58 protein-coding genes and 2 pseudogenes (2 of these 60 running past the window's edge) are annotated in these 54795 nt (G+C 64.0%); 15 read left to right on the top strand and 45 right to left on the bottom strand.

Annotation, left to right across the window (positions count from 1 at the left end):
* Together TZ53_RS22645 and TZ53_RS22650 are read left to right on the top strand one after the other, a co-directional pair.
* Positions 1-197, top strand: partial view of a nucleoside triphosphate pyrophosphohydrolase family protein gene (locus TZ53_RS22645; RefSeq protein WP_021245305.1) — the final stretch only. It extends 982 nt beyond the left edge of the window; only the last 197 of its 1179 coding nucleotides appear in the window; its start codon lies beyond the left edge, outside the window; it ends in the stop codon at positions 195-197.
* Complete coding sequence (locus TZ53_RS22650; protein WP_013039057.1) at positions 194-898, top strand: uracil-DNA glycosylase; 705 nt, start codon at positions 194-196, stop codon at positions 896-898. Before TZ53_RS22645 ends, TZ53_RS22650 begins: the two co-directional genes overlap by 4 nt.
* Here the strand turns inward: TZ53_RS22650 and TZ53_RS22655 are convergent.
* The 15 genes and pseudogenes from TZ53_RS22655 to TZ53_RS26955 all read right to left on the bottom strand — a co-directional run.
* Positions 865-1644, bottom strand: coding sequence for a hypothetical protein (locus TZ53_RS22655; RefSeq protein ID WP_013039056.1), 780 nt, complete (start codon positions 1642-1644; stop codon positions 865-867). The genes TZ53_RS22650 and TZ53_RS22655 overlap by 34 nt on opposite strands.
* The gene (locus TZ53_RS22660; protein ID WP_013039055.1) at positions 1616-2296 is read right to left on the bottom strand and encodes a C1 family peptidase; all 681 of its coding nucleotides are present in this window, start codon (positions 2294-2296) and stop codon (positions 1616-1618) included. Before TZ53_RS22660 ends, TZ53_RS22655 begins: the two co-directional genes overlap by 29 nt.
* Before the next feature lie 5 nt (positions 2297-2301).
* The gene (locus TZ53_RS22665; RefSeq protein WP_013039054.1) at positions 2302-3312 is read right to left on the bottom strand and encodes an ImmA/IrrE family metallo-endopeptidase; all 1011 of its coding nucleotides are present in this window, start codon (positions 3310-3312) and stop codon (positions 2302-2304) included.
* Positions 3313-3314: 2 nt separating this feature from the next.
* Complete coding sequence (locus TZ53_RS22670) at positions 3315-3689, bottom strand: helix-turn-helix domain-containing protein (protein ID WP_013039053.1); 375 nt, start codon at positions 3687-3689, stop codon at positions 3315-3317.
* Positions 3686-4024: a hypothetical protein gene (locus tag TZ53_RS22675; protein WP_013039052.1), complete on the bottom strand. Its 339-nt coding sequence runs from the start codon at positions 4022-4024 to the stop codon at positions 3686-3688. The genes TZ53_RS22670 and TZ53_RS22675 overlap by 4 nt, the downstream gene beginning before the upstream one ends.
* A 175-nt stretch (positions 4025-4199) precedes the next feature.
* Positions 4200-4403, bottom strand: coding sequence for a hypothetical protein (locus TZ53_RS22680; protein ID WP_013039051.1), 204 nt, complete (start codon positions 4401-4403; stop codon positions 4200-4202).
* 160 nt (positions 4404-4563) lie between these two features.
* Positions 4564-4908: a nucleotidyl transferase AbiEii/AbiGii toxin family protein gene (locus TZ53_RS27640; protein ID WP_328514173.1), complete on the bottom strand. Its 345-nt coding sequence runs from the start codon at positions 4906-4908 to the stop codon at positions 4564-4566.
* Positions 4847-5614, bottom strand: a complete 768-nt coding sequence (locus TZ53_RS22685) for a nucleotidyl transferase AbiEii/AbiGii toxin family protein (RefSeq protein WP_237267768.1) — start codon at positions 5612-5614, stop codon at positions 4847-4849. The genes TZ53_RS27640 and TZ53_RS22685 overlap by 62 nt, the downstream gene beginning before the upstream one ends.
* Positions 5607-6215, bottom strand: a complete 609-nt coding sequence (locus tag TZ53_RS22690) for a DUF6088 family protein (RefSeq protein WP_021245567.1) — start codon at positions 6213-6215, stop codon at positions 5607-5609. Before TZ53_RS22690 ends, TZ53_RS22685 begins: the two co-directional genes overlap by 8 nt.
* Positions 6216-6394: 179 nt before the next feature.
* Positions 6395-7507, bottom strand: coding sequence for a relaxase/mobilization nuclease domain-containing protein (locus tag TZ53_RS22695; protein ID WP_021245566.1), 1113 nt, complete (start codon positions 7505-7507; stop codon positions 6395-6397).
* On the bottom strand, positions 7500-8036 hold the full coding sequence (locus TZ53_RS22700) for a plasmid mobilization protein (protein WP_031291476.1): 537 nt from the start codon (positions 8034-8036) through the stop codon (positions 7500-7502). The genes TZ53_RS22695 and TZ53_RS22700 overlap by 8 nt, the downstream gene beginning before the upstream one ends.
* A gap of 230 nt (positions 8037-8266) precedes the next feature.
* A complete protein-coding gene (locus TZ53_RS22705; protein ID WP_021245564.1) occupies positions 8267-9214 on the bottom strand; it encodes a ParB/RepB/Spo0J family partition protein in 948 nt (315 codons plus the stop codon).
* A complete protein-coding gene (locus TZ53_RS22710; protein WP_021245563.1) occupies positions 9214-9978 on the bottom strand; it encodes a ParA family protein in 765 nt (254 codons plus the stop codon). Before TZ53_RS22710 ends, TZ53_RS22705 begins: the two co-directional genes overlap by 1 nt.
* Positions 9979-9990: 12 nt before the next feature.
* Positions 9991-10167, bottom strand: a complete 177-nt coding sequence (locus TZ53_RS27270; protein ID WP_013039042.1) for a hypothetical protein — start codon at positions 10165-10167, stop codon at positions 9991-9993.
* A 191-nt stretch (positions 10168-10358) separates the two neighbouring features.
* Positions 10359-10454: pseudogene (locus TZ53_RS26955) on the bottom strand (DUF3768 domain-containing protein); the annotation flags it as partial.
* Between the two features lie 62 nt (positions 10455-10516).
* Here TZ53_RS26955 and TZ53_RS22715 point away from each other — a divergent pair.
* Complete coding sequence (locus TZ53_RS22715; RefSeq protein ID WP_044663230.1) at positions 10517-11668, top strand: IS110 family transposase; 1152 nt, start codon at positions 10517-10519, stop codon at positions 11666-11668.
* Between the two features lie 253 nt (positions 11669-11921).
* Here the strand turns inward: TZ53_RS22715 and TZ53_RS22720 are convergent, their stop codons facing one another.
* The 4 genes from TZ53_RS22720 to TZ53_RS22735 all read right to left on the bottom strand — a co-directional run bounded on the left by TZ53_RS22720 (position 11922) and on the right by TZ53_RS22735 (position 13812).
* Positions 11922-12269, bottom strand: coding sequence for a DUF3768 domain-containing protein (locus TZ53_RS22720; protein WP_172668335.1), 348 nt, complete (start codon positions 12267-12269; stop codon positions 11922-11924).
* A 307-nt stretch (positions 12270-12576) separates the two neighbouring features.
* Positions 12577-12768, bottom strand: coding sequence for a hypothetical protein (locus tag TZ53_RS22725; RefSeq protein WP_232307277.1), 192 nt, complete (start codon positions 12766-12768; stop codon positions 12577-12579).
* Positions 12769-13018: 250 nt separating this feature from the next.
* Positions 13019-13540 (bottom strand): hypothetical protein, encoded by a 522-nt coding sequence (locus TZ53_RS22730; RefSeq protein ID WP_021243662.1) that lies wholly within the window; start codon positions 13538-13540, stop codon positions 13019-13021.
* A gap of 107 nt (positions 13541-13647) precedes the next feature.
* A complete protein-coding gene (locus tag TZ53_RS22735; RefSeq protein ID WP_007688065.1) occupies positions 13648-13812 on the bottom strand; it encodes a hypothetical protein in 165 nt (54 codons plus the stop codon).
* 306 nt (positions 13813-14118) lie between these two features.
* Between TZ53_RS22735 and TZ53_RS22740 the strand changes: the two genes are divergently transcribed.
* Positions 14119-14553, top strand: a complete 435-nt coding sequence (locus TZ53_RS22740; protein WP_021243663.1) for a thermonuclease family protein — start codon at positions 14119-14121, stop codon at positions 14551-14553.
* A 75-nt stretch (positions 14554-14628) separates the two neighbouring features.
* Here the strand turns inward: TZ53_RS22740 and TZ53_RS22745 are convergent, their stop codons facing one another.
* The 24 genes and pseudogenes from TZ53_RS22745 to TZ53_RS22860 form a co-directional block, all read right to left on the bottom strand.
* Positions 14629-15036 carry a single-stranded DNA-binding protein gene (locus TZ53_RS22745; RefSeq protein WP_007688067.1) on the bottom strand — a complete coding sequence of 136 codons (408 nt, stop codon included), beginning with the start codon at positions 15034-15036 and terminating at the stop codon, positions 14629-14631.
* Positions 15037-15443: 407 nt separating this feature from the next.
* Positions 15444-16115 (bottom strand): hypothetical protein, encoded by a 672-nt coding sequence (locus TZ53_RS22750; RefSeq protein WP_031291055.1) that lies wholly within the window; start codon positions 16113-16115, stop codon positions 15444-15446.
* Between the two features lie 113 nt (positions 16116-16228).
* Complete coding sequence (locus TZ53_RS22755; RefSeq protein WP_031291054.1) at positions 16229-17170, bottom strand: DUF2493 domain-containing protein; 942 nt, start codon at positions 17168-17170, stop codon at positions 16229-16231.
* Positions 17171-17519: 349 nt separating this feature from the next.
* Positions 17520-18260, bottom strand: a complete 741-nt coding sequence (gene arsH, locus TZ53_RS22760; RefSeq protein WP_044663237.1) for an arsenical resistance protein ArsH — start codon at positions 18258-18260, stop codon at positions 17520-17522.
* Positions 18260-18691, bottom strand: a complete 432-nt coding sequence (gene arsN2 / locus TZ53_RS22765; protein WP_044663238.1) for an arsenic resistance N-acetyltransferase ArsN2 — start codon at positions 18689-18691, stop codon at positions 18260-18262. Before arsN2 ends, arsH begins: the two co-directional genes overlap by 1 nt.
* Positions 18688-19755 (bottom strand): ACR3 family arsenite efflux transporter, encoded by a 1068-nt coding sequence (gene arsB, locus TZ53_RS22770; protein ID WP_044663239.1) that lies wholly within the window; start codon positions 19753-19755, stop codon positions 18688-18690. The genes arsN2 and arsB overlap by 4 nt, the downstream gene beginning before the upstream one ends.
* Positions 19752-20192 carry an arsenate reductase (glutaredoxin) gene (arsC, locus tag TZ53_RS22775; RefSeq protein ID WP_007688073.1) on the bottom strand — a complete coding sequence of 147 codons (441 nt, stop codon included), beginning with the start codon at positions 20190-20192 and terminating at the stop codon, positions 19752-19754. The genes arsB and arsC overlap by 4 nt, the downstream gene beginning before the upstream one ends.
* A pseudogene (locus TZ53_RS22780) lies at positions 20189-20724 on the bottom strand (arsenate reductase ArsC). The gene arsC and the pseudogene TZ53_RS22780 overlap by 4 nt, the downstream one beginning before the upstream one ends.
* A 12-nt stretch (positions 20725-20736) precedes the next feature.
* Positions 20737-21075, bottom strand: a complete 339-nt coding sequence (locus TZ53_RS22785; protein ID WP_013849891.1) for an ArsR/SmtB family transcription factor — start codon at positions 21073-21075, stop codon at positions 20737-20739.
* A 52-nt stretch (positions 21076-21127) separates the two neighbouring features.
* Positions 21128-21424, bottom strand: a complete 297-nt coding sequence (locus TZ53_RS22790; protein ID WP_238320185.1) for a zincin-like metallopeptidase domain-containing protein — start codon at positions 21422-21424, stop codon at positions 21128-21130.
* Positions 21421-23313 carry a reverse transcriptase domain-containing protein gene (locus tag TZ53_RS22795; protein ID WP_238320047.1) on the bottom strand — a complete coding sequence of 631 codons (1893 nt, stop codon included), beginning with the start codon at positions 23311-23313 and terminating at the stop codon, positions 21421-21423. The genes TZ53_RS22790 and TZ53_RS22795 overlap by 4 nt, the downstream gene beginning before the upstream one ends.
* A complete protein-coding gene (locus TZ53_RS27645; protein WP_238320186.1) occupies positions 23277-24620 on the bottom strand; it encodes an ArdC family protein in 1344 nt (447 codons plus the stop codon). The genes TZ53_RS22795 and TZ53_RS27645 overlap by 37 nt, the downstream gene beginning before the upstream one ends.
* Positions 24621-24712: 92 nt before the next feature.
* Positions 24713-26725 carry a ParB/RepB/Spo0J family partition protein gene (locus TZ53_RS22805; protein WP_044663242.1) on the bottom strand — a complete coding sequence of 671 codons (2013 nt, stop codon included), beginning with the start codon at positions 26723-26725 and terminating at the stop codon, positions 24713-24715.
* Between the two features lie 111 nt (positions 26726-26836).
* Entirely contained in the window at positions 26837-28552 is a 1716-nt protein-coding gene (locus TZ53_RS22810; RefSeq protein WP_443216150.1) for a strawberry notch C-terminal domain-containing protein, read from the bottom strand.
* A gap of 156 nt (positions 28553-28708) precedes the next feature.
* Positions 28709-29713, bottom strand: a complete 1005-nt coding sequence (locus TZ53_RS22815; RefSeq protein WP_044663244.1) for a tyrosine-type recombinase/integrase — start codon at positions 29711-29713, stop codon at positions 28709-28711.
* Positions 29710-30624 carry a tyrosine-type recombinase/integrase gene (locus tag TZ53_RS22820; protein ID WP_044663245.1) on the bottom strand — a complete coding sequence of 305 codons (915 nt, stop codon included), beginning with the start codon at positions 30622-30624 and terminating at the stop codon, positions 29710-29712. The genes TZ53_RS22815 and TZ53_RS22820 overlap by 4 nt, the downstream gene beginning before the upstream one ends.
* On the bottom strand, positions 30618-32165 hold the full coding sequence (locus TZ53_RS22825; RefSeq protein ID WP_044663246.1) for a tyrosine-type recombinase/integrase: 1548 nt from the start codon (positions 32163-32165) through the stop codon (positions 30618-30620). The genes TZ53_RS22820 and TZ53_RS22825 overlap by 7 nt, the downstream gene beginning before the upstream one ends.
* Before the next feature lie 145 nt (positions 32166-32310).
* Positions 32311-32538 (bottom strand): hypothetical protein, encoded by a 228-nt coding sequence (locus TZ53_RS22830; RefSeq protein ID WP_044663247.1) that lies wholly within the window; start codon positions 32536-32538, stop codon positions 32311-32313.
* Positions 32539-32721: 183 nt separating this feature from the next.
* Positions 32722-33726, bottom strand: coding sequence for a tyrosine-type recombinase/integrase (locus TZ53_RS22835; RefSeq protein ID WP_044663248.1), 1005 nt, complete (start codon positions 33724-33726; stop codon positions 32722-32724).
* Positions 33723-35078 carry a tyrosine-type recombinase/integrase gene (locus tag TZ53_RS22840; RefSeq protein WP_044663249.1) on the bottom strand — a complete coding sequence of 452 codons (1356 nt, stop codon included), beginning with the start codon at positions 35076-35078 and terminating at the stop codon, positions 33723-33725. The genes TZ53_RS22835 and TZ53_RS22840 overlap by 4 nt, the downstream gene beginning before the upstream one ends.
* Positions 35075-36307: a site-specific integrase gene (locus TZ53_RS22845; RefSeq protein WP_044663250.1), complete on the bottom strand. Its 1233-nt coding sequence runs from the start codon at positions 36305-36307 to the stop codon at positions 35075-35077. Before TZ53_RS22845 ends, TZ53_RS22840 begins: the two co-directional genes overlap by 4 nt.
* Before the next feature lie 90 nt (positions 36308-36397).
* Positions 36398-38593: a strawberry notch-like NTP hydrolase domain-containing protein gene (locus tag TZ53_RS22850; protein WP_044663251.1), complete on the bottom strand. Its 2196-nt coding sequence runs from the start codon at positions 38591-38593 to the stop codon at positions 36398-36400.
* Between the two features lie 66 nt (positions 38594-38659).
* Positions 38660-39526, bottom strand: coding sequence for a DUF7146 domain-containing protein (locus tag TZ53_RS22855; protein ID WP_044663252.1), 867 nt, complete (start codon positions 39524-39526; stop codon positions 38660-38662).
* 61 nt (positions 39527-39587) lie between these two features.
* The gene (locus tag TZ53_RS22860) at positions 39588-39914 is read right to left on the bottom strand and encodes a single-stranded DNA-binding protein (protein WP_044663253.1); all 327 of its coding nucleotides are present in this window, start codon (positions 39912-39914) and stop codon (positions 39588-39590) included.
* Between the two features lie 664 nt (positions 39915-40578).
* Between TZ53_RS22860 and TZ53_RS22865 the strand changes: the two genes are divergently transcribed.
* From TZ53_RS22865 to TZ53_RS22885, 5 genes are all read left to right on the top strand, one after another.
* A complete protein-coding gene (locus TZ53_RS22865; RefSeq protein WP_044663254.1) occupies positions 40579-41667 on the top strand; it encodes a replication initiation protein in 1089 nt (362 codons plus the stop codon).
* A gap of 194 nt (positions 41668-41861) precedes the next feature.
* Entirely contained in the window at positions 41862-43064 is a 1203-nt protein-coding gene (locus tag TZ53_RS22870; protein WP_044663255.1) for an AAA family ATPase, read from the top strand.
* 47 nt (positions 43065-43111) lie between these two features.
* Entirely contained in the window at positions 43112-44125 is a 1014-nt protein-coding gene (locus tag TZ53_RS22875) for a ParB/RepB/Spo0J family partition protein (RefSeq protein WP_172668340.1), read from the top strand.
* 119 nt (positions 44126-44244) lie between these two features.
* Positions 44245-44595: an antitoxin Xre/MbcA/ParS toxin-binding domain-containing protein gene (locus tag TZ53_RS22880; protein WP_044663257.1), complete on the top strand. Its 351-nt coding sequence runs from the start codon at positions 44245-44247 to the stop codon at positions 44593-44595.
* Positions 44596-44702: 107 nt separating this feature from the next.
* Complete coding sequence (locus TZ53_RS22885; RefSeq protein ID WP_232307274.1) at positions 44703-45179, top strand: RES family NAD+ phosphorylase; 477 nt, start codon at positions 44703-44705, stop codon at positions 45177-45179.
* On the opposite strand, the gene TZ53_RS22890 is transcribed toward TZ53_RS22885, so the two are convergent.
* Positions 45176-46342 (bottom strand): hypothetical protein, encoded by a 1167-nt coding sequence (locus tag TZ53_RS22890; protein WP_044663259.1) that lies wholly within the window; start codon positions 46340-46342, stop codon positions 45176-45178. The genes TZ53_RS22885 and TZ53_RS22890 overlap by 4 nt on opposite strands.
* 146 nt (positions 46343-46488) lie before the next feature.
* On the opposite strand from TZ53_RS22890, the gene TZ53_RS22895 reads away from it, so the two are divergent.
* A complete protein-coding gene (locus TZ53_RS22895; RefSeq protein ID WP_044663260.1) occupies positions 46489-47727 on the top strand; it encodes a site-specific integrase in 1239 nt (412 codons plus the stop codon).
* Positions 47728-48037: 310 nt separating this feature from the next.
* On the opposite strand, the gene TZ53_RS22900 is transcribed toward TZ53_RS22895, so the two are convergent.
* The gene (locus TZ53_RS22900; protein ID WP_022684351.1) at positions 48038-48244 is read right to left on the bottom strand and encodes a hypothetical protein; all 207 of its coding nucleotides are present in this window, start codon (positions 48242-48244) and stop codon (positions 48038-48040) included.
* A 144-nt stretch (positions 48245-48388) separates the two neighbouring features.
* On the opposite strand from TZ53_RS22900, the gene TZ53_RS22905 reads away from it, so the two are divergent.
* From TZ53_RS22905 to TZ53_RS22925, 5 genes are all read left to right on the top strand, one after another.
* Positions 48389-49690, top strand: coding sequence for a TolC family protein (locus TZ53_RS22905; RefSeq protein WP_022684350.1), 1302 nt, complete (start codon positions 48389-48391; stop codon positions 49688-49690).
* Positions 49691-49692: 2 nt separating this feature from the next.
* Complete coding sequence (locus TZ53_RS22910; RefSeq protein WP_022684349.1) at positions 49693-50844, top strand: efflux RND transporter periplasmic adaptor subunit; 1152 nt, start codon at positions 49693-49695, stop codon at positions 50842-50844.
* 2 nt (positions 50845-50846) lie between these two features.
* Positions 50847-54083: an efflux RND transporter permease subunit gene (locus TZ53_RS22915; RefSeq protein ID WP_037504907.1), complete on the top strand. Its 3237-nt coding sequence runs from the start codon at positions 50847-50849 to the stop codon at positions 54081-54083.
* Between the two features lie 103 nt (positions 54084-54186).
* Positions 54187-54684 (top strand): SRPBCC family protein, encoded by a 498-nt coding sequence (locus TZ53_RS22920; RefSeq protein ID WP_022684347.1) that lies wholly within the window; start codon positions 54187-54189, stop codon positions 54682-54684.
* Positions 54681-54795: the beginning of a cation diffusion facilitator family transporter gene (locus TZ53_RS22925; protein ID WP_022684346.1), read on the top strand. 494 nt of this gene lie beyond the right edge of the window; the window shows 115 of its 609 coding nt (coding positions 1-115); the start codon lies at positions 54681-54683; its stop codon lies off the right edge, out of view. The genes TZ53_RS22920 and TZ53_RS22925 overlap by 4 nt, the downstream gene beginning before the upstream one ends.

The following is a 54795-nucleotide window of genomic DNA, read 5'->3' on the forward strand; positions in this document are numbered from 1 at the left end:
GGCTGCCGCTGGACATGCTCAAGCATGTCCGCCAGTTCGTCGTCGGTTACGAATCCGAACGCTGTCCGCTGTGGCTCTGGGAGGAAGCGATCCTCCAGGGCTACGCGGCCTTCCGCTTCCTCCAGAAACACCGGCGCGGTCGCGTCACGATCGACTTCGCCCATCGTCGCCTGCTTATCAAGGAACTGCCGTCATGACCCCCAAGCATTTCGTTTCTACTCTGGCGGCAACCGAACTTCCTTCCGTTTTCAATCCCTGGCGCGATCGCTGCGCCGTTCATGACCGGCGCGACGCGGCGGCCAAGCGGCGCGATAATCTGGAACGGTTGCTGATCGCTGCCTTGGATGCAAAGGTCGAGACCATCTGGATTGCCCGCGACCTCGGTTATCGCGGTGGCCGGCGCACGGGCGTTCCCCTCACCGATGAGGTCCATCTCGACCGGGCGGGTGCGTTGATGGGCGGCATCGCCCTTCAACGTGCGACGCAAGGCCCGGCGGTCGCCGAGCGGACGGCGGCGATCGTCTGGCGCGTGCTCGAACAGATCGGACAGCCGGTCATGCTCTGGAACGTCTTCCCGTTCCATCCGCATGAAGCGGGCGATCCCTTGTCGAACCGTTGTCATACCCGCGGAGAACGCGAGGCGACCTGGCCTTTGCTTCAAGCGCTGATTGCCATGCTCAACCCCCGGCGCATCGTTGCGATCGGGCGCGATGCTCACCTAGCCCTTGGCGATGTCGGTATACCGACGACGGCCGTCCGCCATCCGAGCTATGGCGGGCAGCGCGACTTCATCGAAGGCATGTTCGCGATGTACGGGATCGACGGTGGCGCTCTCGAAACGCCGCGTCTGCCGTTGGAGGCGCCTTATGCTGCCGCGAGGAGTTGCGCACTCGCCTGATCGCAGCGCGCAAAAAGCTGCTGGAGATCGCCGCGATTCCATTTGCCGGTGTCGATTTCGGCGTGGGTAGAGACGATTGTCATTGGTCCGAGACCGACCCCTCCCTCTTTGGCAATGAACGATTGCAACCTGCCCAGCCCAATCAGATTGCCCAGTAGCTTTTCGATGTAGAAATGGTTGCGGTAGAATGCCGTCATGGCGATCCGGCGTTGATCGCCTTTGCCGATCAGCTTGAGGCTCGCGAAGCTCAGACACTGCCCGCCGTAAGGCGAATCGTTCACGTCGCGGGCAGGGTCGAAAACGCTCAGTTCAAACTTGTTGAGCGCGCGCACCTTTGGATTGCGCAGGCGCTCGACGATCCCCCAAATCTGGTTGATCGGCGGCCCGTCAAGTTGGGGTAACTGCATCATTCGCTCGAAATAGTAGCCTGACCAGGCTTCCTTCAACCTGACCTTTGGAAGCACATTGTCCCGGAACCGATCGAAGAAGAGCGGCGCGCCGTGGCGGTGGTAGAGCGCTGCCGGAAAGATGGTGTTGGCGACCGTCTCGATCGGCTTTTTGCCCCGCCCGGCAAGGAAGGCATCGACCTCGGCGACCACGGGATCTGCAAGCGTCGCGCGCGCCGAGGGATCGGCGACGTCGATGATGACGTTGTAGGCTTGGTGGCCGGGGGCGCCATCGACGACGCGCACCGCCTCGCGCCACGCGGAAACGCAGTCAGGCTGCGAGGGTACTGGAAGATACATCGACTGCCTCCATCAAATTCGCGGTGGCGAAGAGCCGCGGCGCCAGGAACCGTTCCGTCAGCCAGGCATGTCCGTCCATGCCCCATCCCGCACCCCAGCTATTGCGAACGAGAATTGCAGTGGCACCATCGACTTGGCCGTGCCCAACCGCGATTACGGCATGACGCTGGCTCGGTTCAGGCTGTTCGTCATTGGCGGGATCGACGATGCCATCGTCCGTCGGCATGAAGAACGAGCGCGACAGCATCGTCAGGATCACGACCGGCCGGCCTTGGTCGAGCAAGGCGATGATCGAGGCGAGGTTCGCTCCGCCCGGCTGGCCGTCTCGCCCATAGCGTTCACCCACGGCGGACGGCGGCTTCCACGAGCCATGGTCTTCGGGGACGGCCTGGAGGTAGGGCCAGCCCTGTTCTTCGGGTTGGCCGTCGCTGCGCAGCGCATCGAGCATCGCCGACAGCAGCGCGCCCTGCGCCGGCGATCGGCCCGCACGCCGCTGCGCTTGGTAAAAGGCGAATTCGCAGGAAAGCGGTGCCCAACCGTCGCGTAGGCCGGCATGGGCATCGCTTGCCGCAAAGGCCATGCAGGTGGGCCGCGCGCCTTGATCGCGCGCAGCACCAAACAAGGGCCGAAGATCGGTCGTGATCTGGATCATAGGAGCTAGGCGGCCTCGAGCAGATGCCGCCGCTCGGCGCGCGAGAGACCTTCAGGTTCGGGGCCGGTCAGGTCGAAGTCGAACGTCAGATGGGCCAACGCTGGCACCGGCTGCCATGGCCGCCGTTCCTCGATCGACATCCGACCCCGCTGCGCCGCCTCGATGGCGGCTGTCACTCTCCGAACGACCGGCCCGCCAATCGCGTCCGCATCGACCGCTTCGCGGTCGTCGCGAACAATGGCGAAGCCGCTCGCGATAAGCTGGTCGAAATCCCACAGATACCCGCCGCCGCTATGTTCCTTGAGCCGGAGCACAAACAGGTCGTTGCGGCTGCCATCGATTCTCGTGCCAGCGTCGCGTTCGGTCAGAAGCCAGACATCGCCGCGATAATTGGCCGGGCGATAATCCTTGAGAAGATCGATCTTCAGCGCGCGCGGCTGCGTCCGCAACAGATCGGTCATGGTCGATTGCGAGATCAGATTGTAGCGCAGCAGCGTCCGGCATGTCGCTTCGTAGCTGGCGCCCAAGCGAAGCGAGAGCTGATAAACCACGTTGGCGCGGCGAAAATCATCGACCTGCCAATCCTGGCGGGCGCTGTGCGACAGGATCAGCCATTTCGGCATCATGAAGGCAATCGCAAAGGCGTCCGCCTCGGTTTCCTGGAACAGCCCTCCGGGCTCCGGCGATGTTGGCATCCGCCGCAAGATGCTTTCGTCATCAAGGCTGGGTTGATGCTGCATCGAGAAATGCCCCAGCTCGTGGGCCGCCGTGAAGCGCTGAATGCTCATCGGCCGCTCGGTCGTAACGAGGACGCCGTGCGCAGGATCGCTCAAATAGGCGCCGAGCAGCCCTTTGAGCGGCCGGAGCAACAACGGCAGGTCGACGGCGTGGATCGCGCCGAACACATCGACGTTGCCACCTTGCTGTTCGATCACTTCGCGCGTGCTCAGCTGCCGATGCAGCCGCCCAGCGGCCATGGCCCCGGCTCGAACCGCGCTCGCGTAGTCGAGCGCCATGGTCAGCCTTGTCCTCCGCCCGACCGTGCGCGCAGATAATCGGCGAAGCGGCCAAGCTCTTCGCGGTCCTGAGCGGACAGATCGGCAACGCGCCGCGCCAGATGCGCGACATCCGCCGGCAAGCTGGCCGAGGTTTCGTCCTCACCAGTGAAATAGCCGACCGATTGACGATAGAGACGCGCGAGGCGGGTTAACTCGATCGCTTCGACACGGCGCTGCCCGTTCTCGATGTCGGTAAGCCCCGTGCGCGGGATCTTGAGATAGGCCGCGACCTCTTCCTGCTTGAGGCCAAGATATTTCCGGGCCTCGCGCAGCCGTTCGCCTAAGCGCCGCCGCTCCTCCTCGTCGTCCTCGTGACGCAATGCGAGATTGGTCATGGCTTCGATCCTTTCTTGCGAATCCATACGCGCTCGATCTTGGGAACGAGATGTTCGAGCGCGGCTTCGATCGAACTGTAGCCACCTGTGCGGACGATACTTTCGCGCAGCTCGAAGCCGACAACCGGTTCAAGCGCGCACAGCGTATCGACGACCGACAGCGAATCCATCGGAATAGGCGCCTTGATGATCTCGGGATTATCGGGGGGAAGCGGAATGCCGCGTACCTGCGCCTCCGCTTTCGCCACTTCGATGAGCTCGGCCACGAGCGCCGCGATGACGTCGCTCTTGGGGAATGCTACCGTAACCGGCTTGGTAGGTGCAATTGTCGCCATCTACGCCTCGCACGATTTGCCTACATGAGTTGTATATAGTGTCGGATATTCCGACATGCAAGACAATATCTTTGATCGGAGGCCGCCACGGCTCGATCGATATCGTGGGTCTTTTTCTCCATGTTGGGCAGACCGGACTCTCAAAAGAGGGCGATCTCCCTCGTGCGTTAGCCCATCACACGGGTGGATTGATGTCAGCCCAATGGGTGACTTCTTCTAGGATATGCATGCTTTCGGGATCCTCCCAGCCTTCGCGGTCGCTATCCCATCGCCCGATCACAGGGAGGTCAACCTCCCAGAGCAGCAAGCGACGGCCATCTTTCCGGTCTTCCGGCAATGTCGCGATCGGCTCCCAAGGGATGTGCTTGGCGGTGATCATGCAAGTTCCCTCGCTCGCTTCCATTCGTGCCGCATTTAGCTCATCTCTGTGCAGGCACGAAACTCAGCTGGTTGTGGATTTAACATAATATATATTATCAGTCTTTTATTGTTTTATTTCAAATACTTAGTTGGATAGCTCTTTCGCAACCCCCCGGGCATTAGCGCCCGTTAATCGCCGCCTCTATCGCCGCCAGCCCTTTCATCAGCGCATCGAATTTCGGCGGCGCGGCCATGAACATGTCCGCCATCGCGCTATAGTCCCGATCAAGCTTCTCCAGAACGGCTCCGTCAGGCGAAAGGCGCAGTGTTCCAAGCACCGCCGTGTCGTAGGATGCTGACTTGTCCGCGAACATCAGGCTCTTGTTGTGGACGACCTGCTCGAGCAACTCGATCCGCGCCAGCGCTTCGGCCGTGACGCCGGCCTGGTCAAGCATCAGCACGTCATAATAATGGCGCGACATGCCCTCGCGCAGCTTGCCGTTGTGATGGATCGCAGGAAGGATCGTGACCTTTTCCCAGAAGGTCCCGCGCGACGGCGAGCGCTGGCACTTCGGTCACCGCATCAGGCAGCTCCTCGCGAAAGTCCTCGGCCAGATAGGGTGATATGGGTCGGAGCTCGAACGGTTCGGTGTCGCCGCGGGCGCCAAATTCGAGCTTGATGCGCTGCTTGATGTATCCGCTTTCGTCCGCACCGCCGTAATTCTCGCCATAGGTGAGCCCGTAGCCCGAAGTGCGCGGGTAGACGAAGAGCAGCGTCTGTTCGTCCTCGTCGTCGGGATCAAGGACGAGGCTCCAGCCCTCGCTGGTGCCGAGAGCGGCTTCGATTTCGCGCGCCAGGAGCGGCATTGCGACGGTCGCGACATAGGCCTGCGCCGCCGTCTTGAGCGCCCTGGTCCGGCGCTCGCGCTCCTTGCCGGTAATGTCGTCGTCCATCGGCGACGCGACGTCCATGAGCAGCGGCGCCGAGCGGCTAATGGTGAGGTCGATGTCTTCGGAGAAGCGCTCGATGATCCCATAGGCCTTCGACAGCGACGTCCCGCCCTTGAAGGTCATATGACCGGCAAGGTCGGGGCACATGATCAGGCGGCGCAGCGTCCAGCAGACCCAGAAATCCTTCTCGATGATGATGGGCGTGAAATCCCGCCGCGCGGCGGCTTCATCGATATAGGCCCGGCGATCCTCGGCCGGGCGGCGCGCGAACTCATCCATTGCGGGCGGCGCCGATCTTTAAGACGACGTCGCCCATCCACCCGGGCATCTCGGCCCGGGCCTGGGCGAGCATCCGCATGTCGCGATCATCGAGACGGGCGGCGAAGTGCCGGATCTTGTCGCTGTCGATGTTGTCCTTCCCCAGATGCGCGAGCGCCTGCACGACCGCGTTGACCGAGTCAGGCGCATTGTCGAGCACCGGTGCACGGCTGTGCTTGAGCGTCAGGCTGCGCCCGCCCGCTTGCCTGACCCGGGTCCGCCCGGTGGTGGCATAGCTGGCCCGGGCGGGAACCTGGGTCGATAGCCCGAGCCTGTTCGCCGCCGCCGCGCCCGACGGCGCGAGCTTGTCCCCGCTCTGCGTCGAGAGGGCCTTGGCGACATTGGCGGGATCGGGACTGAGCGCCCCGAGCTTGTCATGCTGGCGCGGATAGTCATAAAGGCCCCGGCCGATGCGGCGGATGTCGCCGGCGCTCGCGAGACGCGACAGCGCCATGTCGACCGACCCGCGCGTGCCGAAGTCGACGAAGTTCTTGGGCGTGAACACCCAGCCGCGGCCCTTGCCGCGCACACGCTTCATGATCCGATCGGCTACCGCAGACATTGGTCGATGCTCCTCCTTGTTAGATAATAGCACGCTTTTTTCTAACAAGCTATGAGCTAGATTTTACGTATAACATCCCTGTTTTCCGGGAGATTCTTTCGCACTCATAGATAGGACTGCTCCCTTGTAGGTAAGTCCGGAAAGCCGCGCCCGAGTCGGCGAAGCTAGCGTGGCCGACATCATCGCTCGCGGTCCCGGCCTTGCGGCGGCCGCTCGTCCGTCCCCGCAGCACCATCCTGCGGCGGGTGTGTCCGATCCTGCGGCGGCCGCTCCGATTGCAGGATCTCCCGAGCACGCGCGAGCCGCCGCGATACTGCCGGCGGCATGGCCCCCAGGAATCCGGCAACCTCTTGCGCCAAGGCCCGGTCTTCCTCTTTCCCCGTAGCAGCGAGCGCGACGGCGGCCTCGGCATAGGCGCCGCGGATCTGCTTCTGGCGGGAAAGCGCCATCACATCTTCCGGTCGGCGCTCCTGGTCGGCCGCGCGCGCGAAGCTTTGCGCCCGCAGCTCGTTCAGCTGCTCGAGATTGAGCCTGCGCCGCTCGGTTCCGAGCCGGGCATCGAGATGGAGCGCGGGCGAGCGGACCCGCTTCTGGACATGACCACGTGCGCGCCGGGGCGTCGCTTCCGCCGCGACACCGCGCGCGCGCAGTTCGTGCGCAAAGGTCTCACGCATATGATGGAGGTCTGCCTTGCGCGGATTGAAGCGTGTTCCGTCCGCCCCTTCCGTCGCCACCGTCAGATGGACGTGGGGATGATCGGTGTCGGTATGGAGCGCCAGCATATAGGCATGGTTCCCCTCGAACAGGATCCGCGCGAACGCCTGCGCCGCATCATGGAGCGTCTCGGCGTCGGTCGATCCCCCGGGCATCGAGAGCACCAGCGACATGGACGTCGGCCGCTCCCGGCCATGTTCGTTCATGGCCTCGTCGAGCATCGCCCAGTCCTGAGCGATCGCCTTGAGCCGATCCGGCTCGGTGATAATCTCGCCCTCGCTCGATCGGACGGCGAGCTTCCCGTGGCGCGCCACATAGCCGAAATGCTCGGCGACATGTTGAGCGCCATATTGCTTGCCGGAGACCTTCACCATCACCTCGGGCGCCTTGCGCACGATCCGCTCGAGCTTGGCGCGCGCCTCGGCCTGGCCCATCGACATCGGCCGGGCGGCCCCGCTCCCGCTTCCGCCCGGTTTGATCCGAACATACGCGCCGCGCAGGGTCCGCTTGCCGCCGACCGGCGGCCGCCAGGCTTCCATCAGGCTGGGAAGCGGCAGAACCCCCTCCTCCTCACGCATCGGCCGTGTCCCAGTAGCGCAGGTCGCCCTTGAGCGCGGCTCCGAGACCGGCAAGCGCCTCGACAATCTCGGACCGGAAGCTTGCGACCCTGGCCGCTTCCCGCGCGACGTCGAGGCCGGATTCGACCATCACCGAGGCGTTGAGCGCGCGGGTTGCCTGGTTGAGGTTGATCCCGATCCGATTAAGCTCGCGCCACGCTTGCGCGACCGCCGCTCGCTCTTCGCGGGGCAAGGGTGCGTTTGCGCGCAAGTGCCGCGCCAGCAACGTGGTGATCCAGTCGGTACGCTTCATCCCCAGCGCATCCGCCGCGCGATCGAGCGCGGCGATTTCTTCCGGGATCAGCCGAACCTCGACCCGGCAGGTTGCGCGCTGGCGGGCGCGCGGCGCCTGATGCTCCTCCCCCGCCTCCATGGCCAAGGCGTCACCGATCAAGCGGCGCAGCAGCGCCGAGCGGCCGCCCGATACCGCCGCGAGCGCGGCGAAGCGCTGGGCGACATCATCGTCGAGCCGAAAGGTGAAGACGGGCATGTGGCCAACGCTATTGTCATACATCCCCGGCGCCAAGCCTATCCGGCTCTCACCTTTACTCAACTCATCTTATAGTCTGCTTGGGCAGACTATCACTCTTCGGTCAGTGAACCCCTCTCGAATATCGATTGTCCGCAGCAAGGGGCGGCACCTTCGGCGCCGCCCCCGCCCGTCGACACGAAAAGGGCCGCACCCCGAAGGGTACGGCCCAAACCATCGTACAAGATAAACTACGAACGCGGAGGAGGCGGGTCAGTTGTTGGCAAGGCCTCGCTTCTCTCGCCGGTCGGACCGATTGACGAGGCAGCGACCTCCCGCTCGCGGCCATCCTCGAAAATCACCGTGACCAAAGGCGCCAGCGGGAGCCACGCAGGGAATCCGTCGACCAGAACCGGTAGTCTCGGAGATCGGATCGGCGCGGAGGGTTTGTCCGTGAGGCCCGATCGAACCGGATCGCGGTCGGTGGGCCCCAATGGCTTTGCCACAGGCGCCCGCGGAGGGACCGGCGCCGGGTGCGTCTGCTTGAGTTCGGCGATGAAGCGCGATCCTGCGGCGAGCGTTGCCCCGGCGTCGCCCCAGCTGGCGACATAGGCCTCGACCTCGGCAGGGTAGTCCCTCGCCGTCCGGTGCAGATCATAGAGAAGGCGAATGGGCGCAAACGGCAGGGCCTCTTTGAGATAGGCCGGCATGTCGCCATAGGCGGCATAGAGCGAGACGAACTGCTTGGATCGGCCGAGTGCCGCCGCGATCTCGACCTGGTTCATCCCGCCCTTGAGCATCCGGGCGATCGCATGGGCGAGCTCGACCGACGACAGATTGGCGCGCTGGTCATTCTCGACGATCTGGTCGGCCAGCAGTTGCACCCCCTCGCCGAACGGCACGACGATCGCGGGGATCGTGGCAAGGCCCGCCAGCTGCGATGCGCGGAAGCGGCGCTCGCCCAGACGTATCCGGTGCATGCCGTTCGCGTCAGGCGGCGTGACCGTGATCGGCTGCAGCACGCCGCGCGACGCGATCGAGGAGGCCAGCTCAGCGAGCGCGTCATCGTCGAAGCTGCGCCGGGGATTGCCGGGGTCGGGCAGGATGCGCGCAAGCTCGATATCCTCGACCCGGCGCGCCCGTTCATGGCCGCCGACAAGAAGTCCGAACTCCTCGATGCGTTCGTCGAACTTGCCCATCAGGCGGCCGCGACCTCCTGGCTTGTCATGCGCCGCTCGATCTCAGCGAGAACCGCGCGGATCTCCTCGGCCGCAGCCTTGGCGCCGCTGCCAGTCTCCTGCCATACCGGACGATGATTTTCCGCGGCATGCTTGTAGGTCGGCCGTGCCTTGATGAAGGCCGGGAACATGAGCTTCTCGCCGACCGCATGCGCGAGCTTCACCGCATTCTCCATCTCGCGCCGGTCGAACGGATTGACCATCGAGGGGAGGAGCCCGAGGAAAGCGATCTTGCGGCCGGCGCGCGCGGCCTCGGCTTTGCGCAGCGCGGTCAGCAGCATCTTGGCGCATTCGACCGAATCCTCAGCCACCTGCACCGGCGCGATCACGGCATCGGCGACCGCCATCGCGCTCAAGGTGAGCTCGTCCCACTTCGGCCCCGTGTCGATGACGCAATAGTCGAAATGCGGGCGGAGCGCCGGGAAGCGCCCGATGAAGTCGCGCACATCCTGCGCCGCCTTGACCATCTGGAGGCGGGGATCGGCACCGAGCACGGTTAGCCCGGCCTGCCCGTCGGCGCACAGGGCAGCGGCAGGATCGAACAGGTCGGCGGAAAATCCGCCTTGCCGCTCGGCGCCCAGGCGCCGCGTCGAGCTGCCCTGCGGGTCGAGATCGACGAAGGCGACGCGGCGCTCAGGCGGTTCAGCAAGATACCAGGCGAGATGACTGGCGAGGAAGGTCTTGCCGACCCCGCCCTTGAGCAGGCTGACGACGATCGTCTTCATGACCGCGGCACCTCAGCAATAGTCGTCCGGACCATCGCGCAGGTTGCGCTCATAATGATCGCGCGAGGACCAGTCGCCGCCACCGCCAATGCCGGGACCGACATAGCGGAACAGATAGACGGTGAGGGCGAAGCAGCCGAACGCGAAGAGAAACGCGTGATCGGGATGCGCGGCGAAATATGCGGCCATGATAAGTCTCCTTGGAGCCAGTGAACGGGCAAGCGAACGGCGCCACTGGCGCCGGCCACGCGCAATCGCGCGGCATCTCAGACCCGCGCCCTCCCCTCCCACATTTGCGGATGCGGCGTCCGTTGCCCGCATAGTCTGCTCAAGCAGACTATGCGGGCCATCCCCCCGGTCGGGGGGATGGCTGCGCCGGATCAATATTCGTCGGCCAGCAGAATGGTGAGCACGCGCGTCGTGACCTCGGGGTTGGCGGCATCCGCCGAGCCATAGGCGAGCTCGAGATCGTAATAGATCCTATGCAGGCCGGATCGGCTATGCCGTTGTTCCGTCAAACCTCACGGAGAACGCTACAATGGAGAACTCGTCGTCAGATTACTGCCCCAAGACTTCTGTCATTGTCAGCGTTGAGCTCAGCAAGCGCAACTGGCTTGTTGCGTCGCTGTCGCCAGGAGCGGCGAAGCCTTCGCTGCGGACAATTCCTGCCGGGAACAGCGCGGCACTGATCAGTCACCTTCGCAATCTTGAGTGCAAGGCCGCTGATCGTCTCGGTGAACCTGCCGCCATTCGCCTGTGCTTCGAGATTGGATATGATGGCTTCTGGCTCGCAAGGCTACTGCGGTCGAACGACATCGATACGTATGTGCTGGATCCCGCCAGCTTCCTTGTGTCGCGGCGAGGCAGGCGCGCAAAAACCGACCGGATCGATGCCGAAGCAATGATCGGGATCCTCAAAGCCTATCTCGCTGGAGACAAAAGCGTGTGCCGTGTCGTGGACGTGCCCTCCCCCGAGGAGGAGGACGCGCGCAGAGTAATGCGGGAGCGCGGCGATCTCGTGCACGAGCGCACCCGAATTATCTCTCGGATCAGGGGGCTACTTGCATTACAGGGCATACGATCTGTCAAAGCCATCAAGGGCGGTGACTGGTCAAAACAGCTCGACGACATGCGCACAGGCGATGGGCGGCCTTTGCCACCAAACCTTCGTCGACAAATTGAGCGCTGTTTCGAACGGCTCGCGTTGCTCAACGATCAGATCAAGGACATCGAGCGGGACCGCGCTGAAGTTGTGCTCCGTGAGGAGTCTACCTTCCCATGCCGAGAGAAAGCGGTTCGCCTTGAGCAGCTGAAGGGCATTGGTCCGAACAGCGCGGCAATGTTGGTTGCAGAGGTTTTTTGCCGAAAGTTCGAAAGCCGACGACACGTCGCGGCCTTCCTTGGGTTAGCTCCGGCGCCCTTCGCCAGCGGCGACGTGTCGCGTGATCAGGGCATCAGCAAAGCCGGTAACCGAAGCACACGTGTGCAGATGGTGGAACTTGCCTGGTGTTGGTTGAAATATCAGCCAAGTAGCGAACTGACCGTTTGGTATCGCAACCGGTTCAAAGGCAACGGCGCTCGCGCGGCAAAGGTGGGGATCGTTGCGCTCGCCCGAAAATTGTTAATCGCGCTTTGGCGCTTTGTGGAGACCGGTCTGGTCCCTCAAGGTGCCGAGCTCCGCGCCGCCTGATGCTTATGTTGCAACAGGCTCGATAAGGCGACGCGGATTGGTGTGATGTGTGACCGGGAAAGTTGATGGCGCCTGAAAACGCCCAGTAGTAGTTTGGTCTGCATCCGCCTTTGCTCGATCCGGGGATGTGAATACGGATTATGGTGCGCGGGCACGGCCGCGACCGGATACAAGTCTATGCACGGATAGTGCATCAGCTGACCCCGGAACGAATGAAGCCAATCCCTGAGCATTGCGTGTGCCCCCCAACGCGTCAACAGAAGGAACCGTTCAATGCGACCTTGACAAGGCCCGGATCATACAAGTCGATCTTCCAGTAGAGGATCGCATCCTCGAACTCGAAGCGGCCGAAATCATGCTCGCAGATCGGATCGTTGTCGGGCGTGAAGCTGTCATAGTCGCGCACGATCCGGATGATCTCCGCGCGGCGGCGAAAGCCGCGGAACAGGGCGATGTCGCCGATCAGCGCCGCAACGCCGCCGGTCATCACGACCTGGTTGCGGCCCGGGCTATGGATGGACCGGCGAAGCGCGTCATTGAGTGCGGCGACGCGGGCGATCCGCTCGGCCTGGCTCATCGCATTCGGGGAGGATTGGGACATGAGAACGCTCCTGATCTGTCCGGCCCCGCCCGCCGGGGCCTTCCGACAGGCGTGCCAAGGGCCGGCGGCAGAGCGCGGCCGCGCACCCGCAGGGTCGCAACGGCAGTGGAGAAGCCCGCAAAGCGGGCTTGCGCGGGCGCGCGCGCCGGCCAGGCAAGCCGACAGGAGGAAGGTCTTGGCGGGCGGAATCGCAAAGAGGTGATTGCGGTAACCTGATCCTCTGGCTCCGCGGAGAGCCCGGCGCTATCCTCTGCCAGTCATGACGAGCAGCGCCACTCTCTTCCGCCTTGCCCCGGCCTGGACCGCGTCACTCCAGGCGATGCGGCTGCGCCAGATCCTCGTCCGATCGCAATGCCGCCGCTGCGGTGCCTTGATGCGCGAGGATGTCGATGCCCTGATCGGGCTCCATGGAGCAGGCGCCAGCCTCATCGACCGGCAGGCCCGATGCCGCATGGTCGGCTGCGACGGCGCGGCTTATTATCTCGCGGCGCGCGGCCATGACCGTCCCTGGCACATAATGCTGCACGATGAGCACTTGCGTGCGGGCCTGGCCAACTGCCCTCCAGCGCGCGGCGCGTCCGGCCGGGCCATAGTTTGCGCGCAGGGTTGAGAAGTGCGAGCAGCCACGGCAGGGATCGTCACCCGAATGGGCTGAGACTTGGCACAAGGCTCAGGGCGAAGCCTAGAGCCCGGTCGGGCCGCGCCGGAGCCGCCAGTCTCAGCGCATAGATGCAAAGAAATCCCGACTTTCAGACGGCAACCGCCCGGCGCAAATTGCCAAGAGCAGAGCACAATTTCTGCGATACCTTACGGAGCTGCTGAAGCCTCTCCACCGCCTCGCTCTCTTCGATCACGAGCGTCGAACGATCAGCCTGCCGTGCCCGGATCGCGATCACACGAAAGATGGCGGCCCATCGACTGGTCCGTTCGACTGTCAGCTTCGCCTGGCCATGGGCGAGCATCGTGCGCAGCCCCTCCTGGGGCCGAAATTCCGCCAGCAGGCTCGCGACACCATTTCCCTCCACGGAAAAGGGGCCGCCCTCATTGACGAGTGCAGCCAGGTCATCGAGCCGTTGCCCGACCAAATGCCGTAGCTTCACCGACTGTCCTCGTCCCGGGTGAGCGCTCAGATGCAGCAAAGTCTCGGTAACGGCCACCTCCACCGAGGCGAAGCATTGCAGACAGGCGCCGCGCCAGGCGTTCACCTGCTGGATGACGCGCGCCCACAGGGCATCATCGCCGGCATTCGCTATCTCAGCCTCAATCGTCATTATCGCAGCATAGGCGCGGCATCTGAACAATCGGTTCTCGTCTTCGGCGCAAGCCGCGATCGAAGCGAGGGGAATAACCGGGAGCCGAGCGGCTCCCGGACGAGCCGTCAGGCAAAGGGATCGAATTCGGTGACGATGGCGACGCTGCCGTCGGCGTCTTCGGCGGTGATGACCCCGTAATGCTGACCGATCGCGATGACGAAGGTGACCATCATGAGGCTGCGCGAGAGGCTGAAGGCGTGGCGGCGAGCGATTGCGATGTCGGTGAACATGTCGAGGCTCCTTTGCGCGCCGGCGGGTTCGTCCCGCTCGACAAGCGCCCGATGTGTCCGGCCGGTGGCCGCGATCACTTTTTTGGCTGGAGGCCCAAAAAGCCGTAGCGAAGCGACCGGACCCCTTGCGGGTTGATCGCAAAAGGTCACCGGGTGGACCAAGGATCGCGCCGATTGAGAGCGGGCGAACCCGCCGGCCAGGAGGCCAGGTCCCCGCCGATGTCCCGCCCCACCCCTTGCCCTGCCTGCCGCTCCCTTCAACGGGGTCCGGATGACAGGCCGCCGCTTGTCGGTTAGCCCCGCCGGATGCTGTTCCCGCTCCTGCTTGCCGCCGCCGTCGTTCCTAATGGTCAGACCTTCGCCTGTACGCCGACGCGCGTCTGGGATGGCGATGGCCCCATCTGGTGCCGCGAGGGCGCCCATGTGCGGCTCGCCGGCATTGCCGCGCGCGAGATCGACAACAGCTGCCGCCCCGGCCAGCCCTGTCCGGGAGCAAGTGGCCCGGCCGCTCGCGACGCGTTGGTGCGCTTGCTTGGCGGACCGCGCGGCCAGACATCCACGGGGCATATTCGCGTGGTTGGCCCCACCATGCGCTGCGTCTCGACCGGCGAGGCCAAGGGCAACCGGACCGGCGCCTGGTGCAACGCGCCAGGCATCGGCGATCTCAGCTGCGCGATGATTGCGACCGGCACCGTGCTGCGCTGGGAGCGCTATGCCAAGGGGCGATGCCGATCCCGCTGATCCGTTTGGGACCATGCCGCGCCTGAACAGGATAAGAGGCCCGGCGGCGATGCCGCCGGGCCGCCCTGTCCGACCTCAGAAGGGGATTTCATCGTCCTCGGGCTCGTTGCCGCCGCCGCTATTCTCGTTCGACTTGGCGCGAGTGAGGAAGGTAACCTCGTCGGCGATGATCTCGACGCCGTAGCGTTCGATATTCTCGCTGTCGGTCCAGCGGGTGTAGTGGATACGGCCCCGGACCATGACCTTCATGCCCTTGTCGACATATTGCTCGACCGTTTTGCCAACGCCGTTGAAGCAGGTGATCCGGTGCCATTCGGTGTCCTCGAGGCGGCGATTGTTGTCGTCGCGCAGGATCTTGCCGTTGCTGTCGCGCTTCGGGCGCGAAGTGGCGAGGCTGAAATGGGTGATGCGGGTGCCGCCCTGGGTGGTGCGGGTTTCCGGCGTGCCACCGACATTGCCGGCGAGGATGACGAGGTTCTGCATGGCCTGGGTTCCTTCGATATGGGTCCAAGGGACCGTCCCTTCGACTGATCCCCGGCCAAGGCGGACAGGACGGCCCATCCACCGGCAGCGCAGCGCCGGGGAACCCCGAGACAAGGGGTGGTGCGGGCAGCCGTGGCACACGGCAACTCGGCCCGATGGCTCGCGGGTTGGATGGGGCGGACGGCCGGCTTAGGGGTCAGATGAGGAGAAGGACGGTGCGTCGCTTGGACCATGACCGGAGCCCACCCATCGAAACCGCCGATATTGCCGGCTTTGCTGGGCTCGCCGATCCGGCATCTCGCGGACCTTACGCCCGTGCCTTATCTGCCCGTCCCTTGAGCCGCAGGACGGGATTGTAGATCCTTCGCATGGCCTCTCGCGGGCTCGACATGATGTCCGTTGCACAATCACGCGGAGGGGGATGAGGAGGAGGTGGGCAAGGTGGCGGCGCCTGGCATGGCTGGGCTCAGGCAGGCCGCCACAGCATCGAGGAGCTGCGTGGTCTCGCAAAGCACGGCGCCGATGTCGCAGGCATAGCCACCTGCCACCAGCGCGTCGATCCGATGCACAGCATAGGCCGGGCCGAGGCTCTTGATGAAATCGGTCAGCGGACGACCGGGCGCCGGCAGGCCTAGCTGCCGCGCCTCGTCGAGGGCGCGGACAAGGTCATGACGGATATCGCGGACCAGCGCATCGTCCGTCCAGCCATGACCCAAAAGATGCGCCTTCAAACCCAGTTCGCAGGAGATCGCGAGCGAGTGCAGTGTCGGCGCAAGCGCAATAGATGCGCCAATCTGCGCGCCGCGATGAAACGCGCGCGCACGATCGAGAAACACGGCTGCAAGCACCGGATCGCCGGGCGCCGCCAATCTTTCGATCGCGCGCCAGCGGCGCGGCGTCAGTTGGCGGAGCCAGGAGGGACCCGCCCGGTTGCGCAGATGCCGCAGGCAGGCGCCATCAGCTTCGTCCACATCGCGGCCTGTCGACCATAACGACAGCAGCTTCGCATTCCAGTGGCGGCCATGCGCGGCGCGGAAGGCAAGGAGCACGCACACACTGGCGCGATCGGGCATGAACATGATGCGGAACCTCCGAAAGGGAACAAGGGACGCATCCACCCCGCCCCCTCCCCTCCGGCACCGGCATTCGTGAGATTGAGAAAAGCCGGCCGCCGAAGCGGCCGGCACGGCGGTCAGCCGCGGGATAAAGCCGCCGGCGGCGTTCCGAGCGGTCCGCGGCGATCGACGACATGGATGCCGCGCGCCTTGGCCTCAATTACCAGCCTTTCGGTGACGCCGTTGCCCTGGAAGGCGATGATGTAGCGCGGCTTGACCGAGAGCATCTGCTCGTTGCGCCGGAAGCCGGCACGATCGCCGAGCTTGCGATCAAGGCCGAACCGCAGCTGCTGGATGCCGTTCTGCTCGGCCCAGGATGCTGCAAGACGCTCGATGCCCTTCATGTCGCCGCCATGGACGAGATACATGTCGCCCACACGCTCGCGCACGGCCTTGAGGGTCCGCAGCAGATTGTCGGCAAACTGCTTAGCCTCGTCATCGCTGGCGAAGCGAAGGCGCCCGCCGGCGAAGACCACGGGCGTGCCATGGACCATATTGGCATCGCGCACCCGCTCGCGCCGCGCCTGCAAATAGGCCCGGCCATCGACGATCGCAGCGGTCGTGCCGAGCGAGATGCGGTTGCCGGTCGCGGGCACCCAAGAGCGACCGGTCTCGTGCAGATAGTGGCGCGCCGCGGTGTCGCGCATCCCCTCATAGGCCTGGGCGGACTGCTCGACCTTGCGGGCGAGATCGATCTTGTCCTCGAGATCGGCGGTCGCGATCTCCGACCCGTCCTGCTCGGCGAGCAGGAGCCGGATCTCGTCGGTCAGGCGGTCGATCAGCTGATGCTTCTTGGCGGCCGCGCGGTGAAAGAGATTGACGAAGCCCCAGCCCAGATCCTCGATGTCGCGTTCGAGCGCGGTGAAGGGGAAGAGCGCGAAGAGATCGCTCCAGATGGCGCTGACGGTCTGTTCGAGCGCCTCGGCCGGTGGCGGCGCTTCGATCGAGCGTTGGTCGCCCGTTAGGTCGAGATGGCCGAGTTCGAGTGCTTGGAGCACTGCTGAAAGGGAGCTGGTCATGAGGGATTGCCTTTCCGTGTCGCAGGGCCGGCGGCCTTCCCGCCGGATGCGCACCCTCCGGGCCATCGAAAAAGCGGCGGCGGCACCGCCGGGCAACGCCCAAGGGGAACCCGATAAGGTCCGGGTGGTGCGGGCAGGCGCGCCTCGGCGCGCCAACACGGCCGGGCCGTTCGGGTTGCCGCCGCCAGCGCGATGGCCCATGTGCCGCATCCTCTGGCGAAAGGCGCGAAGGCCCTGTCGCGTCAGGCATTCATGGCGCGGAGAAGCCTAAAGAAAGGGCTCCCGCGAACCGGGCTCCCGACAGGGACAAAGCGGCATCCACGCTCGCCGCGTCGGAAGAGCCCGGCCGTCAGGCCGTCGACCGTGAGGCCAGATATTGTGCCGCGTCGCGCTTGGCGGCTGCCGCCTTGCGTTCCGAATAGCGGTCCACGAGCTGATCGGCATGGCTACGTGTCAGCACCGTGAAGCGCACCAGCTCCTCCATGACGTCGACGATCCGGTCATAATAGCTTGAGGCTCTGAGACGGCCGTCCTCGTCGAACTCCTTGAACGCCATCGCGATGCTTGACTGGTTGGGGATGGTGAACATGCGCATCCACCGCCCGAGCAGCCGCAACGTGTTGACCGCGTTGAACGACTGTGATCCGCCCGAAACCTGCATGACTGCCAGGGTCCGGCCCTGGGTCGGACGCATGCCGCCGAATTCGAGCGGCAAATGGTCGATCTGGGCTTTCATGATGCCGGTGATCTGGCCGTGCCGCTCGGGGCTGCACCAGACCATGCCTTCGGACCAGAGCGCATGCTCGCGAAGCTCATGCACTGCCGGGTGGTCATCGTCCTTGATCTGGTCGGGGAGCGGGAGATCGGACGGATCGAAGATCCGCACTTCGGCGCCGAAGAGGATGAGAAGCCGGGCCGCTTCCTCGACCGCGAAACGACTGAACGACCGCTCGCGCAGCGAGCCGTAGAGGAGGAGGATGCGAGGTTTCGGCTCAAGCGCGCCGAGCCCGGCGGCGAGATCGGTCCGGATCATTGCGCGGTCCAGCGCGGGCATGTGATCGGGTTCGGGAAGGATACGAAGACGCGACATCAGGCGATCCATTTGTACAAAAGGGCGGCGCTGGCCGGGCATAGCGATCGGAACTCGGCCGATTGCGCGATGACGGCAGGAACGTCGGTCCGTTCGGCTGTTTCATAGCCGTGACGGCGAAAGAAAGGCTCGGCGGTCGTGGTGAGCAGGTACAGGCTAGTCGCGCCCTCATCCGCGGCAGCGCGTTCGACCGCCGTGAGAATGGCACCGCCCAATCCGCATCCGCGCCGATCGGCCCTCACGACCAGCGAGCGCAGCAGGCGGTCGGAGCCGTCGCCTTCGATCTCGCCATAACCGACAATGCCAACATCATCCTCGAACCGAAAGAAGCGGCGTCCCGCCTCGGCGAGATCGCTGGCAGGCAGACCCGCCGCACTCAGCTCCGCCATCAGGTCGGAAAGCGACTTGGGATCCAGTAGTGTAGCGATCATGCAGGAACACGTTGCTCGTACCAAGGCCGCGTCTTCTTCACGATGCTGACGACAGACAGCATTACCGGCACCTCGACCAGGACGCCCACGACAGTCGCGAGCGCGGCCCCGGAATTGAGGCCGAACAGGCTGATCGCGGCTGCAACCGCGAGCTCGAAGAAATTGGACGCGCCGATCAGCGCGGCCGGAGCGGCGACGCACCAGGCAACGCCGAAGCGCCGGCTGAGCCAATAGGCCAGGCCCGCATTGAAGTAGACCTGGATGAGGATGGGAATGGCAATCAGTGCGATGACCAGCGGATGAGCAAGGATCGCTGGGCCTTGGAAGCCGAACAGGAGGACGAGCGTCGTCAGCAGCGCAACCAGCGACAGCGGCCCGAGCGTCGCCAGCAGCCTATCGAGCGCCGGCTGCCCGCCTGACGATAGCAGCGCCCGACGGATGACCTGCGCGACGATGACGGGCACGACGATATAGAGCAGGACCGAGATAAGCAGCGTGTCCCAGGGCACTGTGATCGAGGCGACGCCTAGCAGCAGTCCGACGAGCGGCGCGAAGGCGAAGACCATGATCACGTCGTTGAGCGCGACTTGGCTCAGCGTATAGGTCGGCTCGCCGTCGCACAGGTTCGACCAGACGAACACCATCGCTGTACAGGGAGCTGCCGCCAGCAGGATGAGGCCCGCGATATAGGCGTTGATCTCGCCCTGCGGCAGCAGCGGCCGGAAGAGCCATCCCAGGAACAGCGTGCCGAGCAGCGCCATTGAAAAGGGCTTCACCGCCCAGTTGATGAAGAGGGTGACGCCGACGCCCTTCCAGTGTTGGCGAACCGACCCCAACGCGCCGAGGTCGATCTTGAGCAGCATGGGGACGATCATCAGCCAGATCAGCACAGCCACGACCAGGTTCACGCGCGCGATCTCGGCCGATGCGATGGCTGCGAACAGATTCGGCAGCGAATAGCCGAGCGCGATGCCGACAGCGATGCAGAGCGCCACCCAGACGCTCAAATAGCGTTCGAAGCTGTTGATCGCCGGCTTGGGTCGTGCCGCAACGGTCGCGTTCACGCCCCGATCCTCTTGCCGGCGGCGTCGATGACCTGCTCGCCATCTTCCTTGGTGAAAGCCCCGCGCTGGGCGGACGGGAGAAGATCGAGCACCTCTTCCGATGGACGGCAGAGTTTCACGCCGAGCGGCGACACAACGATTGGCCGGTTGATGAGGATCGGATGCTCGATCATCGCATCAATGAGCTGGTCATCGCTGAGCGTCGGATCGGCAAGACCCAGCTCGGCGAAGGGCGTGCCCTTCTCGCGGAGCAACTGGCGTGCGCTGATGCCCATGCGGGCGATGAGCGAAACCAGGCGCGGGCGGTTGGGCGGCGTCTTGAGATATTCGATCACATGCGGCTCGATCCCGGCGTTGCGGATCATCGCCAGCGTGTTGCGCGACGTCCCACACTCGGGATTGTGATAGATGACGATATCGATTGCGGCATTGCTCATGCACCCGGCACCTTTTCGCTTGGGAGGTCGGCGTGGCCCTGTTCCTTGCCGATCCGGTTCAGCCGGTTCTGCAGACTCATCTTGTCGAGGCCTTCGAACGGCAGGTTGGTGAACAGCGAGATGCGATTGAACAGCATCCTGTAAGTATCGAAGAAGGCCGCGTGCTGCACCGTTTCGCTGTCCTCGATAGCGGCCGGATCGGGCACCCCCAATTGGCGGTCAGCGGCTGCCCCGGCCAAACCGGGCAAAGCTCGTTGGCGGCATTGTCGCAGACCGTAAACACGAAATCCAAGGACGGCGCATCGGGGCCGGAAAACTCTTCCCAACTCTTCGAGCGGAACCGGCTTGCGTCGTAGTTCAGCTTCTCCAAGAGATGAATGGTGAACGGATGGACCTCGCCCTTGGGCTGGCTGCCGGCGCTGAACGATTTGAAACGGCCTAGCCCTTCACGGCTGAGGATCGCCTCGGCCATGATGGAACGGGCGGAATTGCCCGTGCAAAGAAACAGTACGTTCAACAGGCGATCAGTCATGTTGATGTCCTTTCAGGCAGCACGACAGGCAAGCAGTTCATCCGCAAGTGGATGGCAGAGCTCGGCCCGGCCACCACAGCAGTCCTTGACGAGGAACAGCATCACGGAGCGGAGCGCATCGAGATCGGCGCGGTAGTTGATGATCCGGCTACGCCGCTCGGATGTGACCAGGCCGGCACGCGCCAGGGTCGCCAAATGCACCGACATCGTGTTCTGCGGGACATCCAGCGCCTTGGCGACCTCGCCGGCAGGAAGGCCTTCGGGTTCGTGACGCACCAGAAGGCGGAAGGCGTCGAGGCGCGTGGCTTGGGCAAGCGCGCCCAACGCGACGATGACAGATTCGTTATCCATATATCCACGATAGCGGATATATGGATATGGTGCAATCGGCGACATGGCGAGATCAAGCAGCCGCCTGCTCGTCCAGATCATCCTCGCAAGCGAGATCGGTTGCCCGCAGCAGAAACCCGGCGGCTTCTTCGGCCCTCGCCGCCGCCGTGAGCAGAGCGCGATTATCGCGGCGCAGGATGTCGAGCCAGGAACCAATATAAGCCGCGTGATCGTCGAGATGAGTGGTTGGGAGACCCACATCTGCCCCCACCAGCGCCGCTGTCAGTTCGGCATTGGGTCGGGAGGGTCGCGCCTCGATGAGGACACGCCTCTCCCGCCCACCGAACCGGACGTGATAGTTTCCCATCATCCGGCTCTCCGTGCTTGCATGTCGCCGCTATCGAGCGGCTTGAGTTGCCCGGCGTGGAGCGCCTTGTGGCATGGCAGGCAGAGGACGACGCGCTTGCGCCGCCGTGCCGCCGCGACCTGTTTCCAGAGCGGGGTGTCCTTCACGTCCGCCAGTCGGCGGCTATGATGGACCTCGCACGGATTGTCGGTCGAGCCACAGTATTCGCACTGCTTCGCCCGAAGCCGATCCATCACGTCCGAGCGCCCCTTCGTGAAGTGAGGGACTGCCCAGCGATCAACATTCGGCCCAAGGTTCGGCAGCCGGTCGATATGCTTTAGATTGAAGACAGCAACCGACCGTTCCTTTCCGTCCACCTTGAAGCGGACGGCGAGTCCATCCCGTGTCTTGAGACGGTGGGCGACCTGATTGACCGACAGCCGCAGCTTGAACGCCAGCGTCTTCAACAAGCTGGTTTCCCAGAGGAACCACAGCTTGCGAAGGCTGAACTTCGCGACATAGGCCAACCGGTAATAGTTGGCGAGCCCGCGCATCTCGGCGTTGTATGCCAGCACGATCTCCAGCATCGAGCTGTCGACCAGATACCGGCGGTGCATCGCTTTCAGACGCCCTAGGTCACCATAGCCCTTGCGTTGATTGAACCGCACGAGCCTGTCGTGCGGGACGCGGAGGTGGATGCGGTCTGCGCAGTCGCGCGAACGCACGACCCGCCTGCCCAGCTTCGTCCGCCGGACCCTGCTCCCGGTCACGGTGATGACCGTGTAGCCGAGGAACATGGTCCCCTTCGACGCCTTGCTCACCTTGCTCTTTTCCGGCGACGCTTCGAGGCGAAGGTGGTGACGGAGATAATCCGTCACCTGTGCCATCACCTCTCGGGCATCCGCCTTCGAGCCGATCACGCCGATAATGAAGTCATCGGCATAGCGGCAGAACAATAGCCGTTTGAAGTTCGGGTCGAGCCCGTTCTTCGACGGCATGGTGGAGCGTTCCGTCTCCATCTCCCGGATCTTGGCGAGGACCACCTGCGCTTCGGCCTCTCGGCCTTCGCTCAGCAGCCTCTCGACCCGGAGGCGACGTTTATACATGCCAATGGTAAGGTTGCGGTATCGCGGATTCTCAGCCCTCCGCTCGCCCCGGTCGAACCGCGCCTTCATCTCCGTCAGGAACTGATCCAGTTCGTGCAGGTAGATGTTAGCGAGGATCGGTGAGACGACACCACCCTGCGGCGTGCCGCTATAGGTGGCGTTGAAGGACCAGTCCTCCATGTAACCGGCCTTGAGCATCCCTTCGATCAGGCGGATGAACCGCTTGTCGTCGATCTTCCGCTCAAGCAGGTCGATCAGGATGCCGTGGTCGATATTGTCGAAGAACCCGACAACATCGACGTCCACCAGCCATTTCACACCAGTCCAGATGTCCTTGATATTCTCAAGGGCGGTATGGCAGGATCGGCCACGCCGGAAGCCATGCGAGCGCGGCGAGAACACCGGCTCGTATATGCGTTCCAGCAGCAGCTTTACCGCCGCCTGAACCAGTTTGTCGCTGGCCGTGGGGATGCCCAGTGGGCGTGTTTTCCCGTTGGCCTTTGGGATTAAGACCCTACGCACGGGGGCGAAGCGGTAGCTGCCGTTTGTGATTTGCCCGATGATCCGTTCGACCCGCTCTAGGGAGAATCCGTCGAGCGTTTCGTCGGTGACGCCGGGCGTGAGCGCGCCTCGATTGGAGGCGATCTCGGCATAGGCCTGCTCCCACAGGAGCGGGTCTGCCATCATACGCGACAAGCCGTTGATCCGCTTGCCCTGTCTCGACAGGGTTGGGATCGATTCCAGTCGCCGTTGCAAGGTATCGGGTAGCATCAGCACGCCCACCCTGTTGGCTGACCAGTCTCGCAAGCACTGCCGCCCTTCACCCGACCAGTGAGGATTCCCACACCGGTTGCCCGGCATCTTTCATCCGTGGCCGTCCATCCGAAAATGGCTGTCCGGGGCATTACTCCCGGCATTTGGCTATTATTGCGGCTCTGTCGCCATGTGGGTCGCTGACGCGCCCATTTAGGCGATCCCGTGTTTACGCGAACAAGGAGATGCGATGCGGTTAGGCGCTCCGTTCGTCCCTTTGATCCCACCGATGGCAGGCAGGCCGCGCTGGCTGGGCCGGGAGTGCTCGGTCGCCACTCTCCCTTCATATCGGACCTCATCGCGATCCGATTTCTGCGCGGTGCGACGCTGCAACCATCGCTGCGCCGCTGTCGAGGATAAAACCCTGAGGACTGGAGTTCAGGCAGTGTAGCTTTCGCCGTACGCATCTTGCGATGACCCGCCCGACCTACGATGGTTTCGGCAGTTTGGGCCTTTTCCCGACATGCTATGGTCCCGTTCCCCTTTCGGGATTTCAGCCGGTTCGTCACCGGCACCGGTAAGTCGGGGACGCATGGATTTTCCCAGCTATCCAGAAGACATATCTTCACTCCTATATTCGCGCCGACACGGCGCACGGCCAACTCCTCGAAGGCGTAAGCGTGATCGCCGAAGCGCTTCCCGAACGATCGGGCGAGACGGGCTGGATGGCCTGTCCAGTGGCCGGCCTCATGCGCGAGGGTGGCTGCCCAGGCGGCGCGCGTGTCGAATTGCTCGACCGGCGGCATGGTGATGACGTCCTGGCGCAGATCGTAATAAGCACGATCGCCGCCACATCGCAGCCGCGCGGGCAGCCGTTCGACGAAGCGCTCCGCCCGCGGACCGAGCCGGTCGCCCGGCGGGACGAGGGAGAGGGCTTCGGGATAGAAATCGCCCGGCAGTGCGTCGATCTGGTCGGCATTGAAGACCGCATAGGACCGCATGACCCGGCGCTGCTCATCGACGAGCTCACCCGGACGTTCGTAGGAATCGACCTTCTTCGAATAGGCCTTGTAGAAGATCGCAAATTGCGACTGCTCGCCGGCGCGGACTTGCCCGCCCAGTTGCTGCGCCTGGCGGTAGGTCATCCAATGGCGGGACCGATAGCCGCACTGCTCGGCGGCCAGCCATAGCCAGAAGGTGTTCATGCCGCGATAGGGCTCGCCATTGGCGCGCAGCGGGCGCCCTTGCGCGGCGCATGATCGCCAGGGCCGTACCCAGGGACGCACACCGGCCTCGAGCCGGTCGATGATGGCGCGCGTGATGGTCTCGGCCGGCGAGGGCCGGCCCGATGATTGGGTCATGGTGGATACTCCGTGAAAAAGCGGCTGCCTCAGCGCCGCCGATGAAGGGCGGCGGGCGACACGAAAGCGCCGCCCGCCGTTAGGCGTTCGCCTCAGGCGGCCTGTTCGAGGTCGCCAGCATCGCCATCGCGGGCGATCTCCCCTGCCCCGCCGTCGCTGTCGTCTTCATCGCTGAGGAAAGCGGAATAGCTCCGGAAGCTTTCGGGCTTTTCGATCCCGCCGAACCGCATCTCGTCGGGCAGCCAGGAAAGCGCCTTTTCCCGGACTTCGGCCTCGACGATGCCCTGCCCCGAACAGAGCGCAGCGCAGGCATTGGCAAGGTCACCCTTCTTGGCGTCCTTGTATCGGCCGCGCAGCACCGGCCCGCCGATTTCGTCGAGCGCTTCGAGCATGACGTCCTTCTTCACCCGCCCAAAGAAGTTCTGGGCATCGGGCCGCCACCATTGCGCGACATCAATGTCGAGCAGCCGTCCGAGATGATCGTGGAAGCCGTTGCGGCGCCCGCCATCGTCGACGTTGAGTGTCGGCTCGAGCGTCTGCGCCAGAACATGGGCGAGCCAATCGGCGCGCGCCTGTTCATCCAGTTGCCGGAAGGCATCGAAGCGGGACGACAGCGTGTTCCCGCCTGCCCAGCTCACATCGAGCGCCTGGCGCTGTTCGGTCAGGACATTGCTCGCCGCGCTGCCTTCATCGCGGAAGCTGGCGATCGGGAAGCTCGCGGCCGCCGCCTGCAGCGTCGAGTGGTCCCGGACATAGCTGCTGGCGAACACCGTCCGGTGCGCCATCAGGAATATCGTGAGATCGAGCGCGAACCCGGCATCCGAGGCGACATGGGCCGCCAGGATCTGCCGGCGCTGGGTCGCGAGTTCGTCAACCAGCGTCGCGCTGAGCCGGGAGGCCGCGACCTTGCCGGACGGTGCTTCGGGTTCTGCGTCCTCGCCCGCCTGACGAATGGCGCGCTCGCTGAACATGCGGCTGTGCACCCGCGGACTGCCATCGGGCGCCAGATAGATGAAGGTGCCCAGCTGGTCCTTGATCGCATCGTCGACCATCGTGCGCGACGCTTCGATCGTATCGAGTTCCCGCTCGATGTCGGCGAGCCGCGCCGACGCTGCCTCGGCCTCGGGCGTGCCATCCTCGAGGTCGGTCTCCAGTTCGCGGATGAGCGCGTCGCCCTCATCCGAGAGACTATCGACACGCTCCTGCTCGTCCCCACTCAATTCGCGCAGCGGCGGATGATATTCGTGGAGCTGGCACTCCATATCATAGGGCACATGCGTCGCGAGGACCGGCGTCACGAACGCCAGCTTCTGTTCGGCAGCGAGCGCTTCCGCGGCCGCTTCAAGCTTCTGGGCGGCCAGCTGCTCGATGAGCTCCACGTCGATCCAGCTCTCGTCCGCATCTTCGCCAAACAGGTCGCGCTCGATCCGGCCGCCCGCGCCGACATAGGCGTCGCGGCCGACGAACCGTGCCTTGGCGTCGGTCGCCTTGACCGTCCCGTTGAGGAGCGCACGACGGATATTGTCGGGATTGTCGCCATAATAGGACCGGCTCATGCTCTCGAACACGCGGGCCTGGCGATCGACGTCGGGCGTGACGGCATAAGCCTGGGCGACCCCCAGCGTGATCTCGCCCGCCGCCAGCGCCGCGAAAACTGCGGGAGCCAGTTCGGCAAGCCGTACCCGCTGCTCGACGAAGCGGGTCGTGACGCCGAAGCGTTTCGCCACATCCTCGGCGCTCGCGCCCTTGTCGAGGAAGTGCTTGAAAGCCGAGCACTCATCCGCCGGGTTCATCGCGACGCGGTGGAAATTCTCGGCAAGGCTCGCTTCGGCCGATCCGGCATCATCCTCGAGCACCAGCACCTGAACCTCATGGTCCCCGGCAAGCCGCCCTGAATCGATCAGGCGCTGGAGCGCCCGCAAGCGGCGGCCACCCGCCTTGACGGTGAAATGTCCTGCCTTCTTGAGCGGCGTGACCACGAGATTCTGCAACAGGCCATGCGCGGCGATATTGTCGGCGAGGCTGTCGAGGTCGGCATCGCGATTGGATTTGCGGACATTGTCCTTCGAGAGCGAGAGGTTCTTGACCTTCACGGACTGGATCATCGGTTGTCTCCTTCGAGGGTTGCGCCGACCTCGGCGGCCGGCTTGAGCCACTCAGGCCCACCCGGCCGAAGGCCCCCTCCCCTCTCTTCGGTCGCTTGGCGCGGCCGCGGGTCAGTCCGTGATCCTGGCGAGGATCTCGAGGGCGCGGCTCGGGGGAACGAACAGCCGCGTGCGGTGCTGGATGATCTCGGTGAAGCAGCCCGCCGCCTTGAGATGAGGCAGCGCCTCGGGCTTCCAGTCGAGCAATTCGAGGCGTTGATCGCCGGCGACCAAGGCGCGCTTCAGCCGCAGCGCTCCGATCGGCATGATCTCGCCCGAGGTGCGGACGTGCTCGACCCGCGCGCCGAGGTCGATCTCGACATGGGCCGAGATGCCGAATGCGCTGGCAATCCGCTCAACCAGCGGCGCCGGAATAAGACGCCCGAGAAGCGACTGGCCGTCATCGCTCGTCAGCCGCCAGACCTGGACATGATCGTCGGGCAGCTTGCCCCAGACCGGGAGCAGCAGGCCGGTGACCAGATAGATGATCTGCGTGCGCGTCTGCGCGGTCATCGCCTCGCATTCGGCCTGCCAGACTTCGTCGAAGCTCGCGCGGTCCACGTCGGTCCAATGGGTTTCGGCGAAGAGGTCCTGCCTGTGCCGTTCGGTGCGCGTCGGCCGCACCAGCTCATAGCGGCGCACGGTCCGCCCCTCTTCGTCCGTCAGCGAGAAAGTCGGCCGGCAAATGGCGGCCTTGCCGGAACGCGGGTTGATCAACCCGCGCGCTTCCGGGTCGGCCAGAAGCCAATGCGCTCGCTCCAGGGTCAGCGGCCGATATCGCTCCTCCGTTTCGATACGCAGGATCTCGGTTTCGGCGCCGCTCACGGGATCGCGCCGGATCACCGTCCGGCCGAGGATCGAAATACGGTCGGCCGCGATCGTTTCGACGCCAAGGTCGAGGGTGCCAGCCTCGCGGGCCTTTTCCACCCGTGCTTCGATCAAGCCCAGATATTCGTCGAAGATCGCGTTCTGCAGGTCGATGCGCAGTGCCAGGATGCGGTTCAACCACCGCTGGATCGTGGGCAAGGTCTCGGTGAGCCCCCCACCCTCCCCGGCCAGGTTCAAACCGGTGAGCGACTGGAATTGATCAAAGCGCACCGATTGGAGCTTTGCCTGGAACAGCAGGCGGAACCACTGGTCGAGCGATTCCCGCGCGAAGTCGGACTCCAGATTGTCGCGGGGGTCGAAAAGTCCCTGCCCGCCGGTCTGGCGTTGGCCACGGGTCAGTGCACCCAGGCTGTCGAGGCGCCGGGCGATGGTCGAGATGAACCGCCGTTCGCCGCGGCAATCGGTGGAAACGGGCCGAAACAAGGGCGGGCAGGCTTGGTGGGTGCGGTGCGTGCGGCCCAGCCCCTGGATCGCCGCGTCCGCGCGCCAACCGGGCTCGAGCAGATAGTGGATGCGACGGCTCTGATTGGGCGCGTCGAGGCTGGCGTGGTAGCTCCGCCCCGTGCCGCCGGCGTCGGAGAAGATCAGGATGCGCTTTTCGCCGCGCATGAAGATGTCGGTCTCCGCGAGGTTCGTGCGCGCGCTGCGCCGTTCGATCCGCTGACGTCCGTCGGCATCGACGATGATCCGCCGGCTGCGACCCGTCACCTCGGCCACTGCCTCCGTCCCGAAATGCCCGATGATGTGATCGAGCGCCGAGCCGACCACCGGCAGCGCACAGAGTTGCTCGAGGAGTTGGTCGCGCATGGCGATCGCTTCCCGGCACAGCACCGGCTGCCCGGCTTCGTCGATCATCGGTTCCGAGCGCACTGTGCCGCTATCGTCGGTATAGGTGCGCATCTGGCGCACCGGAAAGGCGGCCGTCAGATAATCGACCAGGAATTCTTTGCAGTCCGCGATTATGTCGAGTCCGGCAGCCGGAGGCTCGGATTTGCGTCGGTTCGTCATGATTTCACTCCAGATAATATGAGCGTTGGGGGAATGTCCGGGGACGGGCTAGGCCCGCCTCCGAACGTCGGTAAGCATGGTGATCAGGGCATCGGATGGGGGCTTGAAGTGCCCGGGTTTGATGGCGGGGGCGCCGTGAGCCGCGAGGATTTGCAACTTCTCGTCGGGATCGGCGCGTAAATAGGCCTCGGTGCTCTGGATGCTGGCGTGGCCGAGCCATAACGCGACCTTGCGGATGTCCCCGGTCGCTGCGAGCGTGTGCATCGCACAGGAATGGCGCAACACGTGCGGCGTGACGCGCTTGCCAAGGATCGACGGCTGCTTCTCTGCCGCGGTCTTGACGTGCTCGGCCAAACGGAACGCAAACCCGTCGCGGGTCATCGGCTGCCCGTTGGCATTGAGGAATATCTCGGCGACCTCGGCGTCGGGGCGGATCGCAAGCCATGCGCGCAACGCGAACTGGGTCTCCTTCCAGAGCGGTAGGACCCGTTCACGCCGACTCTTGCCCATGATGTGCACGGTGGACAGGGAGCGGTTGGGAAAATCGCGCAGCTGCAGCGTTACGAGTTCCGACACTCGGAGCCCGCCAGCATAGGCCAGATGCAGCATTGCGCGATCACGGGTGCCAAGGCGTGTCCTGGGATCGGGGGCATCCAGCAATGCCTTGATCTCTGCCCGGTCGAGATAGTCGATGAGCGCCTTGTCAGTCTTCTTGCTTGGGATCGATCGAACCCGAAGCGCCTGGTCAAGACAAACCGGAACTCGATACTCGATGTACCGGAAGAAGGACCTGATCGCCGCCAACCTGCCATTGCGGGTGCGCACGGAGCTGCCGCGCTGGGCTTCGATATGGTCGAGAAATGCTAGGATTAGATCGATGCCGAGATCCTCGACCTCCAGATCGGTCGGTCGGCGCTTCAGCCGATCGGCAGCAAACCGGACTAGCAATACGAAGCAGTTGGCATAGGTCTTCACCGTGTGCGGGCTGACGGCGCGTTCCCGCGGCAGATGTTCGCGGAGGTATGCCGTGAGATGGGGAGCGAGCGCCGTCATGCCACTTCTCCCAGAAAGAGGTGTTCGCTCGCGGCAGCGATGTCGCGCAGCAGCACCGGGGTGGCTTCGAGATACCAATAGGTGTTGGCGATCGAGGCGTGCCCCAGATAGGCGCTGAGTCCGGCCATGTGATGCGCAACGGCCTCCCTGTCCGGCGAACACGACTCCAGCGAGCGCACGGCGAAAGTGTGCCGCAAATCGTGTAGCCGCATTCCGGTCGTACCGGTTGGTCCACGATAGCCGAGCTGTCGCGCCAGTCTGACGAACACGATATGAGCACGCACCTTGTGGGGTGCTCTTCCCCGGATCGTCACGAACAGGTCGCTGCCAGTAGCGCCGAGCCTTGCCCGGGTAGCGAGATAGGCTTCGAGCGCCTGACGGGTCGATGGCTGCAACGCTATCAGGCGCTGCTTGCCGAACTTGCCGTTGCGAATGATCAGGCCGTCTCCGCCCAGATCGTCGCATTGTAGCGCCAAGGCTTCGGAAATCCTGAGGCCCGTCGCAGCCAGCAGTCCAAACAGGCAATGGTAGGTATGAGGGCTGATCATGCCCATGGGCGGCAGGTCCAGTGCTGCTGCCATGATCGCCCGAACCTGTTCCGGTTCGATGATGGTCGGCGTGGGGCGCGGACGCTTGCCCCGACCGAAAACGCCCGCAGGTGGGACCTGGTGTCCTGAATCTTCGGCGTGGGCGAATAGGCTGAAGTTGCGAACCGTGTCGAACCGCCTTTGGGCCACGTTCTGCGAGCTCGATGTGTGGCACCAGTCGTATATCCGTCGGACCTTGGTCCGTCGGTCACCGAATCCTTCGGCGTATGCTGCGTAGAGTCTGAGCATCCGGTCCTGTTCGCGGAATTTCCGGCCCAGGCTGCGATGCAGCGCGACGTATCTGGAAATATGCGTGTTCAGCATGACAGATCTCCTGGCCAGGGCTGTGCGATCTTCATGAGCATCGGCAAATCGACCTTGGCGTAGATGGCAGTGGTCTCGGGCGAGCTGTGACGCAGGATGGTCCCGACGGACTCCAGGCCTGCGCCCGCGCGCAGCATGTTGGTGGCAAGCGAATGCCGGAATATGTGTGATCCGGTCGGCAGACCTTCGATCCCGCTTCGCTCCAATGTGCGTGCAACGATGCCGGCAATCTCAGCCGACGAGCTCAACGACCGAAACGGGGCATGCGCGCGCAGGAACAGGTGTCTGTCGATCGCCTTTGGACGAGCCGTCGACAGGTAGGCCAAGATCGCGTCGCCGACATCCTGGGGCAGTGGCAACCGCTCCGACCGTCGTGACTTGCCCTTGACTATCAAATGGCCGGAACGCCAATCGATGTCGTCGAGGCGCATATCCCGAATATCACTTGCCCGCAGGCCGAGCCTGGCAAGCAAGAGAATGATGGCCTTATCCCGGATCTGCACTGGCCGGTCAGTCGGACAGGCCGAAATGATCCTCTCGATCGTTGCCGGGTCAACATAGCGCGGCAATGTTGAAAGGCGGTATCGCTGCACAGAGGGTATCGCGTGCAGCAGTGCGGGACGGCATTGGCCTTGACCAATGAGAAAGCGAAGAAAGCTCCGCATGATCGTAACGAGCAGCGATACCGATCCCGGCGTCTCCTTGCTTCTTCGCGCGAATGCGCTTCGTAGACCGGCGGCATCCCACAGCACGGGTGCGCCAAGCATGGCTATCAACCGGTCGACCTCCGGCCGATACCGACGGATAGTCGCGTCGGTTGCGCCGCGATGCTGCTTGAGCCAACCGAGATAGGCCGCGACATCCGGATGTACTTCCAGCTTCGCTCCGACTGGCGCGATAGCACCGCGATCACGAAGAAACGCGACGAAGTGCCGAATGAAACGACGACGCCTCTTCATACCTGAAGAGGCCAACTTGCCGCGTTTGCGAAACGCCGGGCAGCGACAGTCGTGACCCGCGTATTGCTCGATCACCCCCTCATCGACTTCGGTCCAAGGTCGTCGCGACACGCGAAGCCAGATGGCGAAGTGCTCGGCCTCTGATCGATATGCTCCCGATAGCGCCTCAACGAGCTGGAGAGCATCGATCTGGTGCGAGTAGGCTGCCAGATGCCCACCGAGATCATCGATCCCATCGGCGACCACGATGTAGCCCTGATCTTCGAGAAACCGGATAAAGCGCCTGACACGCGCCGCAAGATCGGCCTTGTAGGCCGGCTCTTGCGCTGAATATCCCGGGCACCGGCATCGATGCTTCTCAAACCGGTGCGCGACGTGGTCGTCGAGCGTCTCGAGCGCAATCCCACGTAGTCCCAGCCAACTGAGAAAGTGGCGGACCGCTGCGCTGTACAGGACCGCACAAGCCGCCCCTTCGTCAACCGACAGAGAGGAGAGGAATGCGGTGAATAGGGCGTCGGGACTGGGCGGATCTTCAATCCTGCGCGGCGCGGGCCGAAACGACGCAAATGATCTTGTTGGCATGGTGGTTCCTTCGACGTGTTGAGGTCGAAGAACCCGTAATTATCTGGAGTGAAATCATGACGAACCGACGCAAATCCGAGCCTCCGGCTGCCGGACTCGACATAATCGCGGACTGCAAAGAATATATCTAATGTTGAGATCCAGATTACAGGAATTCGCGCGGGGACAGCTCGATATCGAGCCAGGCCCGCTCCTCGGGGGACAGGTCGGCAAGGGCACGATCGAGCATCGCTTCCGAGGTCGACACGAGCTGGACTACGGCGCAGTCGCCGCGCGCGAGATCGGCGGCGATCGCCGGGATCAGCGACGGCAGCTTCATCGACAGCAGGATCTGGCCGAAGAAGCGTTGCTTGGTCGATTCGAAGATCGACAATGCCGCGGCCTTCGCGCCGCTATTATAGGTGGCACCGCTGAAGCCGTCGGTGACGCGCGTGGCGGCGAGCGCGGCCTGCAGATTGTTGTGAATGATCGCTTATCGCGAGGTGGCGATAATGCGAAGGAACGCGGCGTAGGCGCGCAATGTCGGGAGACTGACCACCACGTCCTTCGCATTATTTCACAGGGTGTCGAGCCACTCCATCAGACTGGCATCTCGCTTCCACGAAGGTGGAACGTTGCTCGCCGACGGCGCACCCACCAGCTCCAAGGCCTTTCGTTTGGTCTCCAGATTGGCCTGTGCGTAGTGGTTGGTCGTGTCGAGGCTGACGTGTCCCAGCCAACTGCGTATGACGGTGATGTCTACCCCGGCAGCGACAAGGTGAACGGCGGTCGCGTGCCGGAAGCTGTGCGGTGTCACATGTTTTGACCGCAGCGTCGGCACGGTTTTGGACGCCTTTTCTACATAGGCGGCGAGTTTGAACCGCACTCCCGAGGCGCCCAGCGGTTCACCATATCGATTGACGAAGATCCGCTGATCTGGGGCGCGCGGGTGACGTTCCAACAACTTCCTGAGCAACGTCACGGTTTCCGGCCAGAGTGGACAGATCCGTTCCTTGCGCCCCTTGCCATAGAGGCGAGCGTAGTGCGGCGCATCGAACCGGACCGCGTTGGAACACAGGTCGAGAGCTTCCTGGATGCGCGCGCCGCTGTTGTACAGGAACGAGAGCAGCACATGGTCGCGCATCCCCTCGATTGTCGACCGGTCGGGCTGCGCGAGGATCGCTTCGACCTCCTCCGGCTCGAGATAGCAGGGTGCAGCGGTGGGCTCCCGCTTGAGCGGGACAGTCAGGACCTCGGCGCATTGCGCGATGTATTCGGGATCTTTGTCCGCCACGAAGCTGAAGAAGCTGCGGATCGCGGCAAGCCGGCAGTTGCGTGTACCGATCGTGCCCCTGCGCTCATGCTCGGTATGATGGAGGAACGCGCGCACCTCGCTGGCCGAGACGTCGGCCAGCATGATCCGCGCAACCCCGGCGCCCTTTCGCTCCGCGATAAACCGAAGCAACAACCGCCAGGTGTCGCGGTAAGACCGGATCGTATGAACCGAAGCACTGCGTTGCTCGGCCAACCATTCCTGGAAGAACGCCCGCAACAACGCGGGGAACGGATTGCCCTTCGTCATGACCGCGCCTCCATCGTGAGGCATCGGGCGCCGACGGTACGGAACCGCTCGCTTGCTTCCTGCAGCAGGTCCTGCGTGACGGTGATGTAGACCAGCGTGGAGTTGATGTCCCGGTGGCCCATATAGGTCGAGAGGAAGCGCAGTTTGTCCTGCGGATTGATGCCGGATCGATACCATTGGAGGATTCGGTTCACGACCATCGAGTGGCGCAGGTCATGAACGCGCGGCCCCGCCCTCCCCGTCGGGGGCTTGAACCCGGCTCGGCGCATGACGTTGGTGATCATCGTTGAGACCGTCACCGGGGTATAGTGATCATTGAAGTGCTCGTGCCAGAAGAGCCCGGACCGCGGATCCTGCGGGGCGCCAGCGCGCCGCCTTGCATCGATATAGGCCCGTAATTCGGCCATGACGCTGCCGGTTAGCGGCAAGATCCTGGTCTTGTAGAACTTCGTTGCCCGGATCGTGATCGTGTCTGATTGAAGGTCCACGTCACCCAGATCAAGCCCGGCGAGTTCACTACGGCGCAGTCCGGCACAATAGGCCAGAACCACCATCGTGTAGAGGACCATAGGCCGCAGCGGAGCATCCGGCGACGGATATGAGCGGGCAACATCGAGCAACCGCCGGACGTCTGCCGGACTGAAGATATGCGGCCGTCGATGCTCGCGCGCCACTTCCCGCTCCGGCCGGGCGTTGAAGCGTTTTGGCGGGATGCTGGGATCAAGGCGATACCGCGCCTTGGTCAGGATGCGCCCCAGCTTCTGACATTCAGCCGCGTGATTGCGGGTCGGCTTGGCAGTTGCCCAGCGCGCCAGCATTGTCTCAAGCGATGCCCCGGCAAGTTCGGGGTTCGCCTGGAGGAACCGATCGAACCGCAATAGCCAGTGAGCCTGCGTCTCATACTGATAGCCCCGGCTGCGCATCAATGCGACGTGCTCACGCATGAAGTCCCCCAGCACGCTGCCGAAGGGAGCAGGGCGTCGTAACGCGGCCAGGGCTTCGTCGGGATTGGGGGAAGCCAACGCCCGCCAGATCGGCTTGCTTTGTTTGACGTTGTACCGGTGGCGAAGCACGGCAACGGGATTCTCGGCGATCAGCCCGATTTCGACGAGGTGGTCGAGGAAGCGATCGACAATGCAGACCTGATTGAGCAGCGTCGGCATTCGCCAACATTTTTCCATTTCCTTCAGCCAGACGTCGAGCATCTGCCGGTCAACCGCCGGATGACGTCGGGCTACGTTCTCGAAGCTGCGAAGGAACCAGCGATAAGTGGGCCTGCTTCCCGGCCGGAACTGCGATTTTTCCAGGAAGGTGTCAACAACGGTGCAATCGGGATCGTGCCAGGCGCTCATGACAGCACCTCCAGGCCAGGTACATCGAGCGCCACGGCTCGGAGATCATCTGTCGCCAGCTTGAGATAGGCATTGGTGGATTCGGTGGATCGATGCCCGAGCACGTCGCCGATGATCTTTTGCGGCACCGACGCCCGCAGCATTTCGACCGCGCGCGCGTGGCGGAAGACATGTGCCCCTCGCTTTCCCGGCGGCTCGACGCCTGCGGCTGCTAACCGCCCGCGGATCATGCCGTACAGGTTTGTCATTGCGATGTAGGGCGCGCAGGATCGGATAAAGATTTCTCGCCCCTCGACCTGAGGGCGCCCATGACGCAGATAGTCGAGCAGCGCTTCACCAACCGGCGCCAATAGCGGCATGTAGGAGTACGCATTGGTCTTGGTGTGACGGATACGCAGGGATTCTCCGCGCCAGTTCACGTCCTCAAGCCGAAGGCGGCAAACCTCCCCTTCACGCAACCCATATGTGGCAAGCAGTTGAAGGACCGCAAAATCGCGCATTCCTCGCGGCGATCCGTCCTTCTTCGTCGTCGCCAACACCGCGGCGATTTGGCTCTTGTCCAACGTCGAGGGCACGTCTTCATAGGCGTAGAGCATGGGGCCGATGATGTGCGGCGTGAGATCAGTCGGGATGCGCCTCGTCCGATGCAGATAGCGCACCGCCGACCGGAGCCGCTCAGCGACATCGGCCAACGATTTGCGCCTTAATCCAGGCGCGCGCATGTCCATGTAGAGATCGACTTCCACGATGCTCAACGTGTCGAGGCTGGCAGCACCGCTCCGTTCGAACTGCCATCGCAGGAAGTTCCGTGCCTCCCACATAAGCGCCGCGATGGTAGCGCTTGCCAGACCGCGTTCGTCGCGCAGCCATGCCTCGTATTCGCAGCAGATCGCCTGCCGGTACACAGTTTCCGGTTCGATTATCTCCGGCTCGGGCGGCCATTTGCCTTGAGCAAGCCGGAGCAGCTTGTTGATCGACGTGCGGGGCAACATCTGCCAGCGCACACAGGGAGGCCGACCGTACCGGGCTTCGAAATCCTGGACTGCATAGACAAAATATTGATCGACCTGCGCCGACGTCACAGCTTCCACCTGCATGTCGCACTCGGCCAGATAATCGAGAAACGCGCGGGCGTAGAGGCGATGGTTCGCTACGACCACCGGGTTGTAATTCTGCGTCGTGAGCAAATTCGAGAGTTCGGCGATCAACTCGTCGTGCAATTTCAACATGCTTTTATCCTCAGCTGGTCCAGAGACCACCGAGGTTCGCAGCCAAAATAATGCGCAGCAACATCGCCACGCCTTACGGAAATTGCGCGCCTACGCCGCGTTCCTTCGCATTATCGCCACCTCGCGATAAAGCCTGTTATGCGCAGCTGCGCATAAGATCGCCCAGGCATCGGCATAGGCATTGTAGACGGCGATCTGTTCTTCGCTGAGCCGATGCTCGAGGATGTCATATTCGACGCCGGCGAAGCTGAGCGCCCGCGCGGCATAGAGGCCCTGCGCCTTGAGGTCGCGGGCGATCAATTCCATCGCCGCGATGCCGCCGCGGCGCAGGGATTCCACGAAGGCCCGCCGGTCGGCGAAGGCCGTCTGCGGTCCCCACAATCCGAGGCGTGTCGCATAAGCGAGGTTGTTGACGTCCGAGGCGCCGGTTGCCGAGGCGTAGAGGATCCGGGCGCGCGGAGCGAGATTTTGCAGACGGACCCCGGCGATGCCCTGCTCGGACCCTTTCGTGGCGCCGAACCGGCCCTCGCCGCCGGCCACCCCGGCCATTTCATGCGCCTCGTCGAAGACGATGACGCCGCTGAAATCCTCGCCCATCCATTCGATCAGCTGGCGCAGCCGCGTGCCCCTGTCGCCGCGGTTGGAGCGCAGGGTGGCATAGGTCAGGAAGAGGATCCCATCGCCCAGCGCGATCGGGGTGCCGAGCTTCCACTGGTTGAGATGCTGGATGTCGAGCGGCAAGCCGCCAAGCGCCGACCAGTCGCGGCGAGCGTCTTCGATCAGCGTCTCGCTCTTGGATATCCAGAGGTGGCGGCGGTTGCCGCGCAACCACTGGTCGAGGATGACGCCTGCCACCTGCCGTCCCTTGCCGGCGCCCGTGCCATCGCCAAGGAAAAAGCCGGTCCGATAGGCGTTGCCGGCCTCTGCCGGCGACAGCGAAAGACCCTCCTCGCTGGATGCGAACCGGCCGGGAAGATCGCGCTCGAACGCCGCGCCAGCGTAGATTAGCGTTTCGAGCTGCGCGTTCGAGAGCAGGCCGTCGTCCAAGATCCTGGCCGGCAGCACGGGTTCATAAGCGACCGGGGGTGCGGCAATCGATCCCATTGCCTGCGATTCGACCAGCGCGCTTGGGTGCTCACGGGCATCGGCAATCAGCAGACGGCTCGGCCGATAGGGCAGGTAAATCCCTTGCGGTTCGCCCGCGGGCGCCGGCGCGTCGAGACGGTGATAGGCGACCGCGCGGGTCGTGGGCAGGGTCACCGCCACACGCGAGCCTACGGGGCGGGTCCGCCGCGTGAGGCCCCGGAACAATCCGCTGGGGCGGGAGATCGGCTGCGGCTGCGGCGCGCATGGGGTCGCCATCGCATCGATGACCGCAAGCGCAGCGCCGAGCGTCGTGCAGGTCTGGCGCGGGACCGGGACCCCTGCCCCGCCCTTTTCGAGGAGTATGAGCTGGACTGCCTGGCCGGTGCCGTGCTTGGCATAGGCATTGGGCGGCAGGTCGAGATGCAGCCGGGCATGCGCGCCCGCGGTGGCGTGCAGCCAATCCGCGTCCCCAGTCTCGATGCGGTCGGGGAGAATAACGGCGCAGCGCCCGCCTGGAGCAAGCCGCAACAGCGCGGAGCGCAAGTGGCGAAGCGCGGCATGTCGATCGCGCCCCCGCCCCTGGCTTCGCGAGAAGGGCGGATTGATGAGTACGACGCTCGGCACCAGTTGCCGATCGAGCATATCGTCGATCAGTTCGCCATCATGCGTGCTCAGCCTGCCTTCGGGAAAGGCGTGACGCAGCAAACGCGCGCGCCGGGCATCGATCTCATTGAGAAGGAGGCGCGCGCCGGCGAGATGGGCGTCTATGGCAAGGAGGCCTGTCCCGGCCGAGGGCTCGAGCACGATATCGTGTGCCGTGATCGCGGCTGCCTTGGCGGCAAGGAAACCGATCGGCGCCGGTGTCGAGAATTGCTGGAATGCGACCTGCGTTTCGCTACGCACGCTTTGCGTGGGAAGCGCTGCCGTCATGGCGATCAGCTGGGCGAGCCGCGCATTCGCATCTGCCGGGAGCGTCGCGTTCTTCAGATGGAGGACCTGCGCGAGTTCGAGCACATCGTAGGCGTCGCGCAATGACCACAGGCCATCGGCGCTCGAGCCACCGAAGGCGGAGGCCATTTCGGCAAGGAGGTCGTTACGTGCAACCGGACGTCCTTCGGACAGCCGGTCGGCTATGCCTTGAGCAGCGATACGGGCGGGATCATCGAGCGGCAGCGTGAGCGCGAGGGGTTGTGTGGCCATGGGGCATCTCCAGGTCTGACACCTGGCATCAGCGCCAGGTCATCAGTCTGAAGGCCCCCTCCCCTCTCAGGCCGCCTCGGCGGCCCGGCGGACACGCCAAGCATCATTCCAGTCCGCGTGCCGTTCCGGCAGCCGAAGCACCACTTCGCGTCCATTGGCTGTGAGATGCGGGCGGGCTTTTTTTAGCATGGCGGCAGCGGCGGCACCGCGATCGCCATAGACGATGATACGCTTGACCCGTTCGGGGATGGCGACAAGCCCAAGGCGTTCGACCCCGCCCAGCGCCCAGGTCGGCGTTCCGAACCAGGCCATTGCTGAAAGGGCGTCCTCGATGCCTTCGGCAAGGCCAAGCTCCTCGCCGGCCGGCGCCAGACGAATGGCCGCGTCGCCGAGAAGGCCAAGGGCAATCTTCGGTTTTGGCAAGGGTTTGTGCAGGATGTCGGCGAGATCGAGGCAGGTCCGCTGGACGGCCACGACGCCCAGATCATTCTCGACCGCGGCGATCATCGCGGGAAAGAACCGGCGGCGCTCACCGGCCCCGACGATGGTGCGCGGATTGTAGCGCAGGCAACGCGGATAGGGAGGCGGCAGACCGCGCGCCGCCAGGTATTCGGCCGCTGGAGAGCCGGCGATAGGCTGGCTCGCCTTCCATAGGCGAAGTGCAAGAGCGCGATGGTCCGCGGCCGCCTTCGGGCGCGGCATGGTGAGCGGCTCGGCATCGTGAAGTTTGCGCCGGCGCAAAGCAGCCAGAACATCGCGCGTGTCGCAGCCGGCAAAGCAGTGGAACAGGATCGCCCGCTCGCCCAGGCGTACCGACAGGCTGGGACCATGATCGTCATGTGCCGGGCACCGGCATTCGCCGCGCGTACCGCGCCAGGTCCCACCCAGGGCTTCGACAATGGCTTTGGCGCGATGGGGAGCAGCTATGGGCATCGACTAATCCTTGGAAGTGGTGGAGCGCCGCTGCTGATTGCGCCCTCCCCTCCCCGGTATTTCACCCCGGCATGCCTTTGGATGCCAGGATCCCGAATTCCTCGACGATGCGATCGGTTGTGTAGTGCGTCGCGCCGTCGCGTTCATAAGAGCTGTCCTTGAGCCGCCCGGCTATGCGCACGAGATCCCCGACTTGAGCCCGGTCGGCGATATGCTTCCGCTGGCCTTCGCTGAACACGCTGACCCGGTTCCAGTGGCTGTCTTCCTGCCATTCGTTATCGTCACCCTTGCGGCGATAATTCGCGCAAACCGACAGCAGGGTGACCTTCGGCCGTGCGTCGATTTCTCCGATCCGGCCGATGATCTCGAACTTGGCGAAGTTGATCATGCACCCTCCATGCGCAACGTCATTTGGTCGGCAGCCTATCGTCGAGGGCCGACTTCGCGTATCCCTCCAGGCAGGGGGATTGAACGATTGCATGAGGCGACGCGGATCTCTTTCTCAAAATAAAAAGAATCAAAACGCCGCTGCTCGCAGCGGAAGCTTTTCCGATTCAAAAGGATTCAGATTCACGGGGCCGAAAGCACAGCATTTCTGCGGGTTTGAGCAAGCTTATCCTGACCGGACGGGGGATTTTGCCTGCCCTTGTGGGGGCGCTTCCCTGACCGGTCGGGGGATGCAACCTGACCGGTTGGGGCCTTCCTGACCGCATGGGGGCCACCCTCGCTCGGGGACGATTCGTCCGCCATGCCGCTCGTCAGGGACCTTCTTTGGCCTACGTGCGGCCGTTTGCGTGCGTAAGGGCGCATTGAAATGCGACTCGGCGCACTTCCTCATGTTTTGCCACTTCGGGGCGAAATTCTATCCTGACCTCTTGGGGGCCGAAACCGCCATCTATCCTGCCCTGACTTGACGCACGAGGACAGGTCAGGCAGGTTTTCTCCCACGCCGGACGAATCGGTGCAGACTTCATGGCATGGATGACGAGCAAGCCCTAGACCACGCTGTAACGCCCTCTCCCACCGGTGATGATGCTTCTCCGGGACGGGCGATGCGGGTGGCTGCCGCCCTGCAGGCCAAGGGCGGTGACGAGTTCGCCAAGCCCGGCAGCATCGTCGAGGTCAAGTTCGTCAAAGGCCAGTCGCTGAGCCTGACCGCTTCGCGCCTGCTCGCGCTGATGATTTTGACTGCGGGCGGTGATGCTTGGGAGGACCGTCCGCACAAGATGCGAAAGGCGGACATTCGCCGCGGTCACAAAGGCAATGAACGCATCTCGGATATGCTCGAGGAACTCCATCGCACGCTTTTCGCGGTTGATGACAAGTCCTGGCGCGGCAAGAAGGCGACCCTGCGCTTTTCGCTTATCTCGTCATCGCGTGAAGAAGCGGAAGACGAGGAGGGCGCGGACGCGGGGTGGATTGAATGGGAGTTCACGCCCGAGGCCCGAAAACTGATCCAGGAATCGGAGACCTATGCGGTCCTGAACCGGCAGGCAGTGCTCGGCTTTCGTTCAACCTATGCGCTCAAGCTGTACGAGATCGGGGCGCTACGGCTGCATAGGCGCCAGTCGCTCTGGAAGGGCGACATGACGGCGCTGCGTGCGCTGCTCGGTATCGCGCCGGACGTCTACAAGGACTTTGCGCAGTTGCGTCGCAAGGTTCTCGAAAAGGCAAAGGCCGAAATAGATCAGCTCGCCCATTTTCGCGTGGAGTGGCGGGAGATCCGCCAGGGCAGAACCGTCACCGAAATCGAATTCCGCTTTGAGCCCAAGGATGCCCCGGCCCAGATCGCGACCGTAGAGGAGATCGGTCGTCACTCGGCGGGGAGGAAGGCAAGGCGCGACGGCGATGTCGAGACCGTAGCCGTCGAGGCGGTGACGAAGGCCGCCGTCGCTGCATTGGTGTCCACGGAGAAGGTCGGGGCAGGGGAGGTCACCTTCCCGGACGGCACGATCCGCTTTGGCTCCGATACGCTTGCCGCGATCGCGCGCTCGGCGGGCGGCGGTTGGGACATCGATCTCATTGCCGATGCCTATCGCGCGCAGATGGGCGAGAGGCTGGCAAAGCTCAAGGGTGCCAAGCTGATCGCGTCCTGGACGGGCTTTTGCGAGAGTTTCCTGGCGCGGCGCGGGCGTCCCTGAGCCGAAATTGCACCGGTGCAATTTCGGGGCGAACAGCCCCCAAGAGGTCAGGTTAAGGTGTGCGCAGAGGTCCGCGGCGCCGATTGCGGCCAAATCACCCTGTCGTGCCAAAGCGACTTGCGAAAATCAGCCTCTGATTGACCTAAAAGTGCAAATTGAGCTATGCCCCGTTCAGTTTCGCAAGGGGGCCTCTCTTGGCTGCATCACTCGATATCGAAGGTACGCAGGATCTGCTGTCCGTCTCAACGCTCGCACAACGGACCAGCTCTGTTCTCGAGCGGCTCCGCGACTCTGCGCGGAGCGCCCGGGCGGACGAGCGGCGCGAGCCCACTTTCCCGATCGGTAAAGCGGCCGAACTGGTCGGCCGAACCCCGGCGGCCATTCGTGAGGCCGAGAAGGACGGCCGCTTGCCGCCGCCTCCGCGAACCGAGAATAATCGGCGTGTCGGCTATACCCTGGCGCAGCTCAACGATATGCGGGGATTGTTCGGCACCCGGCCCTGGCGGGCTGCAACCGACCCCTGCTGCGTTATCGCGGTGCAGAACTTCAAGGGCGGGGTGGGGAAATCGACCCTGTCGGTGCACTTGGCCCAATATCTCGCGATCAAGGGCTACCGGGTAGCTCTCATAGATTGCGACAGCCAGGCGTCGGCAACGACCCTCTTCGGCTATGTTCCCGACCTCGACCTAACCGAGGAGGACACGCTCTATCCGTTCCTGCGGCACGACGACATGGAGTCGCTCGACTATGCCCTGCGCAAGACCCACTTCGACGGCCTCGAACTCGTCCCGGCCAATCTGCGGCTCTTCCAGTCGGAATATGAAATCGCTGCGCGCATGGCGCGGGGGCAGGGGAACCTGATCGACCGCATGGCGCAAGGCATTGCGAGCATTGCCGATCGGTTCGATGTGGTGGTTCTCGATCCGCCGCCAGCGCTTGGCGCGATCTCGCTTTCGGTGCTGCGCGCGGCCAATGCGCTGGTCGTGCCGGTGCCGCCGACGGTGATGGACTTCTCGTCGACCGCGGCCTTTCTCGCCATGCTCGACGAGACCATCGAGACCCTGGCCGATCGCGGCTTGGCCCCGTCGCTGCAGTTCCTGCGCTTCGTCGCATCCAAGGTCGACGAGAACAAGTCGATGCAGAAGGAACTGCTCAACCTGATGCGGACCCTTTTCGGCCACGCGATCGTGCGCACACCGCTCAAGGATTCGGCGGAAATCGACAATGCGACGGCGCGGCTGATGACCGTCTATGAGCTTGACGGACCTGTCACCAGTTCGGCGGTGCGCAACCGCTGCCTCGCCTATCTCGACGGCGTGAACAGTGAAATCGAGTTCGACATCCGGTCGATGTGGCCCAGCCATCTGGCGCGCTTGCGCAAGGAGGGCCTCGCTTGATGCGAGCAAAATTGCACCGGTGCAATTCCGGGTAGAAGGGGTGGATGATGAGCAAGAAAAACGCCAACTTCGCGGCTGATCTGGTCGCCGGAATCGACCCGGGGGCGCAAGCCCCGGCGGCCCGGCGCCCGGGCATCGGTGCGAGCGTCCTGGCGGGCCGGGAAAGCCGGCTTGCCGAATTGGCGACGGGCAGTGTCGTCTCACGCACCCATGAACTCGTTGATCCGGCACGCTGCCGGATGTGGGTGGGCCATAACCGCGAATATGCGCTGCTTAACGAGGAGGGGTGCGCCGATCTCATCGAGAGCATTAAGGCGCAAGGCAAACAGGAAATGCCTGCGATCGTCCGGCGGGTGAAGGACGATCCTGCTTTCGATTTCGAGGTGATTTGCGGCGCGCGCAGGCATTGGACGATCAGCTGGCTGCGCGCTCATAACTATCCGGATTTTCGCTTCCTCGTCGACATCCGTAGCTTGACGGATGAGGAGGCGTTCCGGCTTGCGGACCTCGAGAACCGGGCGCGCGATGATCTTACCGACCTGGAGCGCGCGCGCGACTATTTGCGCGCCCTCGACGCCTATTATGAGGGGCGCCAGAAGGTCATGGCCGAGCGAATCAACGTCACGGAAAGCTGGCTTAGCCGCTATCTCGACCTTGCTCGGCTCCCGGCGGAACTGATGGTGGCCTTCGCCGTCCCGCAGGATCTCAGGATTAAGCATGTCACCGCGATCAAGCCTCTCTTGAAACCGGAGGACCGGCGGCAGCGTGTATTTACTGAGGCGACGCGGCTCGCGGAGGCGCAGGCCAATCGCGGGGTGCCGATGCCGGTTCCTGACGTCATCCGCGCGCTCGCTTTGGCCGCCGATCCCCCCAAGAGGTCAGGTTCCCCCAAAAAGTCAGGAAAGCCGGAAACGATCGTGTCCGAAGGGGGAAAACCGCTGCTGAAAGTGGAGGCGGTGGATCGCAAGGGGCTCAAGCTCACCCTGCTTCCGCATGGGGGCGGCACGCGAGTTGAAGCGGAGGCCGCGTTGAAAGTGCTCCTGGATCGGCATTGGGCCTGATTTTCTTCGGCGTGCTGAAACCGTGAACTCGGCCGCGGAGGCGTTGTGATCTGCACAGGCCGATTGATTCATTGAAACGATATGGATTTGGGTGCATATAAGAGGCAAGGAGTGCACTCATGCTTGCCGCATTTTTGGACGATATTCGTGATGGCGACATGATCGCGCCGCGCCGCATGGCGGAACGCCTGCGCCTACCGATGACGCGTCTATCGCGACTTGCGCACCTCAATCGCAACACCATGACCACACACCCCGGCAGCCCGGCTGTGCAGGCCAAGCTGGGGGAAATTGCCCGGATCATCGCGCGAGCGGCTGAGCTCGCGGGCGATGAAGGCAAGGCGATCATCTGGTTCAAGCATCAGCCTCTGCCCGGATTTGGCAAGACGGCTGAGGAATTGGTCGAGGATGGCCATGCTGATGTCGTGATCGAGGATCTCGATCGTATGGCCGCCGGTGTTTATTCCTGACGCGGTTCACTCTGGTTCACAGGCTTGACCGTGGCCATGTTTCCGCACGCTGGTAGTGCGGCACAATGACCTATGCTCTTGCGCCGTTGTCGCTTCCGCTCTGGCGGATGATCGGGATCCGCCATCAGTTCAGTCCGACGTCCGGAGAAGGCGCGCGGCTCTATGGGGGCCGCTGGAACCGCAAAGGATATTCAGCGCTCTATCTGGCGGCCGATGCGGTCACAGCCGTGGCTGAATACTATCAAGGGCTGCCCAAGCCCGGGACGCTTGTCCCTTATCACCTCGACGCATCGGCGATCACGGATCTCACCAATGCTACCGCCGGCCCCTGCGATGCGCGCGTTGCCGAGGCCTTGGCTGCGAACTGGAAGGCGATGGCGTTGCTCGATGGCAAGACGCCGCCGAGTTGGGCGCTGACAGAGGAATTGATCGCGGCGGGTGCGCAAGGCGCGCTTGTGCCGTCGGTCCAGAATCCCGGTGGTCGGAACCTGGTGCTGTGGCAATGGCATGAGAAGGGTCTTCAAGGGGAAGGAGCCGCGCTGACTGTCCTTGATCCTGACGATGCCCTGAAAGCTCCCCGCTAAAGTTGGCCCGAATTGCTGGAGAGCAGCCGGTCGATCTCGGCCATCGCCGCGTCAAATTCGGCCAGCGCCGGATGGGGGAGGGGGGAGCCCTGGTCCTGCGGTATCTCTCCAGGAACATGTCGCCGCTCTTCGGCGACCAGCAGCACCTTGCCCTTGATGCTCGCGCGCCGAGCGAGGCCCGCTGCGGCTAGGGCGTCGCCGATCGCGTAGGTGCCGCGCCGGCTGACCCCGAAGGCCGAGACCATCTGATCGAGCCCGAGCGGCGCGAATGCCGCGAGGAAGATCCACACCTGCGGGGCTCGGGCGCTCGAGCGCAGGTGCCCCAGCTGCCCGCCCACAATCGCCGCGCGCCTCCGCGCCTGGTCGACCAGCGCACAAATCCGCGTAATGCTAAGATGTAGGCTGCGGACCGCCAGCAGTGCGCGTTCGCCGGGCCACAGCTGCGGCTGAAGCGCCTCAGCCGTCACGGCGCCGGGGCAGGGGATGGCGTGGACCCACGTCCCGCTCGCGCTCAACACGCGCCCCAGCGCCGCATCGACGGCCCAGAGCGGGGTACGTGGGGCTGCCTGCTCGACCGCGACCTCGCGCCCGCCGAGCGAAAAGCTCCGCACCGCGCGCTCCACCGGCGCGAACAGGGGATCGGCACGCAGCAGGGCGTTGAGACGGGCCAGACCAGCGAAGGGCAGGGCGGAATCGTCGTTCATGCTGGCCTGTTTGGTCAGGTCGGCAGCCTTTGCCAGCGCCTCGTCCCCCAGCGCGTCTTCGGCATGGGCTGGACGGTCGGCCCCGAAGCGAGCGGCCAGAGTGATGGTCTGCGCGGCGTCGGCGAGCGGTTCCCACGGATGATGGCTGAGTTCGCCCAGCAGGGCGCGGACCACGGCATAGGCGGAGCAGCAAGTGAGGGGCGTCTCCTGGGGCCCGCGGTCGAGCCCGGCGAACCATGCGTGGAAACGCAAGGTCGCGTCGGTGAACCCCGCTTGTGCCAGGGCCGCGAGCAGCACCTCGCGCAGCAGTCCTACGCAGAACAGCCGTTTTTCGATATCGGTGAGGCCGGCGAGGAGTCCGTCGAGCCGGCCGAACGCCAGCGCGCCTGCGGCCTGTGCCACGGCAAGCTCCTCGGGCGAAACATCCGCATCGGCGGCGAGGGGATGAATGCGCTCCATGTTGAGTATGTAGTGAATGCTAGAACACTGCACAACTGCTCGGATGGTTGGTAACGGAACATGCGATAATTGCAGTTATCACATATCCGGAATTGACCTCTCTTTATTAGGTGGCGTACAAGCCCGCCTGAGGAGCGTGGCACGTCATGGGCACCGATACCGCCCGAGAAGAGCGAGAATCCGTTGTAGCGGCCGCTGAGACTGCGCTGACGCCCATTGCGCCGTTAGGCGACCTTCCATGGGCGATCGTGCAGATGAGGGCTGTCGAGCCGATCGTCGTGAACGAGGCGCTGATCGCCGCCTATCAGGCCGCATCGTCGCCCCACAGCGTCCGCGCGCTGAGATCCGATATTGAGGCGTTCGATGCGTGGTGTCGCCGCACACAGCGAATTGCACTCCCGGCGACGCCTGAGATGGTCGCCGACTATCTCGATGCGCGCGCGGGGGAGGGTGCCAAACCCGCCTCGCTCGGTCGCTACAAAGCGTCGATCGCCAAGGTCCATCAACTGCTCGAACTTAAGGATCCGACCCAGGCGCCATTGGTGAAGCTGCGTCTGGCGGCGATCCGTCGGAGAACTGGCACGGCGCAAAAGCAGGCGAGGCCGCTGCGATTCAAGGGGCCAGTCAAGGATGTCGAGCGGGACCAGGCTCGCGGGCTCAACATTCGCGCGCTGCTGGAGGCCTGCGGCGACGATCTGCCGGGGCTGCGCGATCGCGCGTTGCTGTCGGCGGCTTATGACACGGGCCTGCGCGCCTCCGAACTAGTGGCGGTTGCGGTGGAGCATATCGTGGACGCTCTCGATCCGGAGGCACGGCTGCTCGAAATCCCGCGCAGCAAGGCGGATCAGGAGGGGGAGGGGGCGACCGCATTTATATCGCCTCGCTCGGTACGGGCTATTGCGGCGTGGCGCGCGGCCTCGGGGATCGCCGCGGGCCCGCTGTTTCGGCGCGTGCAGGTGCGGCGCTATAAAGCGAGGCTGGCGGATCCGGGCCGGCCGATCGCCAGCATCTCGGGGCGTGAGGCCTGGGACCTGCGCAAGACGCTGCCCAAACGCGCGATGGCGGCGCGGGTGGAGTACGATGTCGGCGAGGCCGCACTACACCCGGGATCGATCGGCCCGATCTGGCGACGGATCATCCAGCGGGCGTTCGATCGCGGGGCGCTCGGCGACTTGACCGCTGATGATCTGGTGCGGCTGCTCAAGGGGATCAGCGCCCACTCGACGCGGGTGGGACTCAACCAGGACCTGTTCGCCAGCGGCGAGGGCCTCACTGGCATCATGGACGCGTTGCGCTGGAAAAGTCCGCGCATGCCGCTCGCCTATAATCGCAACCTTGCCGCTGAGCAGGGTGCGGCCGGGCGGCTGATGGCGAAGCTAGGCTAACTGTAAGTGTCAGATCAGCGCTACTTCCATTCTGAGGTGAGTTTAGGTTTTCAGATGCGCTGAGCAATAGTTTTGATGCCTGCAGTCAGCCTATTCTGTCGGAATGTTATGCCCGTGAAACCGTTCTGATCATGCGCCAAGTCGACGGTCAGGATTTAGCCACGGTCACTTCATCGAACACACAAAATGCATGATATAACGGTACACCAAAGCCGAGCTCACGAAAGGAAGCCTTTTCTGACTTGATCATTATGCTATAGCCCGTTCGATGGGACGCTTCCTAGCCCTCATACTCATGTGCCTCGTCTCACTATCGTTGATGGTGGGCGCGATTGCGCATGCTGCCGAACCCATCGGTTGCCTCGATTCGAATGTCGCGGCAGGTCTCGGTCATGCCGATGGCGATCGGGATGAGGTCCCATCTGACGACGGCAAGGCGACGCCGCACCATCACGGCGGTTGCCATGGCCACCAGATTGGCGAGCCTGTGAAGGACGGCTTCGTACCCGTAGTACATCTGCGGACCGCGTCGCCTGTGCTTGGGAACGCGACGAATCTGGTTTCCACTCTGACAGCTCCCGCGCACCGCCCTCCGAAAGCCTGACAATTCTAACCTGCTCCCTCTGGGGGCTTCTTCGGAATTGTCAGGAGTCTTTCGATCATGCACCGATCACTCGCGGCTTTGCTAGCCGCGACCGCTTGCGCGAGCATCGCGCAAGCTCAAACCGGGCCGCTGGCTGAGGCCAGGCCGGCGCAGCAACAAAGCAGGTCGCCCGCACTGACGGGGTCGGCTTTTACTGTTGACCGTGCTCTCGAACTCGCGGGCGCCGTATCGCCAGCGCTTGAGGCAGCCTCGGCGGACATCCGCGCGGCGGAAGCCGGACGCCAAGTTGCGGGCCTACGTCCCAATCCGAGCGTCACGGTCGAGGCTGAAAATGTCGCCGGCTCCGGCCAGTATCGCGGAACACAGAGCCTTGAAGCGACGACATCGCTTACGTTGCCGATCGAACTGGGCGGCAAGCGATCGGCGCGGATCGCCGTCGCCGACGCCCGGACGAACCGGGCGACGATACAGGCGGCGATCGCGCAAGCCGATCTCCGGCTCAGTGTCGTGCGCGCCTATGCGGAGGCCGCCTCGGCGGAGCGCCGACTTGTCACAGCCGAGGATCAGGCCCGGATTGCTGATGAAGCACTAAGAGCCGCCCGTGTGCGTGTGCAAGCGGGTCGTGCTTCGCCACTTGAAGCCGAGAGAGCGAACGTGGCGAGGGTCAACGCCGACGCTGCGCTGTTGCGTGAGGAACGGGCCGTCGCAGTCGCACGGTTCACCCTGTCACGCATTATCGGCCAGCCAATTTCGGGACCACTCGATGCAGACTGGTTCTCCCGAATCCCGGCGACCTATGGCCCGTTACGGCCGATAGAGAGCGCGGGCACGCTCGTGATGGCGGCAGCCAATGCCGATTTCACCATCGCCGATGCGGGTGTGCGGCTCGCCCGCTCGCAGCGCGTGCCGGATCTGACTCTTGGGGCCGGCGCTCGCCGGTTAGAGCAGACCAACGACACAGCGGCTATCTTCAGCATGTCGATCCCGATCCCGTTGTTCAACAACGGGCGCGCGGCCTTGAACCAAGCAACTGCTGAACGGCAGCGTGCCGATGCGCAGCGGCGTCTCACAGCGCTCGATGTCGATCAGGCCATCGCGCGCGCTCAAGCCGATGCCGCCAACGCAGCCACCAGCGCGGCAGCGGCCAGCGGTCCCGCACTCGCGGCGGCCGAAGAAGCCGCCCGCATAGCCCGCATCGGCTATCGGGAGGGGAAGTTCGGCCAGCTCGATTTGCTCGATGCCGAACGGACGCTCGCCGCGACGCGGGCGGCGGCTATCGACGCGCTGCTCTCCTACCACATCGCCCAGGCGCAGCTTGAGCGGCTTACCGCCCGCGCGCCGACCACACAGGGGGAATGATAATGAAAACCCGTACCATAGCGGCGTTGCCGCTTACGTTGGCCGCATTGCTGATGGCCGGATGCTCTGGCGGCGAGAAGACGGCTGATGATGCGCAGAATGCTGCCTCGGCCGCAGAAGAAGGTCATGCCGATGAAGAAGGCGAAATCGACCTTAGCGCCGATCAGATTCGCAAGGCTGGCATTGAGACAGTGCGCGTCATCCGCAGCGGCGGCGGCGCGTTGACCCTCCCGGCAACGATCGAAGGCGACCCACAAGGGATGCAGGTCGTTTCCGCCGCCATCGGCGGTCGTGTCGTCTCGCTCACCCGCAACCTGGGCCAGTCAGTCGGACGCGGGCAGACGCTCGCTATCATCGAAAGCCGCGAGGCGGCATCACTCAACGCCGAGATCGAGGCGGCGCGCGCGAGGCTGGCGCTGGCCGAAAGCAACCTTCGTCGTGAGCAGCGCCTGTTCAACGAGTGCGTGTCGCCCGAACAGGATCTGATCGCGGCACGCACGGCAGCCACCGAAGCGCGTATCGCGCTACGTCTCGCGCAGCAGCAGGTGTCGGCGGCGGGCGGCGGCGGAGGCGCGCTCAATCGCATCGCGATCAGCGCGCCCCTCTCGGGGCAGGTCGTCGCGCGCAGCGTGACGCTGGGTCAGACAGTCGCGGCCGATGCGGAACTGTTCCGTGTCGCCAATCTTGGGCGTGTCGCGGTCACGCTGGCCCTGTCGCCGACAGACGCCGGCAAGGTGCGACCTGGTTCGCAGATCGAAATCGTCTCGGGCGATCGCCGATCGGTGGCACGGGTCGATTTCGTCTCGCCCATCTTGGACGAAACCACGCGGCTCGCCAGCGTGATCGCGGTCATCGACAACCGCGCGGGCCAATGGCGTGTGGGCGAGCCGGTCACGGCGTCGATCCAGCTTCCCGGCGGCGGCCCGGCGGCGCTGCTTGTGCCGCAAAGCGCGGTGCAGACGGTCGAAGGCCGGTCCACCGTGTTCGTGCGCACCGATCATGGCTTTAGGGCCACCCCCATCACGCTCGGAAACCCAAGCGGCGACAATGTGGTCGTGACGTCGGGGCTCAAGGGCGACGAACAGCTCGCCGGCCCCAACAGCTTCACCCTCAAGGCTGAGCTCGGGAAGGGCGAAGCGGAGCATGGGCATTGATCATGATCGATCGCATCGTCACATTTTCCGTCGAGCGTCGCTGGTTCGTCCTGCTCATGACGCTCATCGCCGCGGCCATCGGAGGCTGGGCGCTTTCTCGCCTGCCGATCGACGCTGTTCCCGACATCACCAACAATCAGGTGCAGGTAAACATCAGCGCGCCGGCCCTTTCACCCGAGCTGGTCGAGAAGCAAATCGCCTTTCCGATCGAAACCGCGCTCGCCGGTGTTCCCGGTCTTGAATATACCCGCTCGCTTAGCCGCAACGGCTTTGCCCAGGTCACGGCCGTATTCACGGATTCGACCGACATCTACTTCGCCCGCCAGCAAGTGTCCGAGCGGCTGCGCGTCGCCGAGGAAAGCCTACCCGAAGGTGCGGTTCCAACCATGGGGCCGATCGCGACAGGCCTGGGCGAAGTCTATATGTGGACGGTCCATTTCATGCATCGGAAGGAGGACAAGCACAAGCCGGGCGAGCCCGGCATGCAACCCGATGGCAGCTACATCACGCCGGAGGGCGACCGTCTCGTCAGCGAGGCCGATCAGGCGACCTATCTGCGCACCACGCAGGATTGGATCGTCGCGCCGCTGCTCAAGAACACACCGGGCCTTGCCGGCGTCGACTCGATCGGCGGCTATGTGAAGCAGTTTCAGGTCATTCCCGATGTCCAGCGGCTTGCCGCCTTGGGGCTGAACCTGACCGACCTCGCCCGCGCACTTGAAGAGAATAATGTCGGCGTCGGTGCCGGCGTGGTCGATCGTGGTGGGGAGGGCCTGGCCGTCCGCTCCGATGCGCGCATCCGCAATGTCAGCGAGCTGGCCGGGACCGTCATCGCGACCCGCGAAGGCACGCCGATCCGGCTCGACCAGGTGGCGCAAGTGCGTCTCGGCCAAGCGATCCGCTACGGCTCCGCGTCTGAGAACGGCAAGGAGGTCGTGGTCGGGACCGCCATCATGCGGATCGGCGAGAACAGCCGCACGGTCGCCTCTGCGGTCGCGGAACGGATCGGCGAAATCAACGCCTCGCTGCCGACTGATGTGGTCATACAACCGGTGCTCGATCGCACTGCGCTGGTCAATTCAACGATCAAGACGGTGGCGAAGAATCTATCCGAAGGCGCGCTGCTCGTCATCGTCGTGCTGTTCGTCCTGCTCGGCAATTTCCGGGCGGCGCTGATCGCGGCGCTAGTCATTCCGATCACTATGGCCATGACCAGCTTCGGCATGTTGCAAGGCGGTGTCTCTGCCAATCTGATGAGCCTTGGCGCGTTGGACTTCGGTCTTATTGTCGATGGCGCGGTCATCATCGTTGAAAACGCGCTGCGGCGGATCGCCGAACGACAACATCACTATGGCCGCACGCTTGCGCTCGAGGAACGGCTGTCCGTCGTTGCTCAGGCCGCGCGCGAGATGATCCGCCCTTCCGTGTTCGGGCAGGCAATCATCATCCTCGTCTATGTGCCGCTGCTCACGCTCACAGGTGTTGAGGGCAAGACCTTCACGCCGATGGCGATGACAGTCATCATCGCACTCGTCTTCGCCTTCATCCTCTCACTGACCTTCGTGCCGGCCATGCTCGCCATCTGGCTGTCGAAGCCCGTCGAGGAAAAGGAAGGCCGGATCATGACGTGGCTCAAGCGCAAATATGAGCCGGGACTTGACCGCGCGATGAAGCGGCCGACGCTCACCATGGGCGTCGGTGTCGGCGCGTTTCTTGCCGCCATCCTCACCTTCTCGTTCCTAGGCCAGGAGTTTCTGCCCCAGCTCGACGAGGGCGATTTGACCGCCCAAGTGCTCCGCGTGCCGGGGACGTCAATCGATCAGAGTCAGGCGATGCAGTCGCGGATCGAGCGCGAGATCGGCAAGCTGCCCGAAGTGCGGTTCGTTTTCTCAAAAACGGGCACGGCGGAACTCGCCGCCGACCCCATGCCCCCTAACATTTCGGACACCTTCATCATCATGAAGCCACGCGACGAATGGCCGGACTCGGGGCTCAGCAAGACTGACTTGGTGGCGAAGGTCGAGAAGACGCTTGAAAGTCTACCGGGCGGTGCGTTCGAGATCACCCAGCCCATTCAGATGCGCTTCAACGAGCTAATCGCCGGCGTGCGCGGCGACCTCGCGGTGAAGGTGTTCGGCGACGACACCGACGCCATGAATTCGACAGCCAATGCCATTGCGGCCGTGTTGCGCAAGACGGAAGGCGCCGTTGACGTTCGGGTGGAGCAGACCGAGGGCCTGCCCATGCTCGACATTCAGCCGCGCCGCGACATCATGTCGAGGCTCGGTATCACCGCGCAGACTGTGCAGGACACGATCTCGGCTGCGATCGGTGGCCGAGATGCTGGTATGATCTTCGAGGGCGATCGGCGGTTCGCCGTCACCATCCGCCTGTCGGATGTGGCACGCGCCAATCTGCAAACGCTCGGTCAGGTCCCGGTACCGCTGCCGAACGGCGGGTTCGTGCCGCTTCAAAGCGTGGCCGACATCGGCGTCACCGATGGTCCCAACCAGATCAGCCGCGAGAACGGCAAGCGGCGTGTCGTGGTGCAGGCGAACGTGCGTGGCCGTGACGTAGCTGGCGTGGTTGCCGATGCGCAGGCCGCAATTGCGAGCGAGGTGCGTCTGCCTGCCGGGCAGTATCTCGATTGGGGCGGCCAGTTCGAGAACCTGCAATCAGCGACCGAGCGGCTGATGCTGGTGGTGCCGGGCTGTTTCGTGCTGATCATGCTCTTGCTTTACGGGGCACTCGGCAGCGTGCGCGACGCCGCGATCGTGTTCACCGGCGTGCCGCTGGCGCTGGTGGGGGGCGTGCTCGCCCTGTTCCTGCGAGGCATGCCCTTCTCGATCTCGGCGGCGGTCGGGTTCATCGCGTTGTCCGGCATCGCCGTCCTGAACGGGCTCGTCATGGTAACGTCGATCCAGGAACTGATGGCCCGAGGTATGGACCGATCGGAAGCAGCCTATGAAGGCGCGATGATGCGGTTACGCCCCGTGGTCATGACGGCACTGGTCGCGTCGCTCGGCTTCGTACCCATGGCGATCGCATCGGGTGCGGGCGCGGAAGTGCAAAAGCCACTGGCGACGGTTGTCATCGGGGGCCTCATCTCGGCGACCCTGCTGACCCTGTTCCTACTGCCGACGCTTTACGCCCGGTATGGGCGCAGGGAGATGGACATTCCAGCGCCCGACAAGCGGCCCGATGCACCGACGCCTGATCTCGCCGAGGCTCCGCTGTGAGCCTCGGCGGCCGTCGCATCCCCACAATGGGGATGCACGGTGTTCAGCGGCGGGCGGCTTTGCCGTCCGCCGCACTGGACACCAGCGGAAGGTCTATCCGGGCATGAAGGAAACAACCTCTTTCGCGCTGACCATCACCCCGATCCGGGCTTGGACCCATATCGTGGACCTACCCACGTTCGCGCTGTGGCATCCAAGTTATCGCTTTCGAGGAATCGCCGCGCCGGATGCCGACGTCAGCCTTACTTTCTCCCTGCTCAAGGGAGAGCTGCCGCTGACAGCCGAAGCTAAGATCATTGCCTACGAACGGGCTCACCGGCTCGCCTGGCAGACCGGCTTTGGTGGGATATTTGCCCTTCGCGAGGAATATGCATTCGCCGGAGCCGGCGCGCAGACACAGGTGCGCCATACGATCGCTGTGGAAGGGGTGCTTAGCCCGCTTGGCTATTTGGCGCGGCGCGGCCTGCGCAAAACCATGCAGGCTCAAGATGCGGCATTAATCCGCTATCTCACCAAGGAGGTGCGCGGCAACGGCCTCAGCGTGAATCGCCATCGCCGCCTGTTTCGCAAGACGCAGCTCGCGCGAAAGACGACCCAATGACTGACTTTGCTTCCTCGATCACGGACGCGGAGCGCCGCACGCTCTGGATTGTGCTGGTCCTCAACGCGGCGATCGCGCTTGCCTTTCTAATCGCCGGCGTCAGCGGCGATT

This window comes from Sphingobium sp. YBL2 (genome assembly GCF_000943805.1).
GTDB lineage: Bacteria > Pseudomonadota > Alphaproteobacteria > Sphingomonadales > Sphingomonadaceae > Sphingobium > Sphingobium fuliginis.

What these genes read in the sequence shown, in the direction of transcription:
- TZ53_RS22695 (WP_021245566.1), bottom strand. Translation starts at nt 7,507, where the DNA reads ATGCGTGAGGAGGAGGGGGTTCTGCCGCTTCCCAGCCTGATGGAAGCC.
- TZ53_RS22745 (WP_007688067.1), bottom strand. Translation starts at nt 15,036, where the DNA reads ATGCAGAACCTCGTCATCCTCGCCGGCAATGTCGGTGGCACGCCGGAA.
- TZ53_RS22875 (WP_172668340.1), top strand. Translation starts at nt 43,112, where the DNA reads ATGAGCAAGAAAAACGCCAACTTCGCGGCTGATCTGGTCGCCGGAATC.
- TZ53_RS22825 (WP_044663246.1), bottom strand. Translation starts at nt 32,165, where the DNA reads ATGCCAACAAGATCATTTGCGTCGTTTCGGCCCGCGCCGCGCAGGATT.
- TZ53_RS22815 (WP_044663244.1), bottom strand. Translation starts at nt 29,713, where the DNA reads ATGACGGCGCTCGCTCCCCATCTCACGGCATACCTCCGCGAACATCTG.
- TZ53_RS22905 (WP_022684350.1), top strand. Translation starts at nt 48,389, where the DNA reads ATGCACCGATCACTCGCGGCTTTGCTAGCCGCGACCGCTTGCGCGAGC.
- TZ53_RS22680 (WP_013039051.1), bottom strand. Translation starts at nt 4,403, where the DNA reads ATGATCACCGCCAAGCACATCCCTTGGGAGCCGATCGCGACATTGCCG.
- TZ53_RS22885 (WP_232307274.1), top strand. Translation starts at nt 44,703, where the DNA reads ATGATCGGGATCCGCCATCAGTTCAGTCCGACGTCCGGAGAAGGCGCG.
- TZ53_RS22700 (WP_031291476.1), bottom strand. Translation starts at nt 8,036, where the DNA reads ATGCCCGTCTTCACCTTTCGGCTCGACGATGATGTCGCCCAGCGCTTC.
- TZ53_RS22855 (WP_044663252.1), bottom strand. Translation starts at nt 39,526, where the DNA reads ATGCCCATAGCTGCTCCCCATCGCGCCAAAGCCATTGTCGAAGCCCTG.
- TZ53_RS22900 (WP_022684351.1), bottom strand. Translation starts at nt 48,244, where the DNA reads ATGTACTACGGGTACGAAGCCGTCCTTCACAGGCTCGCCAATCTGGTG.
- TZ53_RS22705 (WP_021245564.1), bottom strand. Translation starts at nt 9,214, where the DNA reads ATGGGCAAGTTCGACGAACGCATCGAGGAGTTCGGACTTCTTGTCGGC.
- TZ53_RS22895 (WP_044663260.1), top strand. Translation starts at nt 46,489, where the DNA reads ATGGGCACCGATACCGCCCGAGAAGAGCGAGAATCCGTTGTAGCGGCC.
- TZ53_RS22810 (WP_443216150.1), bottom strand. Translation starts at nt 28,552, where the DNA reads ATGCGCACCTATACCGACGATAGCGGCACAGTGCGCTCGGAACCGATG.
- TZ53_RS22880 (WP_044663257.1), top strand. Translation starts at nt 44,245, where the DNA reads ATGCTTGCCGCATTTTTGGACGATATTCGTGATGGCGACATGATCGCG.
- TZ53_RS22845 (WP_044663250.1), bottom strand. Translation starts at nt 36,307, where the DNA reads ATGTTGAAATTGCACGACGAGTTGATCGCCGAACTCTCGAATTTGCTC.
- TZ53_RS22850 (WP_044663251.1), bottom strand. Translation starts at nt 38,593, where the DNA reads ATGGCCACACAACCCCTCGCGCTCACGCTGCCGCTCGATGATCCCGCC.
- TZ53_RS22820 (WP_044663245.1), bottom strand. Translation starts at nt 30,624, where the DNA reads ATGCTGAACACGCATATTTCCAGATACGTCGCGCTGCATCGCAGCCTG.
- TZ53_RS22675 (WP_013039052.1), bottom strand. Translation starts at nt 4,024, where the DNA reads ATGGCGACAATTGCACCTACCAAGCCGGTTACGGTAGCATTCCCCAAG.
- TZ53_RS22685 (WP_237267768.1), bottom strand. Translation starts at nt 5,614, where the DNA reads ATGGATGAGTTCGCGCGCCGCCCGGCCGAGGATCGCCGGGCCTATATC.
- TZ53_RS22725 (WP_232307277.1), bottom strand. Translation starts at nt 12,768, where the DNA reads ATGGCCGCGCGCCGCGAGATAATAAGCCGCGCCGTCGCAGCCGACCAT.
- TZ53_RS22740 (WP_021243663.1), top strand. Translation starts at nt 14,119, where the DNA reads ATGCTGTTCCCGCTCCTGCTTGCCGCCGCCGTCGTTCCTAATGGTCAG.
- TZ53_RS22920 (WP_022684347.1), top strand. Translation starts at nt 54,187, where the DNA reads ATGAAGGAAACAACCTCTTTCGCGCTGACCATCACCCCGATCCGGGCT.
- TZ53_RS22715 (WP_044663230.1), top strand. Translation starts at nt 10,517, where the DNA reads ATGGAGAACTCGTCGTCAGATTACTGCCCCAAGACTTCTGTCATTGTC.
- TZ53_RS22665 (WP_013039054.1), bottom strand. Translation starts at nt 3,312, where the DNA reads ATGGCGCTCGACTACGCGAGCGCGGTTCGAGCCGGGGCCATGGCCGCT.
- TZ53_RS22910 (WP_022684349.1), top strand. Translation starts at nt 49,693, where the DNA reads ATGAAAACCCGTACCATAGCGGCGTTGCCGCTTACGTTGGCCGCATTG.
- TZ53_RS22650 (WP_013039057.1), top strand. Translation starts at nt 194, where the DNA reads ATGACCCCCAAGCATTTCGTTTCTACTCTGGCGGCAACCGAACTTCCT.
- TZ53_RS22890 (WP_044663259.1), bottom strand. Translation starts at nt 46,342, where the DNA reads ATGGAGCGCATTCATCCCCTCGCCGCCGATGCGGATGTTTCGCCCGAG.
- TZ53_RS22915 (WP_037504907.1), top strand. Translation starts at nt 50,847, where the DNA reads ATGATCGATCGCATCGTCACATTTTCCGTCGAGCGTCGCTGGTTCGTC.
- TZ53_RS27645 (WP_238320186.1), bottom strand. Translation starts at nt 24,620, where the DNA reads ATGACCCAATCATCGGGCCGGCCCTCGCCGGCCGAGACCATCACGCGC.
- arsC (WP_007688073.1), bottom strand. Translation starts at nt 20,192, where the DNA reads ATGAGCAATGCCGCAATCGATATCGTCATCTATCACAATCCCGAGTGT.
- TZ53_RS27270 (WP_013039042.1), bottom strand. Translation starts at nt 10,167, where the DNA reads ATGGCCGCATATTTCGCCGCGCATCCCGATCACGCGTTTCTCTTCGCG.
- TZ53_RS22655 (WP_013039056.1), bottom strand. Translation starts at nt 1,644, where the DNA reads ATGTATCTTCCAGTACCCTCGCAGCCTGACTGCGTTTCCGCGTGGCGC.
- TZ53_RS22860 (WP_044663253.1), bottom strand. Translation starts at nt 39,914, where the DNA reads ATGATCAACTTCGCCAAGTTCGAGATCATCGGCCGGATCGGAGAAATC.
- TZ53_RS22750 (WP_031291055.1), bottom strand. Translation starts at nt 16,115, where the DNA reads ATGTTCATGCCCGATCGCGCCAGTGTGTGCGTGCTCCTTGCCTTCCGC.
- TZ53_RS22670 (WP_013039053.1), bottom strand. Translation starts at nt 3,689, where the DNA reads ATGACCAATCTCGCATTGCGTCACGAGGACGACGAGGAGGAGCGGCGG.
- TZ53_RS22660 (WP_013039055.1), bottom strand. Translation starts at nt 2,296, where the DNA reads ATGATCCAGATCACGACCGATCTTCGGCCCTTGTTTGGTGCTGCGCGC.
- TZ53_RS22785 (WP_013849891.1), bottom strand. Translation starts at nt 21,075, where the DNA reads ATGGATAACGAATCTGTCATCGTCGCGTTGGGCGCGCTTGCCCAAGCC.
- TZ53_RS22730 (WP_021243662.1), bottom strand. Translation starts at nt 13,540, where the DNA reads ATGACGATTGAGGCTGAGATAGCGAATGCCGGCGATGATGCCCTGTGG.
- TZ53_RS22805 (WP_044663242.1), bottom strand. Translation starts at nt 26,725, where the DNA reads ATGATCCAGTCCGTGAAGGTCAAGAACCTCTCGCTCTCGAAGGACAAT.
- arsN2 (WP_044663238.1), bottom strand. Translation starts at nt 18,691, where the DNA reads ATGATCGCTACACTACTGGATCCCAAGTCGCTTTCCGACCTGATGGCG.
- TZ53_RS22835 (WP_044663248.1), bottom strand. Translation starts at nt 33,726, where the DNA reads ATGACGAAGGGCAATCCGTTCCCCGCGTTGTTGCGGGCGTTCTTCCAG.
- TZ53_RS22790 (WP_238320185.1), bottom strand. Translation starts at nt 21,424, where the DNA reads ATGATGGGAAACTATCACGTCCGGTTCGGTGGGCGGGAGAGGCGTGTC.
- TZ53_RS22735 (WP_007688065.1), bottom strand. Translation starts at nt 13,812, where the DNA reads ATGTTCACCGACATCGCAATCGCTCGCCGCCACGCCTTCAGCCTCTCG.
- TZ53_RS22690 (WP_021245567.1), bottom strand. Translation starts at nt 6,215, where the DNA reads ATGTCTGCGGTAGCCGATCGGATCATGAAGCGTGTGCGCGGCAAGGGC.
- TZ53_RS22840 (WP_044663249.1), bottom strand. Translation starts at nt 35,078, where the DNA reads ATGAGCGCCTGGCACGATCCCGATTGCACCGTTGTTGACACCTTCCTG.
- TZ53_RS22720 (WP_172668335.1), bottom strand. Translation starts at nt 12,269, where the DNA reads ATGTCCCAATCCTCCCCGAATGCGATGAGCCAGGCCGAGCGGATCGCC.
- arsH (WP_044663237.1), bottom strand. Translation starts at nt 18,260, where the DNA reads ATGTCGCGTCTTCGTATCCTTCCCGAACCCGATCACATGCCCGCGCTG.
- TZ53_RS22710 (WP_021245563.1), bottom strand. Translation starts at nt 9,978, where the DNA reads ATGAAGACGATCGTCGTCAGCCTGCTCAAGGGCGGGGTCGGCAAGACC.
- TZ53_RS22755 (WP_031291054.1), bottom strand. Translation starts at nt 17,170, where the DNA reads ATGACCAGCTCCCTTTCAGCAGTGCTCCAAGCACTCGAACTCGGCCAT.
- TZ53_RS22865 (WP_044663254.1), top strand. Translation starts at nt 40,579, where the DNA reads ATGCGGGTGGCTGCCGCCCTGCAGGCCAAGGGCGGTGACGAGTTCGCC.